This is a genomic window from Phaeodactylibacter sp. (assembly GCF_022763345.1).
Lineage (GTDB): Bacteria > Bacteroidota > Bacteroidia > Chitinophagales > Saprospiraceae > Phaeodactylibacter.
Map to the genome: position 1 here is coordinate 1 of NZ_JALEGS010000014.1, position 57671 is coordinate 57671.

The window sequence follows — 57671 nt, forward strand, 5'->3', positions numbered from 1 at the left end:
ACCAATGCCAATGGATGCGATTCCGTGGTCACCGTAGTTGTAGAAACCCTCCTGCCAACCGATTCCACGATCAATCTCGCCGCTTGCCAGGGCGAAAGCGCAGACTACCTTGGCACGCCGGTGCCTGCCGGAACACAACAGGACTTCACCTTCACCAATGCTAACGGTTGCGATTCTGTAGTCACGGTGGTGGTCGGAACGCTATTGCCCACCGATTCCACCCTACAGGTGCAAGCCTGTGCGGGCACGGACTATTTGTACGAAGGCACGGCAATCCCGGCGGGCGGGTCCGCCAACTTCACCTTTTTCAATGCCAATGGATGCGACTCTGTGGTTACAATAGAGGTAGAGGCGGTGGAAGCTCTGGAGACTAATATCGCCCTATCCGCCTGTGAAGGAGCAAGTATTGATTACAATGGTACCGAGCTGCAGGCGGGGCAGGACACGGTATTCACTTTCCAAAGCGCGGCGGGCTGTGACTCCCTCGTGTTTGTGGAAGTGGAACCGGCCGAACCCAACTTCACCACCATCAATCTCGAAGCCTGTACCGGAACGACCATTGATTTTGAAGGGCAATCCCTCAGCCCGGGCGATTCCCTGCAGCTGGAACTGACGAATAGCGAAGGGTGCGACTCTGTTGTGCTGGTGCAGGTGGAAGAACTATCTGCTCCCATGCCTACAGCAACCACAGCTCCCAGTTGCCCGGAAGGCAGTACAGGGGCATTGGTGATTCAGGATAGCTCCCAGCAACCACTGACCTTCACCCTGCAAGGTTTCCCTACACAGAGCGACCCGGCATTCAGCGACCTGAGCGCTGGCGAATACAGCCTGACCGTCACCAATACCAGCAATGGTTGCACGGCTACACTCATGGCCACCGTTGAGGCCTTGCCGCCCCTGCAGGCCGAACTCGATATTCAGCCCGGCAATTGCGAAACACCATCGACTACAGTAGATGCCGTGGTGCTCTCCGGCACAGAATCAGAGCTTTCCTACAACTGGAGCAATGGGGAAAGTGGCCCGATGGCGCAGTTCGATACTGCCGGCACTTACCAACTGACCCTCAGCAACGCCTGTGAGGTGCTGACGCTGAACTTCAACGTCACCGCTCCACGGGTGGACGAAGCGGCTCTCCTTTACCTGCCCACCGCCTTCTCCCCCAATGAGGATGGCAATAACGATACCTTCCGGGCGTACCCGGCACCGGGCCTGGAGTGGCAGTCCTTCAAGCTGATGGTTTTTGACCGCTGGGGCAATCAGCTGTTGGAAAGCACCGATCCGGCACTGGGCTGGAATGGTGTATTCAAAGGCACGCTGATGAATACCGGTCTGTATGTCTACCATCTGAAGGGGCAGGTCTTTTACTGCGGGCAGGAACTGGAGGTAGAGCGTGAAGGCGGGGTGATGTTGGTGCGGTAGCTGGGAAGATGGTCACGCGAAGGACGGAAGGGGCCCACGCAGCGGGCGGAAAGGGTCACGCAAAGGGCGCGGCGTGGTAGGCCGCACTGACCAACATTGCGGACTTTGCGTGACCCTCCTTTGCGGGCTCTGTGTGAACCCAATCCATATCTAAGCTGACGAGCTTTGCGGACAATTGCGCCCGGTGAAAAATTACTGCCACCCGCTAATGACAGCGCCCATGAGCATAAGCGTCAGGGCCCAGTAGCCGGCGTGGATCCAGATGTACTTCCAGGGGCGGCGCTCAAATTGTGCGATGATGGCAATAATGGGCAAAGCAAAGGTAATCCCGGTCATCAGGCCATGGAAGGCACCGTGCTTGAAAGTGCGGAAGTTATCCCCGTAATTGGCCATAAAGTCCCCGATGTACCGCATGATGTCCGAACCCTCCTCCCCGAAGCCCGGTTCATTAACCAGGATGGAGTACAGATGCCCCTGGTGCACGACCAAGAAACTTAAGGTAAGAGAGGCCAGCAGCCCAAAAACGTAAGTAAGCCCAAAGATCACCAGCATATTGCCGGTCTGCACTTGTTCTTCTGTGACGCCGCTCGCCTGCATCCAGGCTTTGCCCAGTACTTTTGGGTTGTACCAAATCGCGCCAACAACCAGCGGTATGAGCGCACTTACGGCGATTGCAATCCAATTCATTTCCATGGTGATAAGGTTTTAGTCTGACTGAATATTTTGACGGAAATAGCGCCTGTCGCGCCACGCGGTAGGCCAGGCCGTTTTCTCCTTTAGGCTTTGCTAAATTTCAACACAACTTCCAAGTTTTCAGCTGCTTACGAAATTTAGCAAAACCTCAAACGGTCTACCTTATTTTGTTTCCGTCCCTAAAAATAGGCAAAAGGAAAAAACCCCTTCATTTTTTTTGAAAAAAGCCGGCCTCTTGCGAACTATTTCAGCGTGCAGACATTTAATGTTTAAACACCAAAATTAATCAATTATGACTTACAAGGAAAAAGCACAGGATATTTACAACATGCTCGGTCAGGGCAAACTGATGGACGCTTTTGAGAAGTACTACGCAGAGGGCGTCATCATGGAAGAGCCAACGGGCAAGCGTACCGGCAAGGCGGCCTGCCGTGAATACGAGGAGCAGTTCCTCAACAACGTACAGGAGTTTCATGACTTGAAGGTACACAGCTTAACTTCAGACGAAGAAAACGGGATCACGACTGTTGAAAACATGATGGAAGTGACCTTCAAGGATGGCAACCGCGTTCAGATGGAGCAGGTGGCTGTACAGAAATGGGAAGGTGACCAGATCGTGCACGAGCGTTTTTACTACAACGCTGGGTAATTTTAAGCTATGCCGACGACGAAGTGGTTTAGGGCTACTGACGCTATCGGTCAGCACGGGTCTAAATCTGCTTCGCGTCATGTATAGACGCAAAGGTAATGTTTTGGGTGGCTGCCTGCTATAGTTTGTGAGCAGCCATTTTTTTATTGCTTCACCAAATAAACCCCACTCAAAATCAACCCCATCCCCAAAAAGTGAATCACAGAAATCACCTCTCCGTCCAGAAAGCCCCAGGAGACCGCCACCATAGGCACCAGGTAGCTGATCATGGAGGCAAATACCGGAGTGGTACGCTTGATAAGCTGGAAGAAAATCAGGGAGGCGAGCACGGTACCCATAATGCTGAGCAGTGCAACGTAGCCGAGTGCTTCCCAGGCACCGGCGGTGTTTTCCAGTTTGGGTAGCACATCGGTCTGAAACAGATAGGCAAAAGCTGGAACACCCACGATCGTAAAAGAAGTAGCACTTATGATGAGCGACTTCATCTCCTTCAGGTACTTCGCAATGGTATTGGAATTGATGGCATAGCAGATACAGCCGACGATCACCAGCAGCCCGTACCAGGGGTTGCCCTCCATGCCCGCCTCCCGGCTGAAGAGGATGAGCGTAGCCGCTCCTGCCAGTCCGATGAGCACCCCCAGTAGCTTAAGCCAGCGCGCCTTTGCCCCGAATAGCAGCACACCCAGGACGAGCGTAAACAAAGGCACCAAAGAGTTGAGCACGCCCGCCATAGAACTACTGATCTCTGTCTGAGCAATCGCGAACATAAAGGCCGGGATAGCCGTACCTGTCAGTCCCACAATGACCAGAAACGGCCAGCGCGACCAGTCCACTTTCCGGAACTGATAAAGCAGGAAGGGCAGAAAGCACAAGGCCGAGATCGCCAGGCGCAGGCAGGCTACCTCCGTGCTGGAGTAGACCACCAGCCCCTTTTTGATGAGGATATAAGAACTGCCCCAAATCAGGCTCAGGGTTACGAGGATAACCCAGCTCATCAGGTCCGGGCGGCTGTCCTGTTCAACTTCTGCTTTGGGTGGAGTGGATGTTGCGTTCAAAATTTACGATCTTTGTTTTCTGATGCAGACCACTAAAAAACCAGAGCAAGGATCAAAAGTTGTAACGATGGAGGAGGAACCGCTCAAGGAAGACATGCCTACCCGCCTGCAGCACCTCAGGCAGCGGGCGAAAAGCGATAAGCGGGCGAATAAAAAGTATTTCCAAAAGCTCAAAAAAAAGCCGCCCCGGCAGTTGGACGCCACCGTTGCCCAGCTGCACGATGAGGTGTTTGAAGAGACCGACTGCCTGCAATGCGCCAACTGCTGCAAGTCGACCAGCCCCATATTCCGTGACCGCGATATCGAGCGCATCGCCAGTCATTTGAAAATGCGCCCAGCCGAATTCGTGGACCGATACCTTCACCTCGATGAAGAAGGCGACTACGTCCTCAACGAAACGCCCTGCCCCTTCCTCGGCAGCGACAACTACTGCTCCATCTACGAGTACCGTCCAAAGGCCTGCGCCGAGTACCCGCACACCAACCACAAGGGCTTCCACCAGATTCTGGATTTGACACTGAAGAATACGGCGATCTGCCCGGCCGCTTATGAGGTGGTGAAGCGGTTGCGGGAGGCGCTACCGGCGTAAGGCTGGCTCTAATTTGCTACTCAGGGGGAAAAAAGACTCAAATAAATACGCCTAATCAAATCTAATCTTCGGAAGGGTCCCCTCCTTCAAAAATCTGCTCAACGCCTTCCTGACTTGGCCTTGGCGCAGCTGAATCGAGCACTCTGCGATCCTTTCCCAGCAATATAAACCTGGGAATTCCTGCGATTTGGAATGCCTTCGCAAAAGGTTACTGAAAAGCCCCTTCCGCAAGAAGATGAATGCCTTTCATGTCCTTCTTCATCACCATATCCCGCCATCTTTCCTCATTTTCATCAAGGGAGATGGACAAAAAAGTGATGTCAGAACGGTCTTTGAGATCGTCCATTAGTCGTTCAAAAGCCGGCCGTTCCTGCAGGCAGGGGCCGCACCAGGTAGCCCACACATCAATGTACACGTATGTGCTGTTCAACTGGCTTAGTTTAAAGGGGCGATTTTCAGCGTCGACGAATGAAAAATCAGGGGCTCTGCCCTCTTGGATGAGATTACTGTTTTCATACCAGTCGCTCAGCGTCTTTTTATACGCTTCATTTTGAGCAACCGTTACGAAAGATTTATAAGCCTTTTCCAATGCCTGATCTATACCGGAGCTCCTCATTTGTTCGTTTAGCATTTGAAATCTGGCGTATTCATTAAAGAAAGGGTCGGTATACAAGGAGTCAATCAGTTGGAGTTTCCGTGACAGTTTGTCGGAGCGGCCTGGGGAATTTTGCAGGCGGAAATGGTAATCCAAGCGTTCCAAGATATAGCTGCCCAGGATCGGCTGATGCAGGTATTTGTCGTCCATTCTGGCAGGAACCATCATTCCGGATAGAGCATCTGTAGCAGGGCCATAGGGAGCTCCGGTAGTAACGGAAATCTGGGAAGGATAAATACAAGCGTAGTAGGCCAGGGTATAATCGCGGAGTTGCCGAACGAACTGAATGAACGCTTTGTCCGGCTCTTTTTCTTTTTCCCAGGTTGCGATCAAATGGTCACTCTTCTGTTTCAAAGCCAAGAGCTGATTGGTAAAAACGGACGCTTCCATCCTGAAGAATCCCCGGTCCATGAAGCCCTCATTCAGGAGCTGATTCAACTGAAAAAGCCTGGTATTGGCTTGGGCCCGGTCGCCAGCATATTGAAGGGAAGTATAAAAATTCAGCCAATCAAACCGTTCGAATGCGACCCGAATACTATCTCCCGGTTTCACGTATATATCCCAGGGGACCATTCTGTTGTATTTCAGGCTGATAAGACTTGGTTCCTGAATGTCCAGTTCGATCTTATATTGCCCGTTAATTATTTTTACAGGCTGCCCCGTCAAATAGGTATAGTACAGAAGTTGGTCATCGGGATCATGGTTCTCTATCGTCCCCATAATGACCGCAGGGCCAGGGCTGTCGATGTCTTTTCCATTGCAATTGGATAAGGAAAAAAGAACCAAACAAAAGATTAGATGCACTGCTTTCATTTTGGCGTTCGCTTTTAAAATCAAAATCTAGTATTTTTGAAGCCAGACCACGCACGCCCACTTGCGTGAGCTGCATTGATTGAGTTCACTCCTCAAGAAAAGTATTCCATCATTCTAAATCAAATCTTTCCAGGTACTCGCTCAAAGGTTCCAACCCTATTTCTAACCTCCTGTAATCAACAGAGTCGGGATTTTCAATAGGGTGCAGTTCGCCATTTACAATTTGACTCCCATATACCTGTTTATAGTCGTTGAAAACCAGTAACCGGTCGGTCAATAAAGCCAATCTTTCAGGGTGCAAATCACCTGATTGGACCAACCCTTCAATGTATCGGAAATAGTAAGCCATCTGTTCCTTCTCATTATGCTGTATGAATGCCCAAAATACCTTGACACTTGTCGCCAGGATGGTACCCAATGTTTTTAATCAGAATGGCTAAAATATTATCCTTATACGTTGCGGGGCGAATTACAACGCTTCGAATGTTATGGCTTTCATCCGCATAGTAATCAGCAGCCCACTCCCCTCTTTTAAAGCGCTCTAGTTCGCTAGCAGTGGCTTTGTCACGATCGGTTGTCTCGAATGCTGCATCATCTAATGACCAGCGTTGATTTTCCTTCAGCTCTAAGATTTCATCTCTCGATAGCTTCCTTAAAGGTTCTTTAATATTATTCCCTGAACAGCCGGCCAGGGATAGGCCTACAAGAAGGGTAAAGAAGTAAATAAGACGGATTGCGGTGTTTAAATTTGGATACATAGGTTTATGTTTTACTACACGATATTCATTATCCGGATCATAGCAGCATGGCATTTCATATTTTGGTGTTAAAGCGGACATCCACTTTGGCTTCCCCCAGATTCTGGATTCGACGCAAGTCTACACTATTACCTGGTTTCCAGGTTTCTGGTTCTTTGATTGTATACCTCTAGTTGCCCCTCCGAAAGATGTATTTCGATTTCTTTCAGGTACTTTTTCCTTACGCTGATGTCCACTTGATGATGAAGTACAAGCCAGACAACATCGACCAGTTCATGGCCAACTTGATGGGTTCCTGGATATCCGTGATGCGTTAGGACAGTGTCAATTCTGAGCAGGTTAATCGAGTCTAGCCGGGATTGCAGGCTCCACATTTGCTCACGGTCTTTTTCTGAGAAATCCAGCCTTTGATCTCCAAGCTGAGCCCGGTATTTCTGATCGTCCTCCAGGGCTTGCGACAGTATTTCTATCAGATCAGGGATCAGTAATGAGGAGTCTAGTTTAGGGCGGCTATTTCGGTAGGTTTCTTCTTCAAGTTTTTCTTTTTGATCGAATTTTTCATAAGCTTCTTCGCCAAGCATTTTAAGACAAAGGTTAAAAACCTCGTAAAACCGGGCAGTATCCGCTTTGTAAGGGTTTTGATAAAAACCATGATTTACCGCCATTCTGTTCATATCGAAGATGGACTCACAATGGTTTACATTGTTTTGCACTGCATTTTTGAGGTGTTTGTAAACAAGTTCATTCGGAGCCTTCAGGTTAGACAATTGGAATGCTACCTGAAAGTCATCCCCCTCTTCATACGCCTGTAGCAGCTTCACTTTAAATTCTTCACAGGATGAGACACTAAGTGCTTCCGGACAATTAGGGATGTATGGTTTAGGTGGGCTACAACCTACTAACAGGATGCAGAGGAGGCAGGAACGAGTACGATTTAGTGCATTGAATTTCAGCTTCATAAAAAGGTCTTGAAATCATTTCCTAATGAGGCAGACAAATGTCTCCAAATCAAGTTCTCGTTAAATATCCCCTTTTTTCTCACCATTGTCTAATAACTGCCCCAGCAAAGTATCAACCGCAGCAGCCACCGGAACAGCAGGGTCCGTTTCCAATTTGGCGCCCCGGAACACCTCAACAATATGCCCGGTTTGATCTACCACTATGGTACTCGGATAGCCCAATATCATCCTGAAGCGATCTTTGATGATTGCTTCAGCATCGGGCACCTGATTGAAGTGAAAGGGTTTTAAGTCCAGCACTTTTTGCACTTCTGCTTTGGCATCCCTCGTCAGGGCTATAAAGTTGACTTCCTCATCTCCATACTTGGCTACTAACTGATTGAGTTGCGGGATTTCTGCGATGCAGGGGGCACATTTCTTGAACCAGAAGTTGATCACCGTCACCTTCCCTCTCAAACGGGAGGCACTAACCTTCCTGCCATCGATATCGACTGCCTCAAAATCAGGCAATGGGGCACCAATCAGGCATTTTACATCGAACCCTGAATAAACAACACCTGTTTCGCCGGTTCCAACCACTTCAAATGTACTGGTCTGTACGTCTTGCATGCAGGCTTCAAGGTGGTCATTGTAGATATCATTGCGCTGACAGGAATAGAATAACAATATCAGCAGGAGGGCTGCAATAAAGCAGGATAAGTGCAGGTAGTGCCTGGAGGGAGCAACTTTGGTTTCCATGAGTCTTTTTTTGATGGTTATATCTATTGCCTTCTGGAATTAGATGCCGTTTTCGTGAGTACAATCAGCAGTATTACAACTAATCGTGCCATTGGCTCTCAATACAGTGCCATCATCTGCTTGTTCCACCAGTAATGTAGATTTACAGGCTTTGCTCGAAAACACCAATGCATAAGCTCCCTGAGCGCCGGTTTCTATTCTAACGTCCGTGAACTCACCATTAACACCTGAAAACCGCTGTAGATTTTGGTTGTAAGCCCGTAGTAGCTCAGCCTTATCAGCTGTCAGTACCTCTTTGCCATCCTGGAGCTCGCCGATAGGCTGCCAGCCCTCCTGTGCGTGAGAACAGTTGAACACCGTCAGCCCTAGAAGAACCATAAAAAATAAATGCTTCATGATTAAGAATTTTGAGGTTAAAGTGCCTGCTCTATTTTGCTTTACCGGCAGGTTATGAGGTTAAAATACCTTAAACCACGTCACTTACATTCTTCGACCTCCTCAAAAAACTGCTGCAATAGTGGGATAGGCATATCATCTATACTCAAAAAACTCCCTTGAAAAAAACCGAAATGCCCTTTATTTAGACAATTTTGAAAAACGAACTTCTCTTTCATTTCTTCAAGGCTATCAAGCCAAATCTCACTACGCAGCTGTTCCATACTGTTAATCTGAGCTGCCGACCTTTTCTCCGTGTAATATTTCCCCTTAATCAAATAAACGAAGCTGTCGTAACCATAACCTTCCATAACACGATAGCCGCCAGACCTATTATGCAGTGATGCGAATACTTCAGGATGCAGCTGTCCCGACTTTACGCATCCAAGCAACTGCTCAGTGAGATCAGGGCCTTCCTTATAGGTTTCATCGCTCACATAATTGTGGTAGAGCAAAATACTAATCGGGTCACTTTCTAAAACCGTATCACGGCTGATAAACACACCTATCTCCCATTCAGTAGGATAGCCATCTTTCAAACAAGACAACAAGTCCTTCATGATTTCTTTGTCCTCTTTGTATGTTGAATCCGGGAAGATAGTATAGGTCGGATCCTGATTTCGCCAGTATTGATCTCTGCCTTTTAATTGTTCAAGCTTGGAGCGCAGCTGCCAGTTACAACGCTCAAGGTAAGCCTGTCTAAGCGCTGCATATTCATCAATCAACTGCCGCCACGCCTTTGATGCACGGAACTTCTTTAATCTTGCCTGTTTGCGAAAAAAGTCGATGTCACAGCCTAACAACATCAATGCTCTTGCATACCGGTAGCCTTTTTCCATGTTATCACCGATAACCGCACATTGCAAGGCATTTCGGTAATCCGCAGCAAATGGTTTCTCCCAGTAGGCAAAAGCTGAATCGTATTGCATAACCGCCGCTTGATAACGCTCCTGTGCAATTAACAACTCTGCCTTATTGGAAAAATACATGTACTTTTCAAAGGATTTCGCGTCCAAGATCAGGGCAGTACTTAACAAAATGAGGCAAAAAAGCACTTTTCTCACTGTCATATTTCTTCAGCTTAAATTAGAGAGAGATCACACCCTTAGCGAACTCCAACAGAAAGCAGCTTGCAGGCTATTCCTACTGTTTCACCTGTTAGGCTTTAAACCTTAACTACTGCATCCCCTTTCACATAGAAACCTCGTGGGCTTATAGCTCCCGCCTTGATTTTCATGGCCTAGAACCACAAAAAACACAAGCAAAACACTTCAGTTGCCTTTTATGCAGCTGGAACCTCCCTACAATATTAGAAAATGAGAGTGCAAAAATTTTGCACTCTGCATTTTTTTAGCTGCCTAAGCAAAAAAACATCCCTTTAATCTGTTGTAAACACTGAATTCCCCTTGATCTACTCTAAAGCTTGGTACCCTCCACCGCCCAATCCACAATCCCCTTCTGCTCCGTAGAAAAACTGACGCCCACGCCAATCTTCTCCTTTGGGCTGTCCGCGTAGGCAGACAAGTAGCCTTTCTCCCGGATTTGCTGCAGGGCTTCTGCCACCGGCCGGTCGAGCTTGAACTCGAAGGCGTAAAGGTAGTCAGCGGTTTCCACAAGGGCATCGCAGCGGCCGCGGGCCGTGTGGACTTCGGAGCGGACATACACGCCCAGCAACCGGAAAATCAAATGGATGAGCGCGTGGTAAAAGTGCTCATTCTCTTTTTGCCAGTGCTCGTAGGGGATTTCGGCGAAAGCCGCATTTAGGATGTCAATGGCTGATGGTAAGTCTTTCTGCTGCAAAGCACGCCTCAAATGGACAATCCGGGGCAGCGGGCTCTCCGATGGATGCCCCAGATAAGTAGCCAACAGCACCTGCTCCAGAGAAAAACGGACCTCTTTATTGGGGTAATCCAATGTGTACAGGTAGTCTTCTGGCTCGTAGTGACGGATCGTTAGGTAGCCGGTTTGAAACAGTACACTGACAGGGTTGAGGTGACGGTAATCGAAGTTGCTCAGGTCGCTTACTGCTGCTTCTATCCCTGAGACCTCGTAGAACTGCTTGTCGCGCATTTCTTTGACCAGAAACGTCGGTGTGCCCGTCTCAAACCAGTAGTTCTGATACTGCCCGCTCTGTAAAAAACGCAGGATGGAAAATGGGTTGTACAGGCGCTCCTCCCCGCCCCAGCTGTAGCCGTTGTACCACTCGCGCACTTTGCTGCGGTCGTGGGCCTGCATGGGAGTTTCAAAAACCGTGTCCAGCTCTTCCTGTGTGATGCCCAGCAAGGTGTAGCCCTGAGGGGAAAGGGTAATGTTGGACAGGTTGTTCAGGTCCGAAAAAATACTCACTTTGCTGAAGGCGGACACCCCGGTCAGGAACAAAAACTCGATATAGGGGTCAGCATCTTTGAGCACCGAGTAAAAATTCTTCAGGACATCCCGGTTCGCTTCTGCTTGCGGCGTGTCGTCCAGAAAATCAATGATGGGTTTGTCGTACTCATCTATGAGCAGTACAACTTTCTGCGATCGCCCCACCTCGTACAGCAATTCCGAAAAACTGCTTTTCAGGGTATCTTCAGAAAGGCTGGCCCCCAGCTCCTTCGCGATACGATGGACCTCGGTCAACAGCGCTGCCTCCAACCCTTTCGTTTTGTAATCTATCTGGGCAAACTTCAGCCAGATGACTGGCCGGGGCGCTGCCTGCCAATCCCAGTGCGCATGTATCCATAAATCCCGGAACAGCGCTTCCTGACCGGTATACAACTCGTACAATGTAGACAACAGGAGCGACTTGCCGAAGCGGCGCGGGCGAATAAAATAATAGTACTTCCCAACAGATACCAAATTGTGAATTTGCTTAGTCTTATCCACATATACATATCCCTCTTCGCGGATTTTGCGAAAGCTTTGTATGCCAATGGGGTACTTCATAGGGGCAAGATACAGCCTTTTGGAGCGGATACGCAAGGGGCGGCGGTCAGAAGTGCGCCAAAGTCGCCTCTTGTGGACAGCGCTTCCCCAAATCCTGGATTTAACGCTGAAGAATACGACGATCTGACCGGCCGCTAATGAGGTGGCGAAGCGGTTGCGGGAGGCGCTATCGGTATAGTCTTTTTTAAGGCTTCCTAATTTGAAAGGAAAAGGTAAAATGCCCCTGCATCGAATAAAGCCCTATTCATCTTTAGGCACAACAGCCATTGCCCTCTTGTTTTCCCGCCTTGTAGCCTCCTTCCTGTTTAGGCGTTTTCGTATATTGCTACAAAAAACGAATGAACACCTCCCGTTTCCTGTCCATATTAATATCTTCTTTTTTGCTCTTTTCCATCCAGCCGGGCAGTGCGCATACCAGCAAATCCACTCCGGCGAGCTATGCGGCGCTTAAAAGTTTATTCCAGGAATGGCGTGCTTTTGAAACGCCTCCTTTACGCGAAGGGGCACCAGATTATACCACTCAGACATTCAAAGCCCGCCGGCCTGCTTTTGAGCAGTTGCAGGAAGCGCTTTGGGCTATGGATACCAGTGGATGGACGGTTCCACAGCGGGTGGACTGGGCGCTGGTTTGGGCAGAAATGAATGGCTATGATTTCAATGAACGCATCCTGCGCCCCTGGGCAAGAGACCCTGCATTTTATAAATCACTCTGGACCTACAGGTCTGATGTGCCTGCCCACGAAGGGCCAACACATCATCACACGACTGAAATATGGACATACGCGTTTCCGCTGAGCACTTCAGAAAGAGCGCGGCTTATTGAGGACCTTAAAGTCATCCCTCCCCTCAATAAACAAGCTCAGCTCAACCTGACGGGTAATGCCCGTGATCTGTGGATAGCCGGAATACGGGATATCCGCAACCAAAGCAGCGACCTGAAAGCCATACTGCAACAACCGGGCGTGGAAGGTGACGAGGAGTTGATGGAAACCATAGAAGCTGCCATCGCCTCCACAGATGAGCTCGTCCGTTGGCTGGAGGCTGAAGCCGGCAATAAGACTGGCCCTTCAGGAATCGGAAAAGACAACTATACCTGGTATCTGCAAAATGTTCATCTTGTACCCATGACCTGGGAGGACGAGGTAATGCTCATGAAGCGGGAACTTGCCCGGGCCTGGTCCGCGCTAAAGCTGGAGGAGCATCGCAATCGTGACCTTCCGGAACTGACAGCGGCCAACAGCCCCGAAGCTTACGCCGAGCTGGCAGAGCGGTCTGCGAAAAGTTTACTCCACTTTTTAGAACAGGATCAGATGGTAACGGTCAAAGCATATTTTGAACCTGCACTCCGCGAACACCTGGGGGCGTACATCCCGGAGGAAGACCGGCACTTCTTCTGGATTACGGCGCACTATGATCCACGTCCCCTTTATTCCCACTTTTACCACTGGTTTGAACTGGCCCGTATGGATAATGAGCCTCATCCCAATGAAATTCGACGTGATGCCCTTCTGTATAACATCTTTGATTCCCGCAGTGAAGGTGTCGCTACGGCTGTGGAGGAAATGTTCCTGCAGGCCGGACTGTACGATGATGACCCAAGAGTAAGAGAAATTGTGTACATCCTGATTGCCCAGCGTGCCGCCCGGGGCCTGGGTTCCCTCTATGCACACGCCAATGAAATGACGATGGAGGAAGCAGGGAAGATTCATTCTGAGTACACCCCAAGAGGCTGGATGAAAACGGAAAAAGAGTTGTTGATCTTTGAGCAGCACCTGTACCTGCGCCAACCGGGTTATGGGACCAGTTACATTACGGGAAAATACCTGGTCGAAGCAGCAATGGCAGACTTTGCCCGTTTGCAGGAACCTGAGGCTGACGATTTTGTACCTATGGATTTCTTTGACCGGCTCAATGCGATGGGCAATATACCTATTGCGCTTGGGCATTGGGAGCTGACAGGAGAAGCTGCAGTTTATCACAAATAAAGTAGGCAGGCTTTAGACTATCGTTTAGCATTTTCAATTATCCAGGAGGAGCCTTGGTTTCTATACTGACCGAACCGGTATGGGCTCCGCCAAAACCACTTCGCGTCATGTGTAATCCGTTGTGCATTTCCTATTCGTGTGTAAATTAAGTTTAGGTTAATTCCTCTCCTCCATACGATTGTATCAAAACCAACCCAAAACAACTTTCGTCGAATCCTCACCCGGCTTAGTCCAACCAACTAACACCAAATGATATACGGTTGCTATCATTGCACTCAGAACAAAACCCGTGCAATGGAACTAACCATAGAACACCTGAGCAAAACCTACCCCAACGGCACTCAAGCCCTGAAAGGCGTAAGTTTTTCCATCCCTAAAGGCATGTTTGGGCTCCTGGGGCCCAATGGCGCCGGCAAATCGACTCTGATGCGCATCATCGCTACCCTACAAGATGCAGACGAGGGCAGCGTACGCCTGGGCGATTTAGACATTCTCAAAGACAAACAGGCGACCCGCCAAATCCTGGGCTACCTGCCGCAGGAATTCGGGGTATACCCCAAAGTCTCCGCTACGGCTATGCTCGACCACATCGCCATGCTGAAAGGCGTGCAAAGCAAAAGCGAGCGCAAAGAACTGGTCGAAGCCCTGCTCCACCGGGTTAATTTATACGAACACCGCAAAAAGGCCGTAAGCAGCTACTCCGGCGGTATGCGGCAGCGCTTTGGCATTGCCCAGTGCCTCATTGGCAGCCCCCAGCTGATCATCGTGGATGAGCCTACCGCCGGACTGGACCCCGGAGAGCGCAACCGGTTCTACAACCTGCTCTCGGAGATCGGTGAGAACGTCATCGTCATCCTCTCCACCCACATCGTGCAGGACGTCAAAGAGCTGTGCACCAATATGGCGATCATCAATGAGGGCAACCTGCTCTTCACCGGTGCGCCCGATGCTGCCCTTTCGGAAATGAGCGGCAAGGTCTGGGAAAAGTCGGTCGCCAAAGCCGAACTGGATCGCTACAAAGCGGAGCATCAGGTCATCTCCTCCAAACTCGTGGCCGGGCAACCCCTCATCCACGTGTACAGCGAGGCGGCCCCGGGCGATGGCTTCGAGGCGGCTGACCCCAGCCTGGAGGATGTCTTTTTCGGAAAAATCTTTGGTGTCAACTAAAACCCCGACCCTATGCTTACCAATATACTACAATTTGAGCTTCGCTACTGGCTGAAGCGGCCAATGGTTTGGGTGTTTTTGCTGCTGAATACCCTGCTCGTATTCTTCGCAGTCACGAGCGACAACGTCACTATCGGGCAGTCCTACGGCAGCGTGCATAAAAATGCGCCCTTTGTGTTGCAGGGCATGTACGGCAATATGTCGATCATCATGCTGCTCATGTCTACCGCCTTTATGCAGGGCGCGGCACTGCGGGACTTCAACAACAATACGCATCAGATCATCTTTTCCACGCCTTTGCGCAAGTTCCCCTACCTGATGGGGCGCTACCTGGGCGCTTGTATCATTGCGCTGATCCCATTATTGGGCGTGACCCTGGCTGGCATCCTGGGCAGCTTTGCACCCTGGGTAGCCCCCGAACAGCTCGGCCCGCTAAATCTAAGCGGCGACCTCTGGGGCATGCTGCTTTTCGGTATCCCCAACACCCTGCTCATCGGGGCGATTATTTTCGGTATTGCCACGCTGACCCGGAGCACTATCGGCTCTTTCATTGGAGCATTGGGTGTGCTGGTGGGGTATGGCATCGCGGTCTCTCAAACTTCCGATCTTGACAGCGAATACATTGCCATGCTCGTGGACCCCTTCGGCCTGAGCACCTTTCAAATCATAACGAAATACTGGACCGTAGCCGAAAAGAATACCATGGCTCTGGGCGCTCACCCCATGATGCTGCTCAACCGGGCGATATGGCTGGGCGCAGGCGCACTGATCTGGTTCCTGACTTACACCCGTTTCTCTTTCACGCTGCGCAATAAGAAAAAGAAAAAACAAGCGGATGCTGCGGAGGAAGTAGCCTCCACCACATCGGTAGCGCTTCCAAAAGTGGCCTTGCAGCAGGGCTTTGGGGTATACTTCCGTCAAATGCTGAGCCAGGCCCGCCTCGACTTTATGGGTGTGATCAAAGGGGCGCCTTTCCTGGTGATCCTGCTGTTTGGCATCCTGAATATGGCCCCGGGCATCGCCTCTGTCAATGGAGGGTACGGGCTGGACCTCTATCCGGTTACCTACCGAATCATCGACAATATCCGGGGCTCTATGTATTTATCGGTTATCGCCATCCTGATTTTCTACTCCGGCGCACTGATCTGGAAGGAGCGGGATGCCAAGGCGGATGAAATCTACGGCAGCCTGCCTTATCCGAACTGGGTGCCGGTGATTTCCAAAATACTAGCCATGACGGGCATTATTGCGGCCCTACAACTGATTTCTATCCTGACCGGAGTAGTCGCACAGACCATCAAGGGCTATACCCACTACGAATTGGGGGTCTACCTCAAAGAGCTGATGGTGCTGGACCTGCTGGGCTTCTTCTTTGTAGCCGTGCTGTCCATGCTTTTCCATACACTAATCAACAATAAGTACCTGGCGTACTTTGCCGTGGTGGCTTTTCTGATTGTGAATGCCTTCATATGGCTGCCGCTGGATGTTTTCAGCAATATGCTCAGCTTTGGCGCTACCCCCAGCTACACGTACTCCGATATGAATGGCTTTGGGCCTTTTATCCCCGGGCTTGTCTGGTTCAACCTTTACTGGTTCCTGTTCAGCTTGCTCCTGATTGGCGGGACGGTCTTCTTCTGGGTGCGTGGTAAGGATACGGTTTGGAAAAATCGCTGGCAGGCTGCTGCTGCGGGCTTGCGCCACAGCCGGTGGCCGATGATTGGCTTACTCGGGCTTTGGGTACTGACCGCAGGCTTTGTCTTTTACAATACCCAAATGCTGAATGATTACGATACGCCGAAGGCTTCCAGAAAGTTAAGTGCGGCATACGAAAAGACCTTTTCCTACCTGGAAAAGCAACCGCAGCCGCACATCGTGGATGCGAAGTACGAAATCGACCTCTACCCCGAAGCGCGCGATCTGGACGTGAAAGCCCAACTGCGCCTTACCAACAACTCCGGCCAGCCGATTGACACGATGGTCGTGAACCTCATTGATGACTTTGAAACCGAAATCACCATTGAAGGGGCCCGGCTCGTGCGGGAAGAAGCCGACTTCCAAATGCAGTTCTATGCCTTTGAGCCCGCCCTGCAACCTGGCGACACCATCGGCATGCAGTACACCGGCAAGATCGACCACCGGGGCTTTGAGAATGAAGTCAGCAATACCTCCATCGTACCAAACGGTTCCTTTTTCAACAATACCGAGATCACTCCCAGCTTTGGCTATCAAAAGAGCCGGGAAATCTCGGAAAAGCGGTACCGCAAAAAGTACGATCTGCCGGAGCAGGAAGTGATGCCCCCCTTACAACGCGAGTGCACCGATGGCTACGTCTGCCGCCACCACTATCTCGGGCTTCATGCCGACTGGGTAACCGCCGAAACGACGATCAGCACTACAAAAGGGCAAACGGCAGTCGCACCGGGCTCCCTGGTGCGCCAGTGGGAAGAAGGCGACCGGGTTTACTTCCAATATAAGCTTGACCACCCGTCTATGAATTTTTATTCCTTCATTTCTGCGGACTATGAAGTGGAACGGGAAAAGTGGCAGGACGTAGATGTGGAAGTCTATTATCAGGAAGGGCACGAGTACAATGTGGAAAATATGGCCAGCAGTATCCGCAACTCCCTGGCATATTATTCTAAAAACTTCTCGCCCTACCGACACAAGCAGGCCCGGATCATTGAGTTCCCGCGCTATGCCAGTTTTGCACAGGCTTTCCCTGGCACCATGCCGTACTCTGAAGGCATTGGCTTCATTGCAGAAATCGAAGAAGGCCAGAAAGATGTGGACATGGTCTATTACGTAGTCGCGCACGAAATGGCGCACCAATGGTGGGCGCACCAGGTGATTGGTTCGGGCATGCAGGGCGCTACCTTGCTTTCTGAAACCCTGGCGCAGTACTCCGCTCTAATGGTGATGGAGGAATCCTACGGGCAAGAGCGCATCCACAAATTTCTAAAGTACGAGGTGGACAGTTACCTGCGGGGAAGGGGCCGGGAAACCGAACGGGAAAAGCCCCTGCTCGAAGTCTACGCCAATCAGGGCTACATCCACTACCGTAAGGGCAGTGCGGTGATGTACTATCTGAAGGAAATGATCGGGGAAGACCGGGTAAATGCGGCTCTGCGCAGCGTCATCGACTCCTTTGCCTACCGGCAGCCGCCTTATCCCAATGCCCATCACTTAGTGGATGCCTTCAAGGCGCAAACACCAGACTCCCTGCAATACCTCATCACCGATATGTTCGAGACCATCACCCTGTTTGACAACCGGGTGCAGGATCCTGCCTACCGGGAGCTGGACAATGGAAAGTACGAGGTCAGCTTCACGGCCTATGCCACCAAGTTCCGGGCAGACTCTCTGGGCACGGAAACGGAAATCCCAATCCGCGACTATATAGATGTGGCTGTATTTGCGGAGCCCGAAGAGGACGAAGAGCGTGGCAGGGTGCTGCATCAGGAACGCCTGTTGATTCAGAAAAAGGAAACACCGGTCAAAATTGTGGTGGACGAACGCCCTTACGAGGCGGGCTTCGACCCCAACTACTACCTCATTGACCGTATGCCGGATGATAATGTACAGCGGGTGAAATCGGAATAAACAGCCCATACACGTACAGGAAGAACAGAGCGGCGGCCCGGACAGGGCTACCGCTCTTGTTGTTTAGTGGCTTACAAAAAAATCCATTTAGTTCTACTTCCTTTTTTGTACTTTTGTAAAGGTTGTATCCTTGCTCCCTTCATTCTCCCTATCCAATTTTGCCTAACGAGCCCTCTGCATGTAGCTCAATAAACTAAAGTTGCGTCAACCGCCCGCAGCACCCTGTTAAGAAATAGCAAATACTACGATGAGAACACTTTTACTGCCTTCCTTTCTGCTGATGGCCTTCGCCATGTATGGACAAATTCCCTGCAATGGAGAATTCCTGCTTTCGGGCACGGCTGTACAGCAGGGCGACTGCATTCAGCTCACTGCCAATACCACTAATCAGCAAGGCTGCGCCTGGCTGAATACCCCAGTTGACTTCAGCCAACCGTTCACCCACAATATGTCTGCCAATTTCGGAGTCGTGGATGGCAGCGGAGCAGATGGCATTTGCCTGATCTACCAAACAGGCGGGCCTACCATTTGCGGAGTCTCAGGTGGTGGCATGGGCGCACAGGGCATCGCCAACTCATTTATCGTGGAATTTGATACTTGGGATAATGGGGCAATTCAATCAGATATTGCTCCGGACCACTCTGCAATTTCTATCAATGGTGACCTCAACAATCAGCAAAACGGGCCGGTAGCCTTGCCCAATATAGAAGACGGGCAAAACCATACCATTACCTTTTCGTGGAACCCGGTTGGCAATCAGTACACAGTAATCTTCGATGGGAATACCATCATGTCAGGCTCTTTTGATATTATCAATCAGTGTTTTGGTGGCAATACCCTGGCTTACTGGGGCTACACGGCCTCTACCGGGGCTGCCTTTAACACTCAGTCGGTCTGCCCTATCCTCCCTCCCCCCATTACCACCAATGCAGGAGCGGATGTCATCGTACCTTGTGCCTCTGCGCAACTTACGCTGGATGGCACCGGCACCGCTGTAGGCCCCTATACCTACTCTTGGTCCTCGCCTAATGGAGGCACTATTATTTCCGGTGGCAATACGCTCACCCCAACGGTGATGGGCGCGGGCACTTACATCCTTACCCTCACCGACCCTAATGGCGGTTGCGAGGAAACCGACGAGGTCGTGGTCAATGTCGATCCTTTGGAGGTAAATATCAATGCACCAGTTTTCGCGCCCTGCGCCGGTGGCGAAGTTTTACTGGATGGGAGTGCCTCCTCTTCCGGCGGGTTTATTACCTATCAGTGGTCTACGCCAAACGGGCTTCTGCTATCTGCTCCAAACCAGCCCACTGTCCTGGCAGGCGCGCCAGGCACCTACACACTTACAATTACCTACAATGACGGGCAGGTTGTTTGTACCGAACAGGAAAGTGTAACCCTGCAGCCTAACATCGATATTCCGGTTGCCACAGCCACAGGCGGTGATATTACCTGTAACAACCCGGTCGTTGCGCTCAATGGCTTAGGTCCTTATATCGGACCTCAGTTTTCCTACCAATGGATCACTAGCGACGGCCTCATCGTTAGCGGTGCCCAAACCCTGACCCCGGTCGTAAGCCAACCTGGGCTGTACACGCTCACAGTCGTCAATACCAACACCAACTGCATGTCTCAGGTCACCGTAGAAGTAGAGGATGAAACCGACCCGCCGGTAGCAGCCGCCAGTGCATTGGGGGAGCTGGGCTGCAATACCAGCCAGGTCACCCTGACCGGCGCTGGATCAGATACCGGACAGCAAATCGAGTACAGCTGGCAAACCAATGATGGGAATATCGTCTCAGGGGCTAATACCCTGACGCCTACAGTGGATGCCCCCGGCAACTATGTCCTGCTCGTTACGAATGAGGAGACGGGCTGTTTTAGCATAGCAGATGTTACCGTTGCAGCCAGCGCGCCCGGCCCTGCAGTCGATATCATTGTCACGGATACCCTAAACTGCGCCATCGAATCCGTCACGCTGGATGCCAGCGGTTCTGAGCAATCAACTGACTTCATCTATGACTGGACGACTACTGATGGGCTGCTACTGTCCGGAGCGGATACGCTAGTGGCTACCGCCGGAGCGCCTGGCACCTATTATTTTTCGGTTTCAGATACGCTTACCAATTGCATCACCACCGACTCTGTAGTGGTCATTCAGCAACTGAGCATGCCGGTAGCCGACGCTGGCCCGGATCAAAACCTGGATTGCGGCACGACCTCCGTTAGCCTGGACGGATCGGGCACCGGCCTCCCGGCGGGTTATGTCCCCATATGGTCGACTTCAAACGGCAGCCTGCTGAGCGGTGGACAAACCCTGACACCAACGGCCGGAGGGCCCGGCTTATACATACTGACTGTGCTCGATACCGCTACCCAGTGTACAGGCACAGATACCGTCCTGATTGTCAACGATGGGAATGTACCCTCCGTAAGCATCGCCTTGCCAGATACCCTGGACTGTGCAACCTCAAGCCTTGACCTTATTGGGAACGGGGCGACAGCAGGAGGTAATGGCTTTACTGTCGCCTGGAGTAGCACTGATGGGCACCCAATCACCAATGCCAGCCAGCTGACCGCTACGGTTACGGAGCCGGGCACCTATACGCTGGAAATTCTGGATACCCTCAACGACTGCTCGGCAATTGCCTCCGTCCTCGTTTTGCAGGATACACTCCGCCCCGTTGCCTCGATTGAGGACACCGATACGCTCACCTGCGCAAACACCATGCTGACGCTGGACGGTACGGGAAGCAGCTCGGGCCAGATTTTTGACCTGCAATGGAGCACCAGCGACGGTCAAATCCTTACCGGCTCAGAAACCTATACCCCTGTCGTAAATGAGCCGGGCACCTACGTGCTTGAAATACTGAATACGCAGAACCAGTGCTCCTACACCACCAGTATCTCCGTGGCACAGGACACTACCGCGCCTTTGGTCAGTATCATGTCGCCCGCAACGATCACCTGTGCCGACCCTACGGTAATGCTTTCTGCTGAGGGTACCAGCACAGGACCAAACATGGCTTACAACTGGTCCAGCACGGACGGAGTGATCCTGAGTGGCACACAATCCTTAAGCCCGGAGGTCAATGCCAGCGGCACCTACACCTTGCAGGTTGCTAACAGCCTAAATGGTTGCAGCAGCACCGCCACCGTTTTTGTGCCGGTCGACACCCTGTCGCCCATCGCCGCTGCAGGCCCGGATGACACCCTCAACTGCTATCAGCCTGCCCTGCAACTAGGCAGCAGCAACACCTCAGCCGGCAACCGCTTCACCTATGACTGGTCCGGCAGCAGCCCGATTGCCGGGGACACTACCACGCCTATGCCGTTAGTAGAAACAGGTGGCACCTTCCAGCTCGTTGTTACAGATACTGTGAATGGCTGCCAGTCATCCGACAGCGTGACGCTTACTGAAGACTTTGAGGCTCCTCTGGCTACACTTGCTATGCCTGACACCCTGAACTGCGTGGACAGCCTCGTCACCTTAAATGGCAGTGGTTCCAGCACCAACGGCAACTTCAGGTACGAGTGGACGGCCCTCAACAGCGGGGTCATGTTTGTTTCTGACAACCCCACCGCAGAAGTTACGGCAGCAGGCCCTTACGTGCTGGAAGTCGAGGACCTTGACAACGGCTGTACGGCAACCGATACCGCCGAAGTGTTCCAGGATACCAACCTGCCCGTTGCGGCGATTGAGCTGGCTGATACCCTGACCTGCGCACGGTCACAGGTTACCCTGAATGCTGCGCTGAGCAATTCCAATAACAACCTTAGCCTGCAATGGTCCACAATGAACGGGAGTATCCTGTCCGGACAAAACGGATTACAGCCTGTCGTCGATGCACCTGGCGTATACGAACTTGTCGTTACCGACCTGAACAATGACTGTACCGTAAATGCCAGCGTTGCTGTAGCCATAGACACCTTGTCACCAGCTTTAGCGCTAAGCCCGACCGGGGTACTCAACTGTCGGGATACCGTACTGACCCTAAATGGCAGTACTCCGGCTCCTGCTGCTCAGTGGACCTGGAGCACCTCTGATGGCAACCTCCTCAGTGGTGCAGACACCCCTGCGCCAACCATTGATCAGCCCGGCACTTATCAGGCAACAGTACTTACCCCAACCAATGGCTGTACCAATACCCTATCCCGGACCGTACTGCAAGACATCACCTTGCCCAACATCACCATTGCGCCAACTGCCGTGCTCACCTGTACCCGAACCTCCGTCCTGCTTAACGGCTCCGCCTCTGACCAGGCTCCCGGATGGAACATTACCTGGCAGGCAGCAGATGGCAGCAGCATCAATGACACCTTGCTCGCTGAAGTGGAAATGCCAGGGACCTACACGCTCGAAATACAAAACACGGACAACTTCTGCCGGAACATGGCCGCAATATCAGTTCAACAGGACACCCTGCAACCCACAGTGACCCTGATACCTGCAGATACCTTGGATTGCGGTACACCAACCATTGCCCTCAATAGTAATGTCAGCACCACCGCTGCCCCAGCCTACCAGTGGACCTCCGTTGACGGGCAAATCCTCTCCGGTGCCAACAGCCTGAATGCCACGGCAGGAACACCGGGCTGGTACTACTTCACCGCTACCAATGAGAATAACGGCTGTCAGACCATCGACAGCCTGTTGGTTTTGCAGGACACGATTGCCCCTACCCTCGCCTCCCTTGCGCCTGCTCCACTGACCTGCACAGCCCCTCAATCCTGGCTGAATGCAGCAACCGGAAGCAATCCTACCTGGACTTACAGCTGGACTGCTGCCAACGGGGGGCTCCTCAACAGCCCCGCAGACAGTAATGCTGTTGAAGTGACGGCCGCCGGTACTTACCAGGTGTTGGTCACCAATCCAGGCAATGCCTGCACGGCCACCCAGAGCTATACCGTGACGACGGACACCCTATCGCCTGTGGTCAGCATAGCCCAGCCGGATACCCTGAACTGTGCAGTCAGTAGTGTCCCCCTGGCCGGCAATGGATCGGATTCGGGTACCGGCTTTAGCTTGAGCTGGAGCACGGACGATGGCCAATTGAGCGGACAAACGGATCAGCCTGAAGCTACGGCAAATGCGCCCGGCACCTATACCCTGTTCATTGAGAACCTGACCAATGGCTGCACTGCCAACGAAAGCGTTGTCGTCTCTCAGGATACCCTTGCACCCACTGCTCAAATTGCCGCCGCCGACACCCTTAACTGCAACATCAGCAGCATCCTTCTTGATGCTACCGGCAGCAGCACTGGCAATACCTTTGCCTACGCCTGGACCACGGGCACCGGACTGTTGCTAAGCGGCGCGGATGGGCTGCAGCCGGAAGCCGGAGCCGCAGGGGAGTACACATTGGAAGTCACGAACCTGCAGAACTTTTGTACCACCACCAGCAGCGTGACCGTACCCATAGACACCTTGTCCCCTGAAGTGAGCCTTGCACCACCGACCGTTCTGAACTGTGATCAGAACAGCGTTCCGCTCAGCGGGGACGTCAGCAACGCCGGCACAGGGTATGACCTGGTTTGGAATGGGCCTGCAGGCGGGTTTCTATCCGGACAGGATGGGCTCGAACCGGTGGTAGCTCAACCTGGTACTTACAGCCTGACTATTACCAATCCGAATAACGGTTGTTCTTCAGCCGCCAGCGTAGCCGTTACGCAGGATATAACGCCTCCAATAGCTGCCGCAGGCACCGACTTTATCATCCCCTGCTTCCCGGAGCTTCGCCAACTGGATGGCAGCAATTCCTCTGCCGGGCCGACATTCAGCTACAGCTGGAGCAGTACGGATGGGGCAATTCTGGATGATAATACTACCCTCAATCCTGCCATTGATGCACCAGGCACCTACACCTTGCTGGTGACGAATACAGAAAATGGGTGTACAGCCACCGATGATGTAGAAGTCAGTCAGGATATACCGGAAGCCACCTCTACTACCATTCAACCATTGTGTTTTGGAGATTCCGGGCAAATCAGCTTTGAAAATATAACCGGTGGAGCGCCGCCCTATGTGTACTCTATCAATGGCGGAGACACTTATGAAAACACGCCAAGCTTCCTTGTTCAGGCACCCGGCACCTACACCCTGATCGTTCAGGATGTCAACGGGTGCGAAGCGGTACTTACCACGTCGATCGTACAGCCGGATTCCCTGGTGGTATTAATGGCTCCGGAAACTGCAGAAATCAACTACGGCGAAAGCCAGGCGATCCAACTTCAATCCAACTACCCACTGGGTGAGCTGACGAACATCACCTGGTCCCCTAATCCCGGACTCGACTGTTACGACTGCCTAAGCCCAATGGCAAGCCCAAGGCTTTCCACCGTATATCAGGTAACCGCCACCAACGCGAATGGCTGCCGGGACCAGGCAAGTATCCGTATTATCGTCAAAAAAGACATCCCAGTTTACATCCCGACAGCCTTTTCCCCAAATGGCGATGGCAACAATGACTGGTTTACGGTTTATGCCGGGCAGGGCACCATCACCAATATCCGCTCCATGCAGATTTTCAATCGTTGGGGCGAGCAGGTCTTCCAAAACCAGAACTTCCAGCCCAATGTACCGGCAGAAGGCTGGGACGGGCTCTTTCGCAACCAATACCTCAATCCGGGGGTGTTTGCTTATGTGGTAGAGGTGGAATACTTTGATGGCACCACTGATTTGCTAAAAGGGGACGTCACCCTGGCCCGGTAAGGGAAAACAGGTCTCCTGGCAGGCATTTTGGCAGAATACGGTCGGTTATTGGCTGCCCGGTGCTACATTCGATCTTATTTTTAAACTCATAAACCTCAGCTTCATGAAGCAATTTTTTACCCTTTTTGCCCTTTGTCTCAGCTTTCAGCTGGCTTTTGCCCAGGTGTCCATCACGGAAGCGCCTGATTTCACCCTCACGGATATCCACGGAGAGGAACACCATTTATACGATATGCTGGATGAAGGCAAATATGTCATGATCAAGCTTTATGCCTACTGGTGCGGCCCTTGCTGTTCTACTGCTCCGGCAGTGAAGGAAGTGTACGAAAACTTTGGCTGCAACTCCGGCAACCTCGTTGTCATTGGGCTGGAAGCCGATGGCACTTTAGCGCAGACAGAAGCCTTTGAGAATGACTGCGGCGCGGCCGGCGGTTTCCCGGTTATCAGTGGGCTGGACGGAGGCGCCAGCGCTGTCGTTGACCAATTCAGCCCTGTGGCTTTCCCTACTGTTATCCTCGTTGCCCCTGACCGTACGATCGTAGAGCAAGACATCTGGCCTTTCGAAGTCGACGGTGCTACTTCGCTGGTGGAAGGTTACGGCCCCACCCAGCAGGAATGTGCACCGGTCAGTACGGCTGACGTATCGCTGGTTGCGGGTTTTGAAGCCAAAGCGCAGCCCAATCCATTCTCAAACATGCTGAGCATTACCGGCCATACCGATACCCCGGCGCGTATACAGGTTGAAGTCCTGAACGCACTTGGGCAGATCGTACTGCAGCATGATGCCGGGCAGTGGACAGCCGGTGAACACACCACTACCATCCCTGCACAACAGCTTCCTAAAGGACATTATTTCGTGCATCTCCGTGCGGATGGTGTACCTGCTGCAACGCTTAACGTGCAAAAACAATGATTAAGCCATCGCCCTGGTTGGATTCAATTCAATCAGGGTGTTTTCTTTTTCCATTTAATTGGCCTATTTTACACCTCATCGGAAAGGAATCTCAATAGCTAAATCATCCATTACGACTGCGCTAAATTGTTTTTCGATGCCTATTTCCTACTTTTTCCACTTTTCGATCTTACTGACCCATTTCTGCTTTTCTTCTCCATCCAATGGTACCGTTAGCTACGTTGATGCCGATGCCACCGGCAATAATGACGGTTCATCCTGGAACGATGCTTACCAAAGGCTGGAAAATGCCATCGCTGCTGCTAGCCCTGGGGATACCTTATGGATAGCACAGGGAACGTACAAGCCTGCGTTTGATGGTGACCGGTCTGTCAGTTTCCATATTGAAAAGCCGCTGGCGCTCTACGGCGGCTTTCAGGGCAACGAAACCACACTCCTGGAGAGGGACCCTGCAAATTTCATTACGCTATTAAGTGGAGACATTGGCCTGGAAGGCGACTCCCTGGATAACAGCTATCGAATCCTGACCATCGAAAACACCAACGCCCCCGTAACACTGGACGGACTAAGTATAGCCCATGCTGTCAACAATGCCAATACCAACAATCTGGTCGAACAAAGTGCAGCAGGAATCCTTGTGGTCAACGCAGAAGTACAGGCGTATGGCCTGCAAGTACACCATAATACGGCACGATACGGAGGTGGTCTGGCAGCTTGGTCCGGAACTAAATGGAAAGCCAGCCATTGTCGTTTCCATCAAAACCGTGCCTACGCCTTTTCAGATCGATGCGGAGGAGCAGCCTACGCTATAGACCCCAACGTACAAATGGACTGGCTCAACTGTGGCTTTGTGAGCAACCGGGCCAGTAACACAAGCGCTAGCGGAGGAGGTGCAGTTGCGGGCGTACAGCAAGCGACCTTTACCCAGTGCTACTTTAGCCAAAACCAGTCTGAGTTTGGAGCGGCCGTATCTGGTGCAAAAGCTACTTTTTATCATTGTGCCTTCTGGGGCCATCCTTCTGCCCAGGGTACACTCTTTGACGGGCAATACACGGTCAATAATTCCATTTTCTGGTTTTCATTTTTCAATGAGCCTGCCGCCAGCGCAACGGCTACTTTCAATCATTGCATGCTAGACGTGACGGACTGCCCACCAGGCACAGATTGTAACGGCTGCATCTATAATCAGAATCCTTATTTTATTGACCCGCTGGAAGAAGATTTCCGGGTTCCCTTATGTGCGCCATCGGTTGATCAGGGTAGTGCTGCTAACTTACCCGATGACCTGGAGACTGACCTTGGAGGGCTGCCCAGGGTTATTGATGGCACTCCTGATATAGGGCCTCACGAGTTCCTTGATCCAGACCCTGGCATTCCCGGTACGCATGTGATCAATACACGGGGAGACCGTTACTCCAGAAGTTTTGCCGGTGCAATCATCTGTGCAAATCAACACCCCGGCCCTGATACCATACGATTCCAGCTGATACCCAATGCCCAAAATGTCATTTCCCCAAAGTACAACCTTCCTCCAGTGTTGGACACCGCTACGGTTATTGATGCAACAGATCAGTACGAGGTCGGAGAAATCATTATTGACGGCAGTGCGGGGATGGTTTTAGAAAACATCCTTCCTGGTGGCGGTTTGCGCCTGTTCAACAAGCAGCAGAAAGTTTACGGCCTGGATATACGGAACTTCTCTTCTTTTGGATTAAGCCTGGAGCGGGATTCTGAATCTGCTCAAATTGGACTGCCGGGCAAGCCTAATGTGTTCTTCAACAACGGAACCCATATCCAGGTAGCAGGCCACCAACATACTATTCAGAGCAACTATCTGGGCTGTACGCCGGAAGGCGAGATGCAAACAACAGGAAACAGAGGCATTGCAATTGGCTCATACAGTAATCTTCCCCATACTACTACAGACCTGACCATCGGCGGATCGCGCGCCCTGGGTGAAGGCAATATTATTGGAAATTGCAGTACTGCGGCCATTTACTCCGGTGCCAATGAAAACAACAATACCACTGATACGATAGTATTTGGAGCTGTCATCGCCGGCAACACGATTGGTTGGCACCCGATTCTTGAAACAGCTATGCCAAACCAGTCTGGGGTTTGGATTTACCACTCTACTTTTCCGGGCGCTCCAAATTCAGAACTATATTCTGAGCAGATTACGATTGGCGGGCCCGATGCCGATCGTGGAAATATCATTGCCCACAGTGATGGCACAGCTGTTTTTCTGGAAGATGACGGTGTGAGAGTGAGTATGCGGCGCAATCGTTTCTTTTGCAATGAAAATGGCATAGTGTTTTTAGAATCTCCTAATTTCCAGAAAGCCCCACCGGTGATCCAGGAAGCCGATATTTTCCATATATCCGGTACGAGCTTACCGGGTGACACCGTAGAGGTTCTCATGAACGACACGACAAGTTGCCCTACGGCTGGCTGCCAGGGGAGCATATTCCTGGGTGAAGTCATAGCAGATGATAACGGTGAATGGGACCTCGGTTCCTTCCCTTTCCCACTGTTTGGCGGAGAACAGGTGACAGCAATAGCCACCAATAACCATCCGGTAAGTTCACCCTTTGCAGCATGCAAGACCGTGATTTGTCCGGAAAGCTTTGCCGATCTGAACGCAACACGCTGTGCCAATGACAGCCTCGTTCTCCAAGACCAGGTTTTTACGGTTGACCACCCTTCCGGAGAGGTGGTTTTAGTGGACAGCAGTGCCATTGGGTGTGATTCCATTATTTCCGTAAATATTAATTTCCTACCTCTTGGAGTTGGCAACTTTTCAGGTACTTATTGCTCTAATGAATCTATTTCCATCGGCAATACCACCTTTGATACTGATTTCCCGGAAGGCACCGCTCTAATTGCCGGCGCATCGGCCAACAGTTGTGACTCACTTGTAGAGGTATCCCTGACTTTTCTCGAAGCCCCGGTTACGTCCGCCGTCGCAGAAATATGCCCGGGTGATACGCTGGTTTTTGGCAGCTATCTTATTAGCACTTCCGGTACGTTCACCGATACGCTAACCGCCATTAATGGGTGCGATAGCCTGAGTCAATTAGTAGTGACGGTTCTCAATCAGCCCATTACCCAATTAGAGGCCTTTGCCTGCCCGGGTGAGTCTTTTGTTTTTCAGGACAGTGTGCTCACGGAACCCGGAGTTTATACTTTCAGCGCGCCCGGAGCCAACGGTTGTGACAGTATCCTGCTACTGGATTTTCAACTCCTGGAGTCTTACGAAATCACGGAACAGGCAACACTGTGCACTGGCGACAGTTTGATTTTTTGCAATACTTTGGTGACTACTCCGGGGACTTACTTCTGCGAACTGATCTCTACAGAGGGCTGCGACTCTACCACCGTCCTGGAGGTACAGGAAGCTTTTCCTCAGGCTACATCGATTGACACCCTACTTTGCGCCGGGCAACCCCTCAATATCGCAGGAAATACTTTTCAAGATCCGGGACAATACGAAGTTCCCCTAATGTCAGCCGAAGGCTGTGACAGTATTCTACAGATCACACTGGCCTTCGCTGAGCCTGCTGTGCCTGAAGTTGAAGTCCTTCCCGATTTTGGTGGGGGCACCGGCAGTGTTCATCCTATACTCAGCGATAGCACCCTCAATTTCAGCTGGGAAGATGGCGCTGAGGATCTGGAGCGGTCCAACCTCGACAGCGGCACCTACATTCTGTTATTAGAGGATACCCTGGGCTGTGTGTGGGAATGGCCAATAGAGGTCCCATCAGGTATGTTCAAATTTGCTGTACCCAACACCTTCACTCCTAATGGAGATGGGCAAAATGACACTTTCGCCCCCCTTACAAATACAGATCAGTACCAATTGGAACAATTTGAAATCTACAACCGATGGGGACAGCTCGTCTTCAAGTCTTCCCCGGGAGAAAACAGCTGGGATGGCACTTATCAATCTAAGCCGCAGCCTTCAGAAGTCTATTACTACCAAATTCAAATCCGTCCTAATGCCAGTACGGGAGCTCCTGTCACATTGCGTGGTGATGTAACACTGATCCGCTAAGCCTGATTCTGATTAGCGGGCTTCCTTTTCGGGCTTAGAGACCATTAGAAATTTAGAACAGGAGCTCACAATTTATTTTTCCTTACATTTGAAAAGTAATTGCTCCAACCAAGGGGCGATACAAAGCGGCACCATACAAACACTAAAAACCCTGCATGCGTTACAGCCCTGAAGAAATCGAAGGTTTCGAGGGCCAGCTGGATTTGCTGGTCCGGAAGCTCAACTTCATGAAAAGTGAGCTGGGGCGCACTATTGACCCAAACGCTAAGTTTGCCATCACGGAAGAAATCACACAGCTGGAAGGGCAAATCTCTGATCTCAAAGGCAAACTCAGCGCTGCTCATGGCCTGCCCGTTGCAGATCAAAAGGAACGGCTGGCTGAGGCTATCCGTCAGCTCAATATGGATGAGGAAGAGGAAATCGGGCTGCTTCACCTCGTGAATTGCGACCGTCATCAGATGGTGGACAAATTCTGGAATGCCTTTGACGAAAAGGAAGAAGAGCACTTTCAGTTTTACTTCATCACCGGCTGCCCCACGCAGATGCCGCCCAGTTTTGCAGAGCGTATGGTGTACGAGCTTTTGGTGGAAGAGCTCGACGGAGAAAGCGATGCCCTCCACATCCTCACCCAGGAAGATAGTGGGCGCCTCCGCATTCAGGACCTCCCGCTCGGCCGTAATACCCGCAAAAGCCAGCAGCGCTTCAAAGCCTATGTACAGGAACGCTTTCGCTTTGCAGACACGCAGTCGTTTGATACTTTCATCGAGACCGGAGTGCCTAATCTGCCCTATGACTACGTGGCCGTCGTTTTCGAGTTGCACGAACGCAAATGGAGCAGCTTCCTGCCCGAGTACCTGGAATGGATGATCAAGACCTTTAAAAATCCGAATAAACAGGTCCCAAAATTCTTATTCTTCTTCGTGTTTTATGTCGATGGACAGCACCTCGGCGGGCTTAAAAGTGAACAGAAGTCCATACTCACCGCCCTGAGCGAGCTGACCGTCCGCCATGAGACCACCCTGCTCACGCCTCTGCTGCCCGTTGAAGACGGCGACCTGAGCGCCTGGCTGATGGACCTTGGGGAACGCAACCCCAATCAGGTACAATCGGTAATCGATGCCATGGTAGCCGGGCTAAGGGAAGAAGACCAGCTGCTGTTTCGAGACAAGCAGCAGTTCAACATGAAAGATATCGAAGAGCTTCAGGCTCTGATTTATAACATTGCAAACGAATAGGCTATGAGTTTCCATCTTTACGGTTCGGAAGGGCAAAAGGCACTACCGCCCATAACCCTTAACGAACGGATCAACGACCCGGCTTTATACCTGCCTGCACCCGGACTGGTCAGTGCAGTCAATGTGGCGCTCAACCTGGGGCTCCCACTACTGCTCACCGGAGAGCCAGGCACGGGCAAGACCCAACTGGCCTATCACATCGCACACTACTTTTCCCTGGGAGAAGTTTTGGTGTTCAATGCACAGACCACCTCCTCCGCCAAAGATCTGTTCTACCGGTATGATGCCCTGGGGCATTTTCAGCACAGCCAAACCCAATCCGAAGCACTAAGCCCTGATGAAATCGAACGCCGGTATGTTCGGTACCAAGCATTGGGTGCAGCCATCCGGAGCGAACAACGCCGCCTCGTGCTAATCGACGAGATAGACAAGGCACCGCGCGACCTGCCCAACGACATACTCGCCGCCCTGGAACGCCTGGAATTCGATGTGCCGGAGATCGATAAAAGTTATGCCACGAGCAAAGACAACCGCCCTATCATCATCATGACCTCCAATTCGGAGAAAAACCTGCCGGAACCCTTCCTGCGCCGGGTCGCCTTTTACCACATCGACTTTCCTACGGCCCAGGAATTGCTCCACATTCTCCAGCGAAAGGTCGAAGGGTATCAGGGCTCGGAGGGTGAAGTCAAGCTGCAGGCTATTATTGACCACTTTGAGCACATCCGCTCGCGCACATCGGTCAAATTGCGGAAAGACCCTGCTACAGCAGAACTGATACAGTGGTCGGCACTGCTGCATAAACTAGGCTTCGAAGTCCGGCAGCTCAGCGACCCGGGCAGCCTTTCAGAAAAAGCCCGTGCCGACCTGAAGCTCTCTTACTGTGTGCTGGCCAAAAACAAGGATGACCTGGACCAATTGTACCGCATGATTGATCAAGCATAAGCATGGAGAGGGGATTCACATATCGCCTGGTTGCCGACCTGATACAGGCCCTGGAGACAGAAGGGTACCAAATCGGGACCGGACAGTACCTTCGGGTGCAGGAATTGCTGCATCAGTTGCCCGATGGCATGCCCGCTGAGGAATTGATGTACGCCCTTAGCCCTCTCTTTGTGCAAACCTCACAGCAACAAGATCAATTTTACCGGCTTTTTCAACAGGCCCGGGACCGGACGGAAGCCTATTTCCATGCGATTGACCAAACCCAGGATACAGCAGAGGCTATCCCGCTGCTCCAACGGCGCCCCCGAAAGCTGCAATGGCTTCTCGTGGCATTGGCCTTCCTCTTGATTGTGCCTCCGATTATCGTTATCGGGCTGCACTACCTAAAGGAGCGTACGCGGCCGTATGAGCGCACCTTCACCGTCAATGCCGGAGCATCTGCCAATAGTTGTGTCCCAGACTCCATTCTTCAGGAACACATTGGAAGCATTGACACCTTTGAGGTCGTCTACGCAGGACGGAAGGGACAGGCACTGGGCAGCTTTATGCTCGACCGCAACTGCCTGGAATACATCGCCCGCGACTCGGTGAGCGGACAAGACTCTATTCTTATCCGCTACCTAAACGGGGACCTCGAACTACTGGTCAATTTCCGGCCGGTCATAGAAGGCTATGCCGTTACGCCACCAACTCCTGATAAAAAAGAGCCTAAAAAACCTACTAATCCTAAATCAGAGCCCACCACTACTGTCGCCCGCTCGGGATGGAGCACCGTCAGTCCTCCTTTCGACCATGACCTGTTTGCCTACAGCATAGAAGCCCCAAGCAAGCTGCAGCAGTTGCTGGCACGATATGAAGACCTCATTCGCCTGGGCGGTTACATTTTGGCCTATGCCTTTCTGGTGGCACTGTTGCTCTACCGGTTCAGGCGCCGGCAAAGTGAGCGAATAGCCCTGGACAGTGACAAGCCGCCCTATGTATGGCATATTCGCATCCCAGAGGTAGAGCACTTGCAATTTGGGCCGGCGTTCCAGCGGCTCCTGAACCGCCTGCGGCAGCGGACACGGGGCGGTGCCTATCAACTCGATGTGCCCGGTACAATTCGGGCCACCATCCAGAAAGCAGGCATGGCGGACTTTCAATACCGGCAGCAAACCCGCCCGCCGGAGTATTTGCTGCTCATTGACCAGCAATCTGCCCGCAACCACAGAGCAAGGCTGTTTGATTACATCTTCCGTACTTTCCGGGCAAACGAGGTTCTGGCAGAACGCTTCTTCTACGATGGGGATCCCAGAATATGCTACAACAAGCAATACCCCGAAGGCATCACCCTTACCGACTTGCAACAGCAGTTTGGGTCTGCAAGGCTCTTCATCATTGGGCAGGGGCAGTCTATGCTGAACCCGATGACGGGCAAGCTCGCCCCCTGGAGTATCGTACTGGAAGGCTGGAAAAAGCGGGCGCTCTTCACTCCAAAGCCGCACGACAAATGGGGCCGGCAGGAGCGCCGCCTTGGCCAGCGCTTCACCGTCCTACCGCTGGAACTGGAAAGCCTGGAAATTCTTTTGGAGGCCCTGGAAAATGACGAAGTTCCCACAGCTGAGGTTTGGCAAAACCGGCTGGCAGGACGATTACGCCCGCCGGTTCAATTGGAAGGGCCGCTGCTCGATACCCTGAAGCACCACTATCCCCAGCCGATACTGCAATGGATTGCTGCCTGTGCGCTTTTCCCAACTTTGCACTGGCACCTGACACTTTACCTGGGGCGCTACCTGTCTACAGCAGAAGCCTCATTGCTTACCTACACCAACATACAGGAACTCTGCAGGCTACCGTGGTTTGTAGAGGGAAGCATCCCGGATAACGCCCGCTTACAACTTACGCAGTGGCTGGAAACGGAGCACCCCACCCTGCTGCGCGCCCTCAGGACCGAACTCAATGACGTACTCCGCCGCTATGCTCCACCAGCCGGCAGCGCAGCATTTGAAGAACATCAGTTGCATACTGCACTCAATGAATACTTGTCCCTGGGGCGCTCCGCCCGCCGGGACCAGCTGAGCCAGGAAATTGCAACTCTTATGGAAGCCGGGAACCCGCTGGACGAAGTAGCAGCGGTACAGCTCAGGGCCCGGCAGCCTAAGTGGTCGGCAAAACTTTCAGACAAGTGGAAAGAACGGCTGTACTGGCAGGGGTTGCCTGCCCTTGGCTTTAAGCACCTCTGGAGGGAAATGCGTTGGTTTGTGCCAGCCTTGCTTTTTGTGGCTGGCTTCTCTCAAATGCCCTGGAATTTAAGCCTTAGCCCCTGCGAAGGCGCCTTACTGGCACTGGAGTTTGAGGGGACCAATGACTTTGTATGCCTGAATGAGCGTGCCGCCTGGCAGCTTTTTCTTGAAGCGCGTGCCCGGCAGCGGATTCAGGCAGCGCAGGATCCGGTTTCCGCAATTTCGGCCGTTAGCCGTACACTTGGCTCCAGCCGGGGGCTTTCTGTGCTTGAGGTGGGCCGGGAAGACCGAACCAGCACCACCCATCAGTGGCGATGGTATTTCCCTGAGCCTGGTACTTCCCTCAACAGCAGCTGGGGCAGAGTCTCGACTTTCGGAGACTCCTTACTGATCACCCTCGATGCTGCCCCTGGTATAGATACGCTGGACCAGGAACTCCGCGCCAACCTCGCCGTTTTGCTCTACAACAAAGGAGTAGAAATAGCCCAGCAAACGCCAGACAGCCTGTCAGAAAAGGGCTCAGCCTGTACCTACTTTGCGGCGGCCCTGGCTATTGATAGCGTCTACCTGCCCAGGGAGATCATGCAACAGTGGTGCGAAGGGCAAGCTGGATTTAGCCCGGAATGCCGAATTCTGGGCAGAAATATTGCTTTCCGCTCCCGGCCTATCAGTGATGCCAAGCTTGAAGAAATCAAGCGGCGGTTCCAAAACAACGAGGGGGATGCTGAGCTCAATACCGACTGGGCGCTCTTTCAGGCATCGGCCGGCACAAGGGCTACCCTGCTGGAGGAGCGGGCATTAGGATATTGGGCTGTCATTCGGGGCATTCCCGGCTATCTGCCGAAGTTCCCGGAAGAAGACAGCCTGCTGATCCCCTGTGAAACCCGCTACCGATACGTTCAGGGGCAGGTACTCGACGGTGCGAAAGATAACGCAGCTCCCCTCAGTGGGGTAACCGTCCTGGCGGGGCAATACAGCGCCATCACCGACGGGCAGGGCAACTTTACGCTGGAAATCCCTAATGATTTGGCAAGACCCGAGCAGCCTGTCTTCTACCAGAAAGTTGGATACCAGAATGACACCATCATTTCAAATCTTTCTCTGGAGCGGATCCCGAAAATCAGGCTTTTTCCTGACGCCGATTATCGGGATACGAGCGCGGTCTATTCCGTTTCTTTTATAGTTCAAAACCTGTCAGATGGCAGCCCACTGAGTGATGTGGCCGTAAGGCTGGCCCAACCGGATACGCTCATCGGCCTGACTGACCCCGAAGGGCAACTCAATATTTACCTGCCAAGGTCTGCCTGGTCCCTGAACAGCCGCGTTGCCTTTCAATTCCAAAAAGAGGGTTTCCAGGGCAGTCAGACCATTCTGGGCTTTCAGGAGCTGGAAAAGGAAACAGCGATCAGCAAAACTATCGTGCTTAAGCCCGAAGGGAACCTGCCTGTGCAGCAGGATATTCCCCAGCAAACCGTAGAAGCTGAGGCCGGCTCAAGATACCTGTGGTGCCTCAACCGAATCAGCCAGGACTATTACTCTCCTACATTCGATGATGGCCGCACCCGCTTAGACGGGCAGGAAGTCATCACGGACCTGATCGATCGGATCAAAGCCGGTCTTGACCAGAACAACATCTCCTACTTTGAGGTCAATCCAATTGGCAAACGCCCTACGGAAGGCGAGCAGGTACAGCGCATCAATGCTCAGCCAGGGAATAAGCTGGTATTGACTTTTAGCTTTGGCTTCACCGGGTCAGTTAGCAACCCGGTCTGGGCTACTCAGGACAAGGGCGGCATTAGTGCCCGTACCAACGACCGCAGCGCTCGCCTGGCAGCCATTTTTATGGAAGCAGTCATGCGGCAGACCACCCTACGCAATGCCAACCTGACCACTGCCCCAAAATCACCTTCCCCTCTTTTGAATGGGTTGGAAGTGCCTGTAGCGATCTTTCAAAACGGCTACCTGACCAACCGGGAAAATGCCACTTTACTGATACAACCGGCCTTCAGACAGGAACTGGCCAATGCTTATCTCAGTGCCATATATGCGATCGAAAGCAATGGATTGTCTAAAACCCCGGCGCCCTATATCGAAAACCGGGATGCGGACGATGACGGCATTGAAAACCGGCTTGACCGCTGCCCCTTCGAGCCTGGCGAAGGAGCCAGCGATGGCTGCCCGGTCGAAAAAACAGACCAGGATGCACTAGAGGCTATGCTGAGAAAGGCGCCCGGCACCTGGGAGGAACGTAAGAACACACCGCAGCATTACACCACTAGCGGCACTAGTTTCCCGGAGATTGGGGTACGGGGGCGATATGCCATTCTCAAAACACTGATTAATCCAGTCACCCTTGAAGCCCTGATCGGAGAGCCCGTCTATCTCCGCAGCCCGCATAACGGAGCCGATATCAACTTTGATTCTGATGATGCTTTTGGATACTACAACCCCGCTTTTCTGACCCAACTCACGGACTACCTGGACAGGGCTGCACAGAACCAGGCTCTCCTGCGGCAACTTCAACCGCTGTACGACCGGGAATTCAGGCAGGTTATGCGCACTTTTTACCAGACGCATCAGACAGGTACCAGCCAGGAGCAGTTGGAAAGACCGTTTATGGAATTGCTGCGCAGTGTAACTAAAGAGCGTAAAGGGTCAGTCGTCAACCGCTTTTTCCTGGAAAATTTCCGCAACCTGCCAGGCGATGGAGACTCCCTTGAAAAAATGATGGCCACCCGTTTTTGGTTCCGACGCTCTATTGATGGCACAGATGGGGAGTTCTATAATCTGATGCTACTGACACTGCAAACTTTTGATCCGGATTTTCTCTACAGGCAAACAAATTAATCATACCCCTGCGCCTGTAGGTGGAAAAGCTCCGCGTACTTTCCATCCTTTGCAATCAGCTCTTCATGGGTGCCGAGTTCGAGCAGTTGCCCGTGCTCCAGAAACAGGATACGGTCGGCCATGCGAACCGTAGAAAACCGGTGGGAGATAATAACCGCAGCTTTGCCTTCTATCAGTTCGGAAAAGCGCTGAAAAACCTCGTGCTCTGCCCGTGCATCAAGGGCAGCAGTGGGCTCGTCGAGAATGAGCAGCTGTGCGTCCCGCATGTAGGCGCGTGCCAGAGCGATCTTTTGCCACTGCCCGCCACTGAGGTCGACGCCTTTGGCAAAACGCTTGCCCAGAATTTGGTCATACCGCTCTGGTAGGGTGTCTACCACCGTATCTGCCAGGCTCTTCTGCGCAGCCTCTTCGATGGCCAGGCTATCCTCTAAGGCGCCAATATTGCCGATGGCGATGTTTTCACCTGCTTTGAGCTGAAACCGGATGTAGTCCTGGAAAATGATGCCGATGTTGTTGCGCAACTCCAGCAGGCTGTACTCCCGGATATCCACCCCATCAATCAAAATACGTCCCTCGGTGGGCTCGTAAAGCCGCGCCAACAGCTTCACCAATGTGGTCTTCCCTGCGCCATTCTCCCCTACCAAAGCCAGCTTCTCGCCAGGCCGAAGTTGAAAGGACAGGTTTCGAATGGCCCAGTTTTCACTATTGGGGTACTTAAAGCTAACATTTTCAAAAACAAAGCCTTGCTGAATAGCCTCTGGGAATGGCAAACTGTTCGGTGGAGTTGTGATGGTGGGCTCAATTTCAAAAAACTCAAACAGGTCCTGCAGGTACATTGCTCCTTCCGCAATACGGGAAAAGCGGTTCATAATACCCTGCAGCCGGTTGCGCATCCGTTCGAAAGACCCCGCCAGGAACGTCAACGTACCTACGGTGATGATGCCGCCCACAGCCTGGGTGATAATGAAGACGTAAGCTCCGTAGTACGACAGGGTGCCGATAGCTGATAATGCACTGCCCCAGGCGGCCCGCCGGATGGCAATCTTGCGGTTGGCGTGGTAGTACCGGTCAGACAAGTCGGCAAAGCGGCGGGTGATGAAACCCGAGAGGTTGAAGATTTTCACTTCCTTCGCCATTTGGTCGCTGGCACCGATGTAGCGCAGGTAGTCCAGTTCCCGCCGTTCGGGGGTCCAGCTTCGGGTCAGGGAGTAGGTGCGCTGATTGAAGTGGGTTTCGCCGAGAAAGGAGGGGATAACCGCCACGATCAGGATAAGGATCAGCCAGGCATTGAAGGCAATGAGCCCGCCGGCGAGAAACAGGACCGTAACGATATCCTGCATTTGGGTAAGGACTTGCGACATGAGTACGGTACGGCCGGTGGTCTGCCGGCGGGCCCGCTCCATTTTATCGTAAAACTCGGCTTGCTCAAACTGATAGAGATCAAGCCGTGCCGCATGTTCAATAAGCTCTACGGAAGTCCGGTTGGCAAACAAGTCGCCCAGCAGACTGTCCAGCAGGGTAATGCCGCGGTTCATGAGGTCAGAAACGATGGCTAGGGCAAATTCCAGACCTACCATCGTCCAAAGGTATGTTGTATCCGTACCTTCACCATCAATCAGTAGCAAAATAGAGTCGATAATTTCTTTGCCTACGTACAAGACGAGCAGGGGTACTGCGGATTTCAGCAATCGCAGCAGCGCGTTGACCAGTGTCATGCCCGGGCTGGCTTTCCAAATTAACCGGAAAAAGCGGGGCAAATTGCGCAGGGCTTCGAATTGCTCCCGAAAACTTCGTTTTTTGTCGTCTGCCATATTTCTATGAACCCACAACACCTATATTAGTTGTACACCCAAGACTAACCACCAATCATGGCTAAAGCACTGGAAGAATTCGACCGCCTGGCAGAACTGCTGCAACTGGAAAAAGAGGAAGACCTGGAACAGTTTAAATCCCGTATTCAACGCCTGCCTCTTACCGAAAGGCGCGATAACGGCTACGCCTGGTACCCGGTACAGGTGATGAAAACCGGCTATACGTACGGCGACCGGGCTTATGTGACCATTTCCAGAGAAACAGCCGGGGACACGCCTCACCAATTCCGGGCAGGCATGGTCGTCAACTTTTTTACCCAACAGGCTGGTGCCAACAAGCCGGAGCGCAGCGGCGTCGTCAACTACGTGAATAAAAACCGCATGCAGATCATCCTCAACAGCAAGGATTTTCCGGACTGGATTGGGATGGGGCTGATCGGGGTGGACCTCCTCTTTGACGACCGCACCTATAAAGAGATGGAAAAAGCACTGAAAACGGTGCAGGAAGCCAAGAAAGGCCGGCTGCCCGAGCTTCGCAACATCCTGCTGGGCATTGAACCGCCCCGCTTTGCCCCCGTCAGTGAGCCGTTTACTCATCCTCAACTCAACGATTCTCAGAACCGAGCTATCAATCAGATACTGGCCGCACAGGATGTGGCAGTGGTGCATGGCCCTCCCGGTACAGGGAAGACCACTACGCTCGTGCAGGCGGTGAAGCGGTTATCTGAACAAGAGCACAATATTTTGGTGACCGCGGCCAGCAATACCGCCGTAGACCTGTTGGTGGAGCGCATCGCTGCGGAAGGGCTCAATGTTACCCGTATCGGCAATATATCGCGCGTAGACGAGGCGGTAATCCGACATACGCTGGAAATGAAACTCGCAGACCATCCTGAAGCCAAGAATATCAAAAAGGTAAAGGTGCAGGCCGCCGAAGCCCGTCGCAACGCCCAAAAATACAAGCGCCGGTTTGGACCGGAGGAACGGGCCGAGCGCCACCAATACTATCAGGAAGCCCGGGAGCTTTCTGCCTGGGCCAGGCAGCTCGAAGACCGTTTGATTGAGCAAATCCTTGATGGCTCTCAGGTCATCGCGGCCACGCTTGTTGGCACTTCTAATGACATTCTCTACAGCCGGAAGTTCCGGACCGTATTTATTGACGAAGCGGCACAGGCACTCGAACCTGCCACCTGGATCCCCATTGCCCGGGCTTCCCGCGTAATATTCATGGGCGACCCCTTTCAGCTGCCGCCCACCGTCAAATCGCAGGAAGCGGCACGAAAAGGCTTTGGGGTGACACTGATAGAAAAGCTCCTCGACCGCCTGCCCGGAGTCAACCTACTCAACGTGCAGTACCGCATGAATGAGCACATCATGGCTTTCTCCAATAAGGTCTTTTACAATGGGCAACTGCAAGCCGCCCCCGAAGTAAAGGCTCACCGTATAGATGCTGATGCGGACCATCCGCTGATTTTTATTGATACAGCCGGTTGCGGATTTGACGAGAAGACGCACCCCAAATACAAAAGCCGTTATAATCCGGAAGAGTTCCTGATTCTGCGGGAACACCTTTATCAGCTCAAGGATGCCTTTCATCCGGAAGCACTCCCTTTTGTCGCTATCATTTCACCCTATAGAGAACAGGTGGTGCATATGGAGCAAATGATTGAGGAAGATCCGGCACTGGAAAACTTTCCTTTGACTATTAACACCATTGACGGGTTTCAGGGGCAGGAGCGGGATGTGGTTTATATTTCACTGGTGCGCTCCAATGCTAAAGGCGAGATTGGCTTCTTAAAAGACTACCGGCGGATGAATGTCGCCATGACCCGAGCCAAAAAGCAATTAATTATCGTAGGCGACAGCGCAACCATAGGCGGAGACCGCTTTTACGCAGATTTTTTAACCTATTGCGAGCAGCAGGGGCTGTACCAAACGGCCTGGGAGTACATGAGAACGGCAGGCTAAACCTCAGAAAACGGTCAGATTTTTACAGGGAACGGTATCTTTTTTTGAGGAAACGGTATTTTTTTTGACGTATTTCCTTGCTAAAGATAATAAAAAAACGCATATTTGCATAAGTGATACGCGTTAAACTCTTGTGAAACTGCGTGTTACAGCAACTCCATTTGAGAGTGCTATCTAAACTACATACTTCAAGAACTTACTATGAGAGAAGCAAAAGTGAGCGTACACCATGAGCGCTTGCAGGTATCATCTGAGATCCTGCGTGCCATTGCTCATCCGTTACGCATGAAAATCCTGGAATTCATTGACCGCAACACCGAGATCAACGTGAACAAAATCTACAACACGCTTGGCCTCGAGCAGTCTATTACCTCACAGCACCTACGCATCCTCCGCCTTGCCGGGCTTGTGGACACAGAGCGGGATGGAAAGTACATCCACTACAGCATCAACTATGAGAAAGTAGGTGGAACGGTTGAAGCCGTTAAGCGCTTTCTGGAAAACTCCAAGGTGTTGCAAAAGTAAAGTTGACTTCCAGGCAACAGTCCAAGACCAAATGAGACCGTGCAGTTGTTGTGCGGTCTTATTTTTTTGCCCCTGCTACCCATTATGCCGGAGATGAGCCTTCCGCCTGCTGTGGACGGTCGCGGTCCACATCTTTGGGTTCCGCTTCTTCCGCTTCCTCCACATCAGCATCCCTCTCCGTATTTGAAGCAGGCTGTTCTTCGGACATCTCCTGAAAGAAGCTCCGCTGAAAGATCAGAATGTTAATTACCCCTAGGGTGATCGCCGTATCCGCAATATTAAACACCGGCTTAAAAAACATCACCCTTTCTCCGCCCCAAAAAGGCACCCATTCCGGAAGCACCCCATTTACAAGCGGGAAGTAAAGCATATCCACCACTTTGCCGTGCAAAAACCCGGCGTAGCCACCGCCTTCCGGAAATAGTTCAGCTACCCCCCCGTGAAAATGACTAGCAGAAAAGATGAGTCCGTAGAAAGCACTATCAAGGATATTCCCCAGTGCCCCGGCTAAAATAAGAGCGAAACTAACCATTAGCCCGATAGAAGCGCTCGTTTTGACCAGCAACCGCAAGTAATAGACCAGAAAAGCTACGGCCAGAATCCGAAACAGGCTTAAAGCCAGTTTTCCATATTCGCCGCCCAGTGAAAGCCCGAAAGCCATACCATTATTCTCCACAAAGTGGATGCGTGCCCAGTCGAGCCCAAGAATCGCAAATTCCTCTCCGTACTCCATATGGGTTTTGATCCAAATCTTCAGTGACTGATCAATAACAAGGACCAGGAAAACGACAAAAACAATAACGGCTGATTTCTTCAAGGTACTGCTGTTTCAGTTTATTCTGCAAATATACCAAAGGTGATACCAGGTTGTACATAACTTGTCCGCTACAAGATGGCTTTGGCACCGATTTGGCAAGGGCACGGCGTAAAATTTGAGTACAATCGGATTAATAACGCCCGTATAGATTTTTAGGTTTGCGGTAATTGTAAAAAAGCCCTCTTCTGCATCATTGCAAAAGAGGACTTTTCAGGCTGTTGAGCACAGCGGTAGGTTACCGGCTCTTTTTCGCATCAATACTAAGCGTGGCGTGAGGTACGGCCCGGAGCCGCTCCTTGGAGATGAGCTTGCCGGTTTCGCGGCAAACGCCATATACTTTATTTTGAATACGGATCAGTGCGTTATCCAAATGCTGAATGAGCTTGCGTTGGCGCGATGCCATATTGGTAAGCCGTTCGTTTTCAGCAGTCCCGATGCCATCGTCCAGCCCTTTGACTTTTGCATCCGGGTTGTCCGCCATGTCAGACAGCTGATCGAGGTAGAAGTCCAGTTCCTTTCTGGCTTTATCCAGTTTTCCCTGGATAAGCACGCGAAATTCTTCCAGCTCTTCATCTGAATAGCGTGTTTTCTCTGCGTTTTGATTCATAGCAAGTTGCAGTTTAATATGAAGCACATTAATATCCGGCTGAGCCTTACTTCTGCCTACATTGAAGGACAGCCAGAACAATTATTTCTCTAAAACACGGTGCAAAAGTACGAATAATTAAATTAAATTCCCACGATAACATATTATTTGCCCTGCCCGGGAAAGTCCGGCTCATACCCCGTCAGGCAATCGATAATGGTCTTTAAGCTCACAAAGAGGGCCTCCTGCCCCTCCCGGGATACGAGGACCTGAGCATCTTCTTCGTCCTGAGTCAGCGCATCTTCCGCAAAAGCCAGGAGGTCCTCCTGAGGGTAGCCCTCGAAGAAGGGGTCAAGCCGGGACCGAAAGTTTCGGCCTTTGTTGCCATGCATTACAGCCCAATTGGCCTCCTCTGCTTCACTAAGGTGTTTTTCGTCAATAACGGGGGGAAGCTCCTCTTTTCGGATCGTGTACCAAACCACCAGCATCAGAAACAGAAAATACTCCCGCTCTTCTTCGGTGAAAGCCTCGAAGTTTTCTGTAAAGGGATAGGCAAACAATACAGGCTGCTCCTGCTGCATAGCCTCCAGCCCCTGCGTGTAGGCATCCGACTTTCCCTCCAGCTCGGCGACAGCCTGATCAATTGCGTCTTCAGAAATAAACTGCATACAAGATTTGTTTTAGCGTACCCACACGGGCACCCTTTCAATTTTTGCCAATGATACGTATTTCAAGACGTTCGGAAAAGACCGGGTTGGGTTTTGGGAAAGCTTTTCCATACCCTTTGGCTTGCAGGCGGGTGGCATCAATGCCATTCCCGACTAAAAAACTTACCACTACCTGAGCCCGTTGCCGGGTCAGTTCAAGCGCTTTGGCATAGGAATAGGGCTCACCAACATGGGCACCGACCTCTGCAATCAGCCCCGGGTGCTGGTTGAGGAAAGACAACAAACGGTTGAGTTCGGGATAAGCCTCTGGCTTCAGACGGTCCGTACCATTCTCGAAGTGTACGCTATTGAGCGCGATATTCTGACCTATTTCCCCCGGGATCAAGGCAAGGTTTTGGCTGACCTCCTGATAGGCAGCAGGAGCCGATGATAAAGCCGGCACAAGAGCAGGCACTGCATCAGGATCGTCATTAGCAGGCTGAACGGGTTCTGCAGCCAGTTGCTGTGCCACTTTGCGGTCGAGTTTTTGCTGCACCATCGCCCGTTCCAGTTTCTTGACCTGATACTGCCCGTCTATTTCTACCAGCCCTTCCACTTTTTCTTCCAATTGCGGAGCTAAGGCTTCTGCCACTTCATCCTCCATGGCCGCTTTTAAGCCTTCCAGCACCTGAGCCTCCCAGGCTTCCGGTTCCGTTTCGGCAGGCTGAAATCCACCTTTGGCGGCCCAGTCCGGGGCAGGACCATTGGCAGAGACCAGCCCTTCCTTAATTTGAGCTTGCAGCTGCCGGGCCTTTTGCTCCAGGGAGGCGCGCTCTGATTCCGTCAAAGCCGGGCTAGGCTCCACCTTGACGGGGATTTCCATTTCCTGTATCAGCCGCTTTTCCACCTCAGGGATCAATTCCTGTTCCAGCTCTGCTTTGGCCTGATCCTGAAGTTCTTCGAAGGTGGGTTGGTCTTCCCAAAGGTGGCGTTCTCCTTCGGCTATTTCCTGTTCCGCCTCCTGCAGGGACTTCTTATGCACATAAAACCGCTTAAACCGTGCTTGCATATCTTCCAGCTCCTGTTCGGCAGCAGCAGCCTCGTCGTAGCCATCATCCGGTAAGGTGTCCTGGTGGGCCACTACTTCTGTAAAATACCGATAACGGTGGCGCAGGGCTTCAATTTCGGGGTCGGAAGGCGGAGGCAAATCCAGCCCGTATTGCTGAGTGCGGACTTCAGCCAGTGCCTCCTGCCGCATGCGCTTTAGCTCCAGCAATTCATTGTCCAGCTTATCCAGGTGCAGGTGAAGGGCCCGGATATCCGCCTCCTCCTCTGACATTGCTGCGGCAATACTATTCGACACGGTAGCGTTGGCAGCCAGGTCTTCACCAGAGGTCTCCACCGGCTGCGCCACCGGGAAATAGCCAGGTAAATCCGCAAAAACCACTCCTTTTTCCGTAGCGGGAAGCAATAGGCTGTAGGTCCCGTCTGCATCGACTTCAGCAACCTGCACTACCTTCCCGGCTTTTGTATCCTCGAGGCGCACCTCAACTTCTCCGGCCAAACTAGGGCGATCAACCTGCACCTCGCCTTTGATCAGGCGCAATGCCTCAGGCCGGAGTGCTTCCGGCAATGCCTTTTGCAAAATATCCACATCTCTGCCTACTGGGCGGCGCGCGACAAACGCCTCGGTTCCGGAAGCCGGAATGCTGATGAACAACTCATCTGCTTTGGTATTGATTGCGGGCCCCAGGTTGACGGGTTCAGTCCAATTATTCCATCCCGCTCCTTTTCGCCTGGCCATATATAAGTCGTAGCCCCCGCTGCCACCAGCGCGGTTAGAGGAAAAATAAAGGGTCCGGTTGTCCGGAGCGAGATAAGCGCTTTGCTCATCGGCAGGGCTGTTGATCGTCTTCGGTAGGGATATGGGAGCGCTCCAGGCGGCTGCATCCGTCCGGGTACTCAGGTAAATGTCTTTATGAGCAGGGTGCCCCTTTTGCGGGAGCACGCAGATCATATGGTGATTGTCCTGCGCAATCTGAAAAAAGGCTTCCGGTACACTTGCGTGGCCGCCCTCCAGATGGTGCGTATTTGACAGGCTCCAAAGCCGGCCAGCCTCCCGGAAGCGGCGCAGCTGCCCCTTTCCGGCCGCATAAACCAACAGCTGCCTTCCGGAAGTATTCAGGCTTAGTGGCCATTCGGCTCCTCTGGTGTTGACAGGAGCGCCAACGTTTACTGGTTTGGACCAAATACCACTGGCAGAACGGTAGGTCACCCAAACGTCGCTTGCATTTTGTTCGCCACGGTTTCTGGGGTGCCCAAAGCGGGCGAAGTATAGGGCATCGCCCTGCATATTAACGACTGGGTAAAGTTCGTCGTAAGTGGTATTGACAACCTCCTGCAGCGTACCCTGTGCGTTGGCAGGAAGCGCACAGCAACCCAAAAGAAGCAGGAATAACAGTGGTAGGAAGGGCTTTCTCATAATTTAGTATAGGCAGAACTTAAAAGAAATCGGCCGGAAACGACTTGTACACTCCTTATGACGATAAAACACAGAAAAGTAATGCCCGGTTTCAAAGCATATCCTCCGCTTCGCCAAAATCCGAGGGCGGGGGCCCCTGAAGCTGAATAACCCGGCTACTGTCCAGAACAGAAAGTGCCCGTAGCGATTTGCCCGTCCATTCTCCAAAAACGGTAACCTGCTGACGCCCTCCTACGGCTAGCAGTACCCACTCATGTGCCTCTTCTGCCTGCACAGGTATTTCCATGCCCTGGGCATCAAGGAGCACGACTTTCTCCGACTGCCAGACCGCCCGGACCTGCCCCAGTAATACCGGGAAGCCGGAAAGCCAAGGGTTTTTAGCCAGCGCTTGCGCATAGGCTTCCAGCATTTCCTGCCCATGCTCCGTAATGGATATCGCATTCATAGGCTGCCGGTAAGGCTGCACCCGCTTCAGCAGCGCCCGCAACGGATAGGTACCAGGATAGTACACCAGTTCACCCTGCAGGGCACTGCCCAAAACCCAATGCCCTTCAAAACGTTCGTTCCCCCACGCAAAGTCCAAAATAAGCGCAAACCGGCCGGTCTGCTCTCCCACCAGCCAGGTGCGCCGGTAACGAAGCTTTTCTTCTTCTCCCTCCACCAGCCCGATCACCAGCCAGCGGTCTGAGACAGCCGGCCCTTCCAGCACCTCTTCTTTCTTCAAATTGACGCCTCCGTAGGACAACAGTTCAACCTGGAGGGCCTGCGGCAGCCCCTCCAGCTGACGGAAGCTTTGTACAAACAGATAGAGTTCAGACAAAGCCCCCAGCAGGTTGCCATGCCACTGTTCTGCTTCCATCAACTTTGGGAAGCTGCGGATGCGGCGGGCGACACTCCCCAGTTTAGCGTCCACCATGCGGGCCGCTATGCGCTCCCAAAACTCTGGCTCTGCCCCTTCAAGGCTGGAAAGCCCCTGCCTGATGACATCACGAAGCCATTGGTCCAGCTCTTCCACGCCTGACTTCATCTCCACGATCCGTTTATTCAGGCGGGCTTCGCGTTCGCTTGTATCTACTACAGCTGACTTTCGGGCCTCCGGTTGCCGGACCGCATCACGGACCCAGCCCGGCCGCTCATCGGCAGGTGTGATCTGATCATTTTTGCGAAGGAAGAAAAGCAGCAGGGACAGTACGTGCTGACAGGGACGGTACCGGTTTTTGCAGGTGCAACAGAAGGCTTTCCCGTCGAGCGTTACCATGACCGGATAGGTAAGTTCACCGGTGGACTTGCAAATGCCCCAAAGGGCATCGCCATCGGAAGCTACGTTTTCCCACTTTCGCCCGTAGAACAGTGCCCGTGCCCGGTTCAGGACGAGGGTATTCGGTGCGTACGCTTGCAGGGTGGCGTAGGTCCAGCTCACATTGTAACAGATTAGTCCTCCGTATCGAGAATGCCCATTGAGTGCATCGCTTTCTCGGAAGCGGTTTGTTCGGCGCTTTTCTTATTGAAGTCATCGGCGGTGGCCATTTTCTTGCCATTCACCATGACGGCGACTTTGAAACGGTCCCGCTTTTCGAACTTATACCGTGCCAGGAGCTTGTAGGTAACGGTTTGGCCGTTTTTCTGGCACCATTCCAGCAGCTGGCTCTTGTAGTTGTCATCCACGGTTTCCAGCTCGTGTACGTCCACGTAGTTGCGCAGGATTTTATTGACGACGAAGCGCTTCGTGCCTTTGTAACCCTTTTCCAGATAAACTGCGCCAACGAGTGCCTCCACGGCATTTCCCAGCATAGAGCGGCTCAGGCGGGTCTGATTGTACTCAGAGAGCAGCATATCCAGCCCCATCTTATCGCCGATCAGGTTAAGGGATTTACGCTTGACAATCTTCGAGCGCATTTTGGTGAGAAAACCCTCGTCACTGTTAGGGTATTTCTTAAAGAGATACTCTGCTACGATGGTACCGAGCACGGCGTCGCCCAGGTATTCCAGGCGTTCGTTGTTCTGTACTGCGTAGGGCTTCTCAGAAGAGGAAGATTTGTGGGAAAAAGCCAGCCTGAATATAGACATATTGGCGGGGGTGAAACCAATGAGCTGCCGCAAACGGCGAGCCAGTTCCTTATCCTCAGATAAAAAATGGTTGTAAAACCTAAATACGAGCCGCAACAAAACCTTAGTGTTTTGTGAAAAGATATTGTTATCTAAGGAGCAGGGCGGCAACGGGCTTGATGCGCGCTGCCGCTCTACTCTTTTAAAAACCAACGGGAAACCTGTAGCCTAAGCCCGCTCAAATGAATGCGGCGGGCCCGGACCAGCCTCCCTAAAAGACGGCTCGCCTGCGATTGGGGAATCCAATTCCCCAGGCGCAGAAGTGCCTAATCTTCGTACTTCTTAAATACCACAGAGGAGTTGTGCCCTCCGAAGCCAAAAGTGTTGCTGAGAATCGCTCTGACTTCCCGCTCCTGTGCTTCGTTGAAGGTTAGGTTTAGCTTGGCATCCAGCTCCGGATCATCCGTGAAGTGGTTGATCGTAGGCGGGATGAAACCATGCTGAATGGCCAGGATGCCTGCAATCGACTCCACTGCTCCGGCAGCGCCAAGCAAATGCCCGGTCATGGATTTAGTAGAGCTGATATTCAAATTGTAGGCATGCTCGCCAAAGACCTGCTGAATGGCTTTGACCTCTGCAATATCCCCAAGTGGGGTTGACGTGCCGTGCACGTTGATGTAATCAATATCTTCCGGATTGAGCCCGGCATCTGCCAGGGCGATCCGCATAACATTGCCAGCACCCAGTCCCTCGGGATGTGGGGCCGTGATGTGGTGGGCGTCCGCTGTGGCGCCAGCACCAACAATTTCAGCGTAGATGGTTGCCCCCCGCTTTTTGGCGTGCTCTAGTTCCTCTAGTACAATTGCGCCTGCACCCTCGCCAAGGACGAAGCCATCGCGATCGGCATCAAAGGGGCGGGACGCTGTTTGGTAATCATCGTTGCGGGTAGAGAGCGCTTTCATGGCGTTGAATCCGCCTACCCCTGCCTTCGTCACCGTAGCTTCTGAGCCACCGGTAATGACGATATCCTGCCGGCCAAGGCGGATTTGATCGAATGCCGTTCCAATCGCATGAGAAGAAGAAGCGCAGGCAGAAACGGTCGCAAAATTTGCGCCTCGGAAACCATATCTGATAGAGATCAGCCCGGCGGCAATATCGGAGATCATCTTGGGGATCATGAAGGGATTATAGCGGGGTGTACCGCTGCCCGTAATATGATCTTCGATTTCCTTTTCCAATGTAGCCAGACCGCCAATCCCGGAGCCCCAAATGACACCTGCCCGGTCAACGTTGACCTTTTCAACATCAATACCCGAATTTTCCATGGCCTCCGCAACGCTGTACATCGCATAGATGGTGAAATTATCCATGCGGCGCATTTCGCGGCGGTCTACTTTTTCTTCAGGTTGGAAATTCTTGAGTTCGCAGGCAAACTGAGTCTTGAATTGGGAAGCATCAAAATGAGTGATAGGATTAGCACCACTGAGGCCTTTCTGCAGGCCTTCCATGTATTCGCTAACTGAGTTTCCGATGGGGGTTACTGCTCCTAGTCCTGTTACGACAACCCTTTTCATTGGCTTAATTTGATTTGGTTCCAGCCTCCTGTTACAACGGCTAAGTTATGCCCGTCAATTGTTTTGGTTGGAAATTTGCGCCTTGTATTTGGTAGAGAATGTAGCCGGGAGGTTCAAAATGCAATATTAAAGAAGGCGCGGAGATACAAATCAGAGACTTTCCTCAGAAAGCCTCTAATTTGTATGCGTTAAATCCGGAAACAGCAAATGCTGTTACGCTTCTTTAACCTGTGATTCCAGATAAGAAACAGCCTGGCCTACCGTTTGGATAGCTTCGGCCTGCTCGTCCGGAATAGCGATATCGAACTCCTTTTCGAACTCCATGATGAGCTCCACGGTGTCCAGAGAGTCGGCCCCCAGATCGTTCGTGAAGTTTGCATCCGGGTTCACCTCTGATTCGTCGACACCTAATTTGTCGACGATGATCTTATTAACTCTTTCTGCAATGCTAGACATAAGTGAATTCGCTTTATTGGTTTACAATTGCGATGCAAAGAAACGTAGAAGAACCTTGACTACCAAAGTTTTTCAAAAAAAAGTTGCCCCCCTGAACCTCCGAAATACCCTGCTATTGCTGAATCCCAGCCGATTCAGGCTTCAGTTTTAGCCCCCGTTTTTTCTTTGGAAGCGACCTTTGACTGTGCAGAGCATAGCCCCCTCCACGCCCCTGAGCAGCTATTTGTTCACAGGTTTTTAACCCTGGGCGGTTTGTATATTATAAGGATTAGCGTACTTTTACAGTTAGGATTATTGTAAATTTTACACTTAGTCTGTTGCAAACACAAATTACACCCAATCAAAAAATTACCGGACGCATGAAAGTCGTTGACCATCAAAATACTAAAATTGTGGCAACTGTAGGCCCTGCCTGTAGCAGTTACAATCAATTGCTGGAATTGGTCAAAACGGGTGTGGACGTATTCCGCCTAAACTTTTCCCACGGCACCCATCAGGATCATCAACAGGTCATTGACCACGTCACTTACATCAACGAGAAGTACAACCTGCACATTAGCATTCTTGCTGACTTGCAGGGCCCTAAGCTCCGCGTAGGCAAAATCAAGGATAATGCCCTCGAGCTAAAAGAAGGGGACGTGATCACTCTCGTCAACGAAAAGTGCGTGGGCACCATGGAGAAAATCTATATGAGCTACGAAAGCTTTGCCCGGGATGTCAAGGTGGGCGAACGCGTGCTCGTGGATGACGGCAAGCTCGTATTTGAAGTCGTTGAAACCAACAAAGAGGATATGGTGAAGCTCAAAACCCTCTTTGGCGGCACCCTTTCCTCTAACAAGGGCGTCAACCTGCCTAACACCAAAATTTCCCTGCCTTCCCTGACGGAAAAAGACCTGGTCGACCTCGAGTTCATCCTCACACAGCCGGTCAACTGGATTGCCTTATCCTTCGTACGGCACCCCAAAGACCTCAAAGATTTACGCAGACGCATCGAAGCGAAAAACCATCCTGCCAAAATCATTTCCAAAATCGAGAAGCCGGAGGCGGTAGAGCGGATTGATAAAATCATCAAGCATTCCAATGCGATTATGGTTGCCCGGGGTGACCTGGGCATCGAAGTGGCTATGGAGCGCCTGCCGCTCATTCAGAAGGACATCATTGCTAAGTGTATTCAGCGGGCCCGCCCGGTGATTGTCGCCACGCAGATGATGGACAGCATGATCACCAACCCAAGCCCGACACGTGCAGAGATTACCGACGTAGCCAACGCCGTACTCGATGGCGCGGATGCGGTAATGCTGAGTGGAGAAACCTCCGTGGGCAAGCACCCCGTGAAGGTGGTGGAAGCCATGAATAAAATCATCGAGGAGGCAGAGACGCACTACGACTTCAAGGACCGCCGCCCGATCGCAACCTCAAAGACCCGGACGTTCCATTCCGATGTCATTTGCTTCAATGCCGCACAGACGGCTATGCAGGTCAATGCCAAAGCAATTATCGGTATGACAAGCTCGGGCTACACCGCATTCAAAGTTTCGAGTTACCGACCGAAGACAGATATCTACATCTTCTCCGATCGCATGCACATGCTGGCTACCCTCAACCTCGTTTGGGGCGTGCGCTGCTTCTATTACGACCGGTTCACCACCACCGATGAGACCATCGCGGATGTAACGGAAATTCTGAAACGCGAAGGGCGTATCAAACCAGGTGATGTCATCATCAATACCGGTAGTATGCCGCTGCATCGCCGCCACCGGACCAACATGATGAAAATCACGCCGGTCGAGTAATCACCCAATAAAGCCAGATGCGGATAAAGCCCGGGCAAGTTCAGCCGCCGGCTCCAGCGCATCTGGCTTTCCCACATCCAGCCATTGCGAATGCTCGTGCCGAAAGCCGGCTACCTTTGCGCTGCGGGCGGCATTCAGATAAACGTCTATAATTGAAAAGGCTTCCTGCTCCGGCATGTAATCAAACAGCCGCGGGTGGAGATACTGTATCCCGCTAAAGGCCAATGCTGTGGTGGAAGGTACCACTCTGCTGATTTTTTCTGCCCCCGTTTTGGCATTTTTCCAGCCACTGAGCAATCCCTCTTCATCAAAAAGGAGGTAACGCGAGGTCTTCCGGTCCCGCACTGCCAAAGTAGCAAGTGCTCCACTAGCGTCATGGGCGCGCCGCAAAGTGTGCAGGTCAAGATCGGTCAGAATATCCGCATTGTGCACCAAAAAAGAATCTCCGCCCTGTAGCCACTTTGCAGCCTTGCGCAGGCCGCCCCCTGTGTCCAGCAATTGCTCCCTTTCATCGGAAATATGAATAATCGCCCCGAAATTATTATTCCTTTGCAGAAAATCTTCGATCTGATCGGCAAAGTGATGAACGTTAACGACCACTTCCTCATACCCGAAAGCCAGAAGGCGGCGCAAAGCGATTTCCAGCAGTGGGTACCCTCCAACTTCCACAAGCGCTTTCGGGCGGTCATTGGTTAAAGGGCGGAGTCGGGTGCCAAGGCCGGCAGCGAAGATCATAGCTTTCATGATAATTCTATTATTTTAGCCGCTATGATACAAAAACAACTTGTACAGATTCTACTCGCCCCCTTTTCTTTGCTGTACGGCGTCGGTGTCAGTGCGCGGGACTTCCTGTACAAGCAGGGGCTGCTCAAGGGAGTGGAGTTTAATCTTCCGGTCATCTCCGTTGGCAATTTATCGGTTGGAGGTGCAGGAAAAAGCCCTCATATCGAGTACCTCATCCGATTGTTGAAGGACTACATCGACATCGCTACCCTAAGCCGGGGCTATGGCCGCAAGACCAAGGGGTACCTGGAAGTACACGCCGACATGACTGCCGAGCAGGCCGGTGACGAGCCCCTGCAGTTTAAGCGCAAGTTTCCGGAGATCATGGTCACCGTTTGTGAAAGCCGCACCTTTGCCATCCCCAAAATCATGATGGCCCGGCCCGAGACCAAAGCGATACTGCTGGACGATGCCTTTCAGCACCGGTCGGTGAAGCCCGGCATGAATATCCTGCTCACCGAATACAGCCATCCCTTCACCCGGGACTACCTTTTGCCTGCAGGCCGGCTGCGGGAATGGCGCTCGGCTTACGAGCGGGCTGATATCATTGTTGTCAGTAAGTGCCCGCCGCAGCTATCGGAGGAGGAACGGCAGGCCTTTACAACAGAAATTGCCCCACTGCCCCATCAGAAGTTGTACTTCTCGTATTACGATTACGGGCAGCCTTACTTCATTCTGAATCCACGTTACCGGTTGGAGTTTACGCCGGAACTGGAGGTGCTGCTGATTTCTGCTATTGCCCGGACGGACTACCTGCAAACTTACCTGGAGGAGCAGGTTGAACACATCAAAGCGATGGAATACGAAGACCATCATTACTTTACCAAATATGATGTGGGGCAGCTCAAAGCTAACTTTGACCGTATGGAGACCAACCGGAAGGTGATTCTTACCACCGAGAAAGACGCCATGCGCCTGCAGTTGCACCATCAATATATTAAGGAGCATCAACTGCCTGTTTTTGCCCTGCCGGTACAAGTGCGCTTCCACTTCGGTCAGGCTGCCGATTTTGACGAAACCATCCAACAATACCTCTTAAATTTTCAGGTGTAGATGAACCCTGTCCTTTACCTTATTTATCAGTTCCTGAAGCTGCTTACCAAGATTTCCTTCCGGGTTTACTACCCTAATGCCACGAGGATGAACCTGGACCGGTTGCGCTACCGGGGCGGCAGTATTTTGGTATCCAATCACCCCAATACCCTGCTCGACCCTCTCAATGCCGCCTGCCGGGTACCCAAAGTGGTGCATTTTCTGGCTAATGCCAGTCTTTTTCAGACCCCGTTTACCAATTGGTTTTTCAATACGTTCTACTGCATCCCGGTGGAGCGCCCTCAGGATACCAAGGGCAAGCCGATCAATAATGCCAACGCTTTCCGAAAGAGCCAGCAGTTTATCAACAAGGGCGGGTGCCTGTTTATAGCCCCCGAAGGTGGCAGCGATATGGAACGGCGGGTGCGCTCTTTTAAGACCGGCACGGCACGTATTTTGCTTGGGGCAGCCGCTCAGGAGAACTTCGAGACGGATCTGAAAATCCTGCCCGTTGGGCTTACCTATGACCACCCGAACCGTTTCCGGTCCCGTATGACAGTCAATGCAGCGCCTCCGATTCTTGCACGGGATTACGCCGAAGCCTTCAAGGCAGACAGGGTTCAGGCCGCCCGGCAGCTTACGCATGATCTGGAGCAGGCCATCCGAGACCACACGATTGACACAAAAGATGAAGCCGAAGATACCATCATACTACGGGCAGAAGAACTGCTAAGAAACAGCCACCCGCTGAAAGGCTCCGATCACTTCAGGCGTACGAAAATGTGGATCGAAGGTTTACGGAAGCAAGCGCAACAAGCTCCGGAGGCTTACCAGGCGTATGTAGAGCAGCAGCAAAGGTATTGGACTAAACTTATGGAAGCCCGGACTACCGACGAGGCTATAGCCAAACGCCCCAGCCTGGCAGCTCTGATTTTCCTTATACTCGGAGCGCCTTTTGCGCTATACGGCTGGGTAAACAATTTACTCGCTGGTTATCTACCCAAACTGGCTTCTGAAAAACTTGACCTTTATATCGGCTACACTGCTTCGGTACAAATTCTGTGCGGATTGTTGTCCTTTCCTGTTTTTTATGCCCTGCAATCCTGGGCTATAGGCGCCTGGCTGGGGCGCACAGCGGGATGGCTCTACCTGTTGAGCCTTCCGCTCACCGGCTGGCTGTACCTGAAATGGCAACCGGTGGCCACGAAATTCAAAAACCGGCAAAAGGCCAAAAGCATGAAGCACCTTGATGAAGTAAAGGCTGAGCGGGCCAAACTGCTGAAGGCTACCGTGCAATACCTTAACCCCTGAGCCTATGGGCTACCCCGAAGCCATGGAACCCATACTGTTGGGCCTGTTTCTGGCTGCCACCTTTGTGCAGCTTTTGTATTGGCTGGGTTTGTTTTCGAGGCTTGCGCTGTACCGGCAGCCACCGCCGCCCAAAGTACCTCCGGAGCCCGTATCCATTATCATTTGCGCTCATAACGAGGCAGAGAACCTCCGGCAGAACCTCCCCCTTTTCCTGGCTCAGGACTACCCTGATTTCGAGGTCCTGGTTGTAAATGATGCTTCTACGGATAATTCTTTAGAAATTCTTTTGGAATTTAAAAGAAAAAATCCCAACTTGCGCGTAGCTAATCTTACAACCAAAGTAAGTCGTGGGAAAAAAGCAGCCTTAAGCAAGGGCATTAAAGCTGCAAAACATAGCATTCTTCTACTTTCCGACGCCGATTGTCGACCCGTTAGCTCCAAATGGCTGGAGCACATGCAAGCATTCATACGGGATAGGGTCGAAATAGGCTTAGGATACAGCCCTTACATTCGTGAGAAAGGCATATTAAATGCCGCCATCCGCTTTGAGACGGTTTATTCTGCTGTCCAATATTCTTCATTCGCATTCGTTGGGATGCCCTACATGGGAGTAGGGCGAAATTTGATTTATCGCAAACACTTGTATCGTGAGGCAGGTGGTTTCGATGATCACATGGACGTGACCTCCGGTGACGATGATTTGTTCATCAACGCTGTGGCTACGCCATACAATACCCGGGTGATCCTTTCGCCCGAAGCATTCGTCTTTTCCAGAGCCAAAAGTAGTTGGAGAGGCTACTATCGCCAGAAATCGAGGCATTTATCAACTGGTACCCGGTACCGCCCGGTGCATCAGCTTTTGCTGGGCGCACTGTCAGCGAGCCACTTTGGGCACTATGTTTTTGGTCTTGCCTTGATCCTATTTCACAATTTGGAAACCATCGTATTCATTAACTATCTGGTACGGATAGTGGTGGTTACGGCGATGTACGGCCTCATTACGAGAAAGCTTCGAGACCCCTCACTTGTGTTTTGGGTTCCCTTGTTCGATGCGTTGTTCATCCTGTACTACCTGATATTCGCGCCAGCCCTTTTCAAAAAAAAGGAACCATGGACATAGCAGTACAAAACCCAACCCAAAAGCAGACGACAACCTCTTCCACAAACGACGACTACAGCATCGTCAAGGCAGCCATCCGCGGCAATCAGCGCGCTTACGAAACGCTGATGAACCGCTACCGCACGCCGATTTACCACATGATGCTGAAGATGGTCAACAACCGCGAGGATGCCGACGATTTGACAATCGAAGCCTTTGGCAAGGCTTTTTCCAAGCTTTCCAGCTACGTGCCCCGCTACGCATTCAGCACCTGGCTGTTCCGCATTGCCATTAATAATGGTATTGATCACATTCGCCGCAAGCGCCTGCAAATCCTTTCCATCGATGAACCAATGGACGGCGACAACAGCAGCGATTACTCCAGCAACATCCCGTCCTACACCCTGGACCCGGAGCAGGAGATCATCCGCAATCAGCGCCTTGGCCTAATGCGGGAACTGCTCGGCCACCTCAGCCAGAAGTACCGCCTGATGATAGAACTGCGCTACTTCGAGGAAATGAGCTACGAAGAAATCAGCACCGAGCTCGATATTCCGCTCGGAACGGTGAAAGCCCAGCTTTTCCGTGCCAAGGAAGTCCTGAGCAACCTACTCAACCAACCCGGCGCCGGCGCCTACATCGACCAGGTGCGTCAGCGTGCCTAAGCAGGGGATTGCCCCCTGTTCGCGAAGATCCCCTGCCGTGCAGTAACCTTACTGTGCGGCAGGTAATTTCCCAATTTCTTCGCCCTTTCTAACCCTAATAAGGTCGTATCTTCAAGGCATAATGCCTAAAGTATGACCGCATTCAAGACAATACTAAGTCAGGTTTTATTGGAAGTGCCCGCCGTGGTGCTGGCTGTTTTTCTGGCTCTCGCTGTCAACAACTGCAATGAGGAGCGTAAACAGGAGGCCGCTGCAGCAAAAACGATGGAGGCTATCCTTCTTGAAGTAAAACAAAACCGATCGGCACTCGAAAACAACCTTAAAGATAACCGGTTGAGAAGCCAACAGCTTTCTGCCGCCAGAGACACCATCAAATTGAAGGGCACCGCAGATGGCATCGATCTGGAACTAGGCTACGACCAAACTTTCCTGAGCCGGGCCGCTTGGGAAATGGCTCAGATTACCGGAGCAACGCAACATTTTGCCCCCGAACTGGTGCAGCAGCTTTCCCTGCTTTATGATTTGCAAAACATGTACCTGGAGCAGGGCAATCAGTTCCTTCAGCAAATTGCTACCGTAGACTTTTATCAGGCTGCAGACCACCCTAAGGCTCAGTTGGATGCTACATTAGGACTCATTCACCTGGCTGAAGCTATTGGGCAGTCTACCCTGGAGCAGTACAACAATTTCCTGAAGACTTACCAG

At 52.0% G+C, this 57671-nt stretch carries 40 protein-coding genes (1 of these 40 running past the window's edge); 20 read left to right on the top strand and 20 right to left on the bottom strand.

Annotated elements, in window-relative coordinates:
• On the top strand, positions 1–1419 hold a 1419-nt coding region (locus MRY86_RS03235), incomplete at its 5' end, for a T9SS type B sorting domain-containing protein (RefSeq protein WP_293571011.1).
• A 192-nt stretch (positions 1420–1611) separates the two neighbouring features.
• Here MRY86_RS03235 and MRY86_RS03240 read toward each other — a convergent pair.
• Positions 1612–2112 (bottom strand): DUF1761 domain-containing protein, encoded by a 501-nt coding sequence (locus MRY86_RS03240; protein WP_293563146.1) that lies wholly within the window; start codon positions 2110–2112, stop codon positions 1612–1614.
• A gap of 292 nt (positions 2113–2404) precedes the next feature.
• Here MRY86_RS03240 and MRY86_RS03245 point away from each other — a divergent pair, with 292 nt between their 5' ends.
• Positions 2405–2761, top strand: coding sequence for a nuclear transport factor 2 family protein (locus tag MRY86_RS03245; protein ID WP_282784883.1), 357 nt, complete (start codon positions 2405–2407; stop codon positions 2759–2761).
• A gap of 143 nt (positions 2762–2904) precedes the next feature.
• On the opposite strand, the gene MRY86_RS03250 is transcribed toward MRY86_RS03245, so the two are convergent.
• Positions 2905–3816: an EamA family transporter gene (locus tag MRY86_RS03250; protein ID WP_293563145.1), complete on the bottom strand. Its 912-nt coding sequence runs from the start codon at positions 3814–3816 to the stop codon at positions 2905–2907.
• 94 nt (positions 3817–3910) lie between these two features.
• Here MRY86_RS03250 and MRY86_RS03255 point away from each other — a divergent pair, with 94 nt between their 5' ends.
• Positions 3911–4405, top strand: coding sequence for a YkgJ family cysteine cluster protein (locus MRY86_RS03255; RefSeq protein WP_363325360.1), 495 nt, complete (start codon positions 3911–3913; stop codon positions 4403–4405).
• A 208-nt stretch (positions 4406–4613) separates the two neighbouring features.
• Here the strand turns inward: MRY86_RS03255 and MRY86_RS03260 are convergent, their stop codons facing one another.
• The 8 genes from MRY86_RS03260 to MRY86_RS03290 form a co-directional block, all read right to left on the bottom strand.
• Positions 4614–5873, bottom strand: coding sequence for a TlpA disulfide reductase family protein (locus MRY86_RS03260; protein WP_293563143.1), 1260 nt, complete (start codon positions 5871–5873; stop codon positions 4614–4616).
• A 109-nt stretch (positions 5874–5982) separates the two neighbouring features.
• Entirely contained in the window at positions 5983–6222 is a 240-nt protein-coding gene (locus tag MRY86_RS27130) for a DUF6624 domain-containing protein (protein ID WP_363325359.1), read from the bottom strand.
• Between the two features lie 13 nt (positions 6223–6235).
• Positions 6236–6631 (bottom strand): hypothetical protein, encoded by a 396-nt coding sequence (locus tag MRY86_RS03265; RefSeq protein ID WP_293571013.1) that lies wholly within the window; start codon positions 6629–6631, stop codon positions 6236–6238.
• 128 nt (positions 6632–6759) lie between these two features.
• On the bottom strand, positions 6760–7590 hold the full coding sequence (locus tag MRY86_RS03270) for a hypothetical protein (protein WP_282781121.1): 831 nt from the start codon (positions 7588–7590) through the stop codon (positions 6760–6762).
• A gap of 60 nt (positions 7591–7650) precedes the next feature.
• Positions 7651–8328 carry a TlpA disulfide reductase family protein gene (locus tag MRY86_RS03275; RefSeq protein ID WP_293563141.1) on the bottom strand — a complete coding sequence of 226 codons (678 nt, stop codon included), beginning with the start codon at positions 8326–8328 and terminating at the stop codon, positions 7651–7653.
• A gap of 39 nt (positions 8329–8367) precedes the next feature.
• On the bottom strand, positions 8368–8724 hold the full coding sequence (locus MRY86_RS03280; RefSeq protein ID WP_293563140.1) for a hypothetical protein: 357 nt from the start codon (positions 8722–8724) through the stop codon (positions 8368–8370).
• An 80-nt stretch (positions 8725–8804) separates the two neighbouring features.
• Positions 8805–9833, bottom strand: coding sequence for a hypothetical protein (locus MRY86_RS03285; protein ID WP_293563139.1), 1029 nt, complete (start codon positions 9831–9833; stop codon positions 8805–8807).
• 346 nt (positions 9834–10179) lie between these two features.
• On the bottom strand, positions 10180–11691 hold the full coding sequence (locus MRY86_RS03290) for an ATP-binding protein (RefSeq protein WP_293563138.1): 1512 nt from the start codon (positions 11689–11691) through the stop codon (positions 10180–10182).
• Positions 11692–12029: 338 nt separating this feature from the next.
• Between MRY86_RS03290 and MRY86_RS03295 the strand changes: the two genes are divergently transcribed.
• The 9 genes from MRY86_RS03295 (at position 12030) to MRY86_RS03335 (ending at position 37371) form a co-directional block, all read left to right on the top strand.
• Complete coding sequence (locus MRY86_RS03295) at positions 12030–13676, top strand: hypothetical protein (protein WP_293563137.1); 1647 nt, start codon at positions 12030–12032, stop codon at positions 13674–13676.
• Between the two features lie 294 nt (positions 13677–13970).
• Positions 13971–14843, top strand: coding sequence for an ABC transporter ATP-binding protein (locus tag MRY86_RS03300; RefSeq protein WP_293563136.1), 873 nt, complete (start codon positions 13971–13973; stop codon positions 14841–14843).
• A gap of 12 nt (positions 14844–14855) precedes the next feature.
• Entirely contained in the window at positions 14856–18443 is a 3588-nt protein-coding gene (locus MRY86_RS03305; protein WP_293563135.1) for a M1 family aminopeptidase, read from the top strand.
• A 247-nt stretch (positions 18444–18690) separates the two neighbouring features.
• Positions 18691–25155 (top strand): gliding motility-associated C-terminal domain-containing protein, encoded by a 6465-nt coding sequence (locus MRY86_RS03310; RefSeq protein ID WP_293563134.1) that lies wholly within the window; start codon positions 18691–18693, stop codon positions 25153–25155.
• Positions 25156–25258: 103 nt separating this feature from the next.
• Positions 25259–26068: a redoxin domain-containing protein gene (locus tag MRY86_RS03315; protein ID WP_293563133.1), complete on the top strand. Its 810-nt coding sequence runs from the start codon at positions 25259–25261 to the stop codon at positions 26066–26068.
• Positions 26069–26204: 136 nt separating this feature from the next.
• A complete protein-coding gene (locus MRY86_RS03320) occupies positions 26205–30122 on the top strand; it encodes a gliding motility-associated C-terminal domain-containing protein (RefSeq protein ID WP_293563132.1) in 3918 nt (1305 codons plus the stop codon).
• 155 nt (positions 30123–30277) lie between these two features.
• A complete protein-coding gene (locus tag MRY86_RS03325) occupies positions 30278–31357 on the top strand; it encodes a hypothetical protein (protein WP_293563131.1) in 1080 nt (359 codons plus the stop codon).
• A 3-nt stretch (positions 31358–31360) separates the two neighbouring features.
• Positions 31361–32302 (top strand): MoxR family ATPase, encoded by a 942-nt coding sequence (locus MRY86_RS03330; protein ID WP_293563130.1) that lies wholly within the window; start codon positions 31361–31363, stop codon positions 32300–32302.
• Between the two features lie 2 nt (positions 32303–32304).
• Positions 32305–37371 carry an N-acetylmuramoyl-L-alanine amidase gene (locus MRY86_RS03335; RefSeq protein ID WP_293571015.1) on the top strand — a complete coding sequence of 1689 codons (5067 nt, stop codon included), beginning with the start codon at positions 32305–32307 and terminating at the stop codon, positions 37369–37371.
• Here MRY86_RS03335 and MRY86_RS03340 read toward each other — a convergent pair.
• The gene (locus MRY86_RS03340) at positions 37368–39182 is read right to left on the bottom strand and encodes an ABC transporter ATP-binding protein (protein ID WP_293571017.1); all 1815 of its coding nucleotides are present in this window, start codon (positions 39180–39182) and stop codon (positions 37368–37370) included. The two genes, MRY86_RS03335 and MRY86_RS03340, sit on opposite strands and share 4 nt — an antisense overlap.
• Before the next feature lie 57 nt (positions 39183–39239).
• Here MRY86_RS03340 and MRY86_RS03345 point away from each other — a divergent pair, with 57 nt between their 5' ends.
• Both MRY86_RS03345 and MRY86_RS03350 read left to right on the top strand, forming a co-directional pair.
• Complete coding sequence (locus tag MRY86_RS03345; protein ID WP_293563127.1) at positions 39240–41150, top strand: AAA domain-containing protein; 1911 nt, start codon at positions 39240–39242, stop codon at positions 41148–41150.
• 201 nt (positions 41151–41351) lie between these two features.
• Positions 41352–41675, top strand: coding sequence for a metalloregulator ArsR/SmtB family transcription factor (locus MRY86_RS03350; RefSeq protein ID WP_293563126.1), 324 nt, complete (start codon positions 41352–41354; stop codon positions 41673–41675).
• A gap of 82 nt (positions 41676–41757) precedes the next feature.
• On the opposite strand, the gene MRY86_RS03355 is transcribed toward MRY86_RS03350, so the two are convergent.
• The 8 genes from MRY86_RS03355 to MRY86_RS03390 form a co-directional block, all read right to left on the bottom strand.
• A complete protein-coding gene (locus MRY86_RS03355) occupies positions 41758–42492 on the bottom strand; it encodes a lipoprotein signal peptidase (protein WP_293563125.1) in 735 nt (244 codons plus the stop codon).
• A gap of 235 nt (positions 42493–42727) precedes the next feature.
• The gene (locus MRY86_RS03360) at positions 42728–43099 is read right to left on the bottom strand and encodes a TraR/DksA C4-type zinc finger protein (RefSeq protein ID WP_293563124.1); all 372 of its coding nucleotides are present in this window, start codon (positions 43097–43099) and stop codon (positions 42728–42730) included.
• Between the two features lie 143 nt (positions 43100–43242).
• Positions 43243–43746, bottom strand: a complete 504-nt coding sequence (locus tag MRY86_RS03365; RefSeq protein WP_293563123.1) for a hypothetical protein — start codon at positions 43744–43746, stop codon at positions 43243–43245.
• A 37-nt stretch (positions 43747–43783) separates the two neighbouring features.
• Positions 43784–46207 carry an OmpA family protein gene (locus MRY86_RS03370; protein WP_293563122.1) on the bottom strand — a complete coding sequence of 808 codons (2424 nt, stop codon included), beginning with the start codon at positions 46205–46207 and terminating at the stop codon, positions 43784–43786.
• A gap of 91 nt (positions 46208–46298) precedes the next feature.
• Positions 46299–47627: a hypothetical protein gene (locus tag MRY86_RS03375; RefSeq protein ID WP_293563121.1), complete on the bottom strand. Its 1329-nt coding sequence runs from the start codon at positions 47625–47627 to the stop codon at positions 46299–46301.
• 11 nt (positions 47628–47638) lie between these two features.
• Complete coding sequence (gene rnc / locus MRY86_RS03380) at positions 47639–48373, bottom strand: ribonuclease III (protein WP_293563120.1); 735 nt, start codon at positions 48371–48373, stop codon at positions 47639–47641.
• 206 nt (positions 48374–48579) lie between these two features.
• Positions 48580–49827, bottom strand: coding sequence for a beta-ketoacyl-ACP synthase II (gene fabF / locus MRY86_RS03385; RefSeq protein ID WP_293563119.1), 1248 nt, complete (start codon positions 49825–49827; stop codon positions 48580–48582).
• A 213-nt stretch (positions 49828–50040) separates the two neighbouring features.
• Positions 50041–50283 (bottom strand): acyl carrier protein, encoded by a 243-nt coding sequence (locus tag MRY86_RS03390; RefSeq protein WP_044146360.1) that lies wholly within the window; start codon positions 50281–50283, stop codon positions 50041–50043.
• Positions 50284–50642: 359 nt separating this feature from the next.
• Here MRY86_RS03390 and pyk point away from each other — a divergent pair, with 359 nt between their 5' ends.
• Entirely contained in the window at positions 50643–52076 is a 1434-nt protein-coding gene (gene pyk / locus MRY86_RS03395; RefSeq protein ID WP_293563118.1) for a pyruvate kinase, read from the top strand.
• Here pyk and MRY86_RS03400 read toward each other — a convergent pair whose 3' ends face one another.
• Positions 52077–52820 (bottom strand): nucleotidyltransferase family protein, encoded by a 744-nt coding sequence (locus MRY86_RS03400; RefSeq protein WP_293563117.1) that lies wholly within the window; start codon positions 52818–52820, stop codon positions 52077–52079.
• A gap of 24 nt (positions 52821–52844) precedes the next feature.
• Between MRY86_RS03400 and lpxK the strand changes: the two genes are divergently transcribed.
• From lpxK to MRY86_RS03425, 5 genes are all read left to right on the top strand, one after another.
• The gene (gene lpxK / locus MRY86_RS03405; protein ID WP_293563116.1) at positions 52845–53912 is read left to right on the top strand and encodes a tetraacyldisaccharide 4'-kinase; all 1068 of its coding nucleotides are present in this window, start codon (positions 52845–52847) and stop codon (positions 53910–53912) included.
• Complete coding sequence (locus tag MRY86_RS03410; RefSeq protein ID WP_293563115.1) at positions 53913–55202, top strand: 1-acyl-sn-glycerol-3-phosphate acyltransferase; 1290 nt, start codon at positions 53913–53915, stop codon at positions 55200–55202.
• A gap of 37 nt (positions 55203–55239) precedes the next feature.
• Positions 55240–56322 carry a glycosyltransferase gene (locus MRY86_RS03415; RefSeq protein ID WP_293563114.1) on the top strand — a complete coding sequence of 361 codons (1083 nt, stop codon included), beginning with the start codon at positions 55240–55242 and terminating at the stop codon, positions 56320–56322.
• Positions 56313–56966, top strand: a complete 654-nt coding sequence (locus MRY86_RS03420) for a sigma-70 family RNA polymerase sigma factor (RefSeq protein WP_293563113.1) — start codon at positions 56313–56315, stop codon at positions 56964–56966. Before MRY86_RS03415 ends, MRY86_RS03420 begins: the two co-directional genes overlap by 10 nt.
• 132 nt (positions 56967–57098) lie before the next feature.
• Positions 57099–57671 carry the 5' portion of a hypothetical protein gene (locus MRY86_RS03425; protein ID WP_293563112.1) on the top strand. It continues 3 nt past the right edge of the window, so 573 of the gene's 576 nt are visible here — the first part of the coding sequence; the start codon lies at positions 57099–57101; the stop codon falls past the right edge of the window.

What these genes read in the sequence shown, in the direction of transcription:
- MRY86_RS03240 (WP_293563146.1), bottom strand. Translation starts at nt 2,112, where the DNA reads ATGGAAATGAATTGGATTGCAATCGCCGTAAGTGCGCTCATACCGCTG.
- MRY86_RS03245 (WP_282784883.1), top strand. Translation starts at nt 2,405, where the DNA reads ATGACTTACAAGGAAAAAGCACAGGATATTTACAACATGCTCGGTCAG.
- MRY86_RS03255 (WP_363325360.1), top strand. Translation starts at nt 3,911, where the DNA reads ATGCCTACCCGCCTGCAGCACCTCAGGCAGCGGGCGAAAAGCGATAAG.
- MRY86_RS03260 (WP_293563143.1), bottom strand. Translation starts at nt 5,873, where the DNA reads ATGAAAGCAGTGCATCTAATCTTTTGTTTGGTTCTTTTTTCCTTATCC.
- MRY86_RS27130 (WP_363325359.1), bottom strand. Translation starts at nt 6,222, where the DNA reads ATGGCTTACTATTTCCGATACATTGAAGGGTTGGTCCAATCAGGTGAT.
- MRY86_RS03265 (WP_293571013.1), bottom strand. Translation starts at nt 6,631, where the DNA reads ATGTATCCAAATTTAAACACCGCAATCCGTCTTATTTACTTCTTTACC.
- MRY86_RS03270 (WP_282781121.1), bottom strand. Translation starts at nt 7,590, where the DNA reads ATGAAGCTGAAATTCAATGCACTAAATCGTACTCGTTCCTGCCTCCTC.
- MRY86_RS03275 (WP_293563141.1), bottom strand. Translation starts at nt 8,328, where the DNA reads ATGGAAACCAAAGTTGCTCCCTCCAGGCACTACCTGCACTTATCCTGC.
- MRY86_RS03280 (WP_293563140.1), bottom strand. Translation starts at nt 8,724, where the DNA reads ATGAAGCATTTATTTTTTATGGTTCTTCTAGGGCTGACGGTGTTCAAC.
- MRY86_RS03285 (WP_293563139.1), bottom strand. Translation starts at nt 9,833, where the DNA reads ATGACAGTGAGAAAAGTGCTTTTTTGCCTCATTTTGTTAAGTACTGCC.
- MRY86_RS03290 (WP_293563138.1), bottom strand. Translation starts at nt 11,691, where the DNA reads ATGAAGTACCCCATTGGCATACAAAGCTTTCGCAAAATCCGCGAAGAG.
- MRY86_RS03295 (WP_293563137.1), top strand. Translation starts at nt 12,030, where the DNA reads ATGAACACCTCCCGTTTCCTGTCCATATTAATATCTTCTTTTTTGCTC.
- MRY86_RS03300 (WP_293563136.1), top strand. Translation starts at nt 13,971, where the DNA reads ATGGAACTAACCATAGAACACCTGAGCAAAACCTACCCCAACGGCACT.
- MRY86_RS03305 (WP_293563135.1), top strand. Translation starts at nt 14,856, where the DNA reads ATGCTTACCAATATACTACAATTTGAGCTTCGCTACTGGCTGAAGCGG.
- MRY86_RS03310 (WP_293563134.1), top strand. Translation starts at nt 18,691, where the DNA reads ATGAGAACACTTTTACTGCCTTCCTTTCTGCTGATGGCCTTCGCCATG.
- MRY86_RS03315 (WP_293563133.1), top strand. Translation starts at nt 25,259, where the DNA reads ATGAAGCAATTTTTTACCCTTTTTGCCCTTTGTCTCAGCTTTCAGCTG.
- MRY86_RS03320 (WP_293563132.1), top strand. Translation starts at nt 26,205, where the DNA reads ATGCCTATTTCCTACTTTTTCCACTTTTCGATCTTACTGACCCATTTC.
- MRY86_RS03325 (WP_293563131.1), top strand. Translation starts at nt 30,278, where the DNA reads ATGCGTTACAGCCCTGAAGAAATCGAAGGTTTCGAGGGCCAGCTGGAT.
- MRY86_RS03330 (WP_293563130.1), top strand. Translation starts at nt 31,361, where the DNA reads ATGAGTTTCCATCTTTACGGTTCGGAAGGGCAAAAGGCACTACCGCCC.
- MRY86_RS03335 (WP_293571015.1), top strand. Translation starts at nt 32,305, where the DNA reads ATGGAGAGGGGATTCACATATCGCCTGGTTGCCGACCTGATACAGGCC.
- MRY86_RS03340 (WP_293571017.1), bottom strand. Translation starts at nt 39,182, where the DNA reads ATGGCAGACGACAAAAAACGAAGTTTTCGGGAGCAATTCGAAGCCCTG.
- MRY86_RS03345 (WP_293563127.1), top strand. Translation starts at nt 39,240, where the DNA reads ATGGCTAAAGCACTGGAAGAATTCGACCGCCTGGCAGAACTGCTGCAA.
- MRY86_RS03350 (WP_293563126.1), top strand. Translation starts at nt 41,352, where the DNA reads ATGAGAGAAGCAAAAGTGAGCGTACACCATGAGCGCTTGCAGGTATCA.
- MRY86_RS03360 (WP_293563124.1), bottom strand. Translation starts at nt 43,099, where the DNA reads ATGAATCAAAACGCAGAGAAAACACGCTATTCAGATGAAGAGCTGGAA.
- MRY86_RS03365 (WP_293563123.1), bottom strand. Translation starts at nt 43,746, where the DNA reads ATGCAGTTTATTTCTGAAGACGCAATTGATCAGGCTGTCGCCGAGCTG.
- MRY86_RS03370 (WP_293563122.1), bottom strand. Translation starts at nt 46,207, where the DNA reads ATGAGAAAGCCCTTCCTACCACTGTTATTCCTGCTTCTTTTGGGTTGC.
- fabF (WP_293563119.1), bottom strand. Translation starts at nt 49,827, where the DNA reads ATGAAAAGGGTTGTCGTAACAGGACTAGGAGCAGTAACCCCCATCGGA.
- MRY86_RS03390 (WP_044146360.1), bottom strand. Translation starts at nt 50,283, where the DNA reads ATGTCTAGCATTGCAGAAAGAGTTAATAAGATCATCGTCGACAAATTA.
- pyk (WP_293563118.1), top strand. Translation starts at nt 50,643, where the DNA reads ATGAAAGTCGTTGACCATCAAAATACTAAAATTGTGGCAACTGTAGGC.
- MRY86_RS03400 (WP_293563117.1), bottom strand. Translation starts at nt 52,820, where the DNA reads ATGAAAGCTATGATCTTCGCTGCCGGCCTTGGCACCCGACTCCGCCCT.
- lpxK (WP_293563116.1), top strand. Translation starts at nt 52,845, where the DNA reads ATGATACAAAAACAACTTGTACAGATTCTACTCGCCCCCTTTTCTTTG.
- MRY86_RS03410 (WP_293563115.1), top strand. Translation starts at nt 53,913, where the DNA reads ATGAACCCTGTCCTTTACCTTATTTATCAGTTCCTGAAGCTGCTTACC.
- MRY86_RS03420 (WP_293563113.1), top strand. Translation starts at nt 56,313, where the DNA reads ATGGACATAGCAGTACAAAACCCAACCCAAAAGCAGACGACAACCTCT.